General features: G+C 61.2%; 56 protein-coding genes and 1 tRNA gene (2 of these 57 cut by a window edge). 23 read left to right on the forward strand and 34 right to left on the reverse strand.

Going from position 1 to position 55,554, the window contains the following annotated elements; genetic code table 11:
- Positions 1–98, forward strand: the final stretch of a protein-coding gene (locus V7660_RS15120; protein WP_335603881.1) for a hypothetical protein. It extends 289 nt beyond the left edge of the window; only the last 98 of its 387 coding nucleotides appear in the window; the start codon falls outside the window, past its left edge; its stop codon occupies positions 96–98.
- A 37-nt stretch (positions 99–135) separates the two neighbouring features.
- Here V7660_RS15120 and V7660_RS15125 read toward each other — a convergent pair whose 3' ends face one another.
- Positions 136–777, reverse strand: coding sequence for an SCO family protein (locus tag V7660_RS15125; RefSeq protein WP_335603882.1), 642 nt, complete (start codon positions 775–777; stop codon positions 136–138).
- A 62-nt stretch (positions 778–839) separates the two neighbouring features.
- Between V7660_RS15125 and V7660_RS15130 the strand changes: the two genes are divergently transcribed.
- The 3 genes from V7660_RS15130 to V7660_RS15140 all read left to right on the forward strand — a co-directional run bounded on the left by V7660_RS15130 (position 840) and on the right by V7660_RS15140 (position 5,179).
- A complete protein-coding gene (locus V7660_RS15130) occupies positions 840–2,210 on the forward strand; it encodes an ActS/PrrB/RegB family redox-sensitive histidine kinase (protein ID WP_335603883.1) in 1,371 nt (456 codons plus the stop codon).
- A gap of 47 nt (positions 2,211–2,257) precedes the next feature.
- Positions 2,258–2,830, forward strand: a complete 573-nt coding sequence (locus tag V7660_RS15135) for an ActR/PrrA/RegA family redox response regulator transcription factor (protein ID WP_335603884.1) — start codon at positions 2,258–2,260, stop codon at positions 2,828–2,830.
- A gap of 108 nt (positions 2,831–2,938) precedes the next feature.
- Entirely contained in the window at positions 2,939–5,179 is a 2,241-nt protein-coding gene (locus V7660_RS15140; RefSeq protein WP_335603885.1) for a TonB-dependent receptor, read from the forward strand.
- 3 nt (positions 5,180–5,182) lie between these two features.
- Here the strand turns inward: V7660_RS15140 and V7660_RS15145 are convergent, their stop codons facing one another.
- Positions 5,183–7,237 (reverse strand): ArnT family glycosyltransferase, encoded by a 2,055-nt coding sequence (locus V7660_RS15145; RefSeq protein WP_335603886.1) that lies wholly within the window; start codon positions 7,235–7,237, stop codon positions 5,183–5,185.
- 165 nt (positions 7,238–7,402) lie between these two features.
- Here V7660_RS15145 and V7660_RS15150 point away from each other — a divergent pair, with 165 nt between their 5' ends.
- A complete protein-coding gene (locus V7660_RS15150; RefSeq protein WP_335603887.1) occupies positions 7,403–8,134 on the forward strand; it encodes a glycosyltransferase family 2 protein in 732 nt (243 codons plus the stop codon).
- Here V7660_RS15150 and V7660_RS15155 read toward each other — a convergent pair.
- Both V7660_RS15155 and ccrA read right to left on the reverse strand, forming a co-directional pair.
- On the reverse strand, positions 8,131–8,484 hold the full coding sequence (locus tag V7660_RS15155; protein WP_335603888.1) for a nuclear transport factor 2 family protein: 354 nt from the start codon (positions 8,482–8,484) through the stop codon (positions 8,131–8,133). The two genes, V7660_RS15150 and V7660_RS15155, sit on opposite strands and share 4 nt — an antisense overlap.
- 11 nt (positions 8,485–8,495) lie before the next feature.
- A complete protein-coding gene (ccrA, locus tag V7660_RS15160; RefSeq protein ID WP_335603889.1) occupies positions 8,496–9,752 on the reverse strand; it encodes a crotonyl-CoA carboxylase/reductase in 1,257 nt (418 codons plus the stop codon).
- A 162-nt stretch (positions 9,753–9,914) separates the two neighbouring features.
- On the opposite strand from ccrA, the gene V7660_RS15165 reads away from it, so the two are divergent.
- Positions 9,915–10,799: an aminotransferase class IV gene (locus V7660_RS15165; protein ID WP_335603890.1), complete on the forward strand. Its 885-nt coding sequence runs from the start codon at positions 9,915–9,917 to the stop codon at positions 10,797–10,799.
- Here V7660_RS15165 and V7660_RS15170 read toward each other — a convergent pair.
- Complete coding sequence (locus tag V7660_RS15170; protein WP_335603891.1) at positions 10,745–11,047, reverse strand: SemiSWEET transporter; 303 nt, start codon at positions 11,045–11,047, stop codon at positions 10,745–10,747. The two genes, V7660_RS15165 and V7660_RS15170, sit on opposite strands and share 55 nt — an antisense overlap.
- 114 nt (positions 11,048–11,161) lie before the next feature.
- Positions 11,162–11,680, reverse strand: coding sequence for a hypothetical protein (locus V7660_RS15175; protein WP_335603892.1), 519 nt, complete (start codon positions 11,678–11,680; stop codon positions 11,162–11,164).
- A gap of 125 nt (positions 11,681–11,805) precedes the next feature.
- On the opposite strand from V7660_RS15175, the gene V7660_RS15180 reads away from it, so the two are divergent.
- Positions 11,806–13,791 carry a protein meaA gene (locus tag V7660_RS15180; RefSeq protein WP_335603893.1) on the forward strand — a complete coding sequence of 662 codons (1,986 nt, stop codon included), beginning with the start codon at positions 11,806–11,808 and terminating at the stop codon, positions 13,789–13,791.
- Between the two features lie 81 nt (positions 13,792–13,872).
- Positions 13,873–15,297, forward strand: a complete 1,425-nt coding sequence (rimK, locus tag V7660_RS15185; protein ID WP_335603894.1) for a 30S ribosomal protein S6--L-glutamate ligase — start codon at positions 13,873–13,875, stop codon at positions 15,295–15,297.
- On the opposite strand, the gene V7660_RS15190 is transcribed toward rimK, so the two are convergent.
- From V7660_RS15190 to V7660_RS15205, 4 genes are all read right to left on the reverse strand, one after another.
- Positions 15,284–16,471, reverse strand: a complete 1,188-nt coding sequence (locus tag V7660_RS15190; RefSeq protein ID WP_335603895.1) for a multidrug effflux MFS transporter — start codon at positions 16,469–16,471, stop codon at positions 15,284–15,286. The two genes, rimK and V7660_RS15190, sit on opposite strands and share 14 nt — an antisense overlap.
- A gap of 212 nt (positions 16,472–16,683) precedes the next feature.
- Positions 16,684–17,262, reverse strand: a complete 579-nt coding sequence (locus tag V7660_RS15195; RefSeq protein WP_335603896.1) for a CC0125/CC1285 family lipoprotein — start codon at positions 17,260–17,262, stop codon at positions 16,684–16,686.
- 167 nt (positions 17,263–17,429) lie between these two features.
- Complete coding sequence (locus tag V7660_RS15200) at positions 17,430–18,860, reverse strand: aldehyde dehydrogenase family protein (RefSeq protein ID WP_335603897.1); 1,431 nt, start codon at positions 18,858–18,860, stop codon at positions 17,430–17,432.
- 100 nt (positions 18,861–18,960) lie between these two features.
- A complete protein-coding gene (locus V7660_RS15205; protein WP_335603898.1) occupies positions 18,961–21,237 on the reverse strand; it encodes an NADP-dependent malic enzyme in 2,277 nt (758 codons plus the stop codon).
- Between the two features lie 173 nt (positions 21,238–21,410).
- On the opposite strand from V7660_RS15205, the gene mutS reads away from it, so the two are divergent.
- A complete protein-coding gene (gene mutS / locus V7660_RS15210; protein WP_335603899.1) occupies positions 21,411–24,110 on the forward strand; it encodes a DNA mismatch repair protein MutS in 2,700 nt (899 codons plus the stop codon).
- Here mutS and V7660_RS15215 read toward each other — a convergent pair.
- The 4 genes from V7660_RS15215 to rsfS all read right to left on the reverse strand — a co-directional run bounded on the left by V7660_RS15215 (position 24,080) and on the right by rsfS (position 27,733).
- Positions 24,080–25,309, reverse strand: coding sequence for an FAD-dependent oxidoreductase (locus V7660_RS15215; RefSeq protein WP_335603900.1), 1,230 nt, complete (start codon positions 25,307–25,309; stop codon positions 24,080–24,082). The genes mutS and V7660_RS15215 overlap by 31 nt on opposite strands.
- Before the next feature lies 1 nt (position 25,310).
- Complete coding sequence (locus tag V7660_RS15220; RefSeq protein ID WP_335603901.1) at positions 25,311–26,606, reverse strand: TAXI family TRAP transporter solute-binding subunit; 1,296 nt, start codon at positions 26,604–26,606, stop codon at positions 25,311–25,313.
- Positions 26,607–26,917: 311 nt separating this feature from the next.
- Positions 26,918–27,382, reverse strand: coding sequence for a 23S rRNA (pseudouridine(1915)-N(3))-methyltransferase RlmH (locus tag V7660_RS15225; RefSeq protein ID WP_335603902.1), 465 nt, complete (start codon positions 27,380–27,382; stop codon positions 26,918–26,920).
- A 9-nt stretch (positions 27,383–27,391) separates the two neighbouring features.
- Positions 27,392–27,733 (reverse strand): ribosome silencing factor, encoded by a 342-nt coding sequence (gene rsfS / locus V7660_RS15230; protein WP_348210444.1) that lies wholly within the window; start codon positions 27,731–27,733, stop codon positions 27,392–27,394.
- Positions 27,734–27,985: 252 nt separating this feature from the next.
- Here rsfS and V7660_RS15235 point away from each other — a divergent pair, with 252 nt between their 5' ends.
- The 4 genes from V7660_RS15235 (at position 27,986) to V7660_RS15250 (ending at position 30,609) form a co-directional block, all read left to right on the forward strand.
- On the forward strand, positions 27,986–28,672 hold the full coding sequence (locus tag V7660_RS15235; RefSeq protein WP_335603904.1) for a BON domain-containing protein: 687 nt from the start codon (positions 27,986–27,988) through the stop codon (positions 28,670–28,672).
- A 46-nt stretch (positions 28,673–28,718) separates the two neighbouring features.
- Positions 28,719–29,669 carry a glutathione synthase gene (gene gshB, locus V7660_RS15240; protein WP_335603905.1) on the forward strand — a complete coding sequence of 317 codons (951 nt, stop codon included), beginning with the start codon at positions 28,719–28,721 and terminating at the stop codon, positions 29,667–29,669.
- A gap of 28 nt (positions 29,670–29,697) precedes the next feature.
- Complete coding sequence (locus tag V7660_RS15245) at positions 29,698–30,069, forward strand: hypothetical protein (protein ID WP_335603906.1); 372 nt, start codon at positions 29,698–29,700, stop codon at positions 30,067–30,069.
- Between the two features lie 144 nt (positions 30,070–30,213).
- Positions 30,214–30,609 (forward strand): helix-turn-helix domain-containing protein, encoded by a 396-nt coding sequence (locus V7660_RS15250; protein ID WP_335603907.1) that lies wholly within the window; start codon positions 30,214–30,216, stop codon positions 30,607–30,609.
- On the opposite strand, the gene mutM is transcribed toward V7660_RS15250, so the two are convergent.
- Entirely contained in the window at positions 30,606–31,451 is an 846-nt protein-coding gene (mutM, locus tag V7660_RS15255; RefSeq protein WP_335603908.1) for a bifunctional DNA-formamidopyrimidine glycosylase/DNA-(apurinic or apyrimidinic site) lyase, read from the reverse strand. The two genes, V7660_RS15250 and mutM, sit on opposite strands and share 4 nt — an antisense overlap.
- 48 nt (positions 31,452–31,499) lie before the next feature.
- On the opposite strand from mutM, the gene ubiE reads away from it, so the two are divergent.
- A complete protein-coding gene (gene ubiE / locus V7660_RS15260) occupies positions 31,500–32,288 on the forward strand; it encodes a bifunctional demethylmenaquinone methyltransferase/2-methoxy-6-polyprenyl-1,4-benzoquinol methylase UbiE (RefSeq protein WP_335603909.1) in 789 nt (262 codons plus the stop codon).
- 6 nt (positions 32,289–32,294) lie between these two features.
- On the opposite strand, the gene V7660_RS15265 is transcribed toward ubiE, so the two are convergent.
- Positions 32,295–32,474 (reverse strand): hypothetical protein, encoded by a 180-nt coding sequence (locus tag V7660_RS15265; protein WP_335603910.1) that lies wholly within the window; start codon positions 32,472–32,474, stop codon positions 32,295–32,297.
- 81 nt (positions 32,475–32,555) lie between these two features.
- Between V7660_RS15265 and ubiB the strand changes: the two genes are divergently transcribed.
- Both ubiB and coaBC read left to right on the forward strand, forming a co-directional pair.
- Positions 32,556–34,070: a 2-polyprenylphenol 6-hydroxylase gene (ubiB, locus tag V7660_RS15270; protein WP_335603911.1), complete on the forward strand. Its 1,515-nt coding sequence runs from the start codon at positions 32,556–32,558 to the stop codon at positions 34,068–34,070.
- 127 nt (positions 34,071–34,197) lie between these two features.
- Entirely contained in the window at positions 34,198–35,430 is a 1,233-nt protein-coding gene (gene coaBC / locus V7660_RS15275) for a bifunctional phosphopantothenoylcysteine decarboxylase/phosphopantothenate--cysteine ligase CoaBC (RefSeq protein ID WP_335603912.1), read from the forward strand.
- A 3-nt stretch (positions 35,431–35,433) separates the two neighbouring features.
- Here the strand turns inward: coaBC and V7660_RS15280 are convergent, their stop codons facing one another.
- From V7660_RS15280 to V7660_RS15325, 10 genes are all read right to left on the reverse strand, one after another.
- The gene (locus V7660_RS15280; protein ID WP_335603913.1) at positions 35,434–36,687 is read right to left on the reverse strand and encodes a bifunctional folylpolyglutamate synthase/dihydrofolate synthase; all 1,254 of its coding nucleotides are present in this window, start codon (positions 36,685–36,687) and stop codon (positions 35,434–35,436) included.
- Complete coding sequence (locus V7660_RS15285) at positions 36,684–37,664, reverse strand: acetyl-CoA carboxylase carboxyltransferase subunit beta (RefSeq protein ID WP_335603914.1); 981 nt, start codon at positions 37,662–37,664, stop codon at positions 36,684–36,686. The genes V7660_RS15280 and V7660_RS15285 overlap by 4 nt, the downstream gene beginning before the upstream one ends.
- 28 nt (positions 37,665–37,692) lie before the next feature.
- Complete coding sequence (gene trpA / locus V7660_RS15290) at positions 37,693–38,520, reverse strand: tryptophan synthase subunit alpha (RefSeq protein ID WP_335603915.1); 828 nt, start codon at positions 38,518–38,520, stop codon at positions 37,693–37,695.
- Positions 38,520–38,840: a divalent-cation tolerance protein CutA gene (gene cutA, locus V7660_RS15295; RefSeq protein WP_335603916.1), complete on the reverse strand. Its 321-nt coding sequence runs from the start codon at positions 38,838–38,840 to the stop codon at positions 38,520–38,522. The genes trpA and cutA overlap by 1 nt, the downstream gene beginning before the upstream one ends.
- A gap of 47 nt (positions 38,841–38,887) precedes the next feature.
- On the reverse strand, positions 38,888–39,292 hold the full coding sequence (locus tag V7660_RS15300) for a VOC family protein (protein WP_335603917.1): 405 nt from the start codon (positions 39,290–39,292) through the stop codon (positions 38,888–38,890).
- Between the two features lie 119 nt (positions 39,293–39,411).
- Positions 39,412–40,623 (reverse strand): tryptophan synthase subunit beta, encoded by a 1,212-nt coding sequence (gene trpB, locus V7660_RS15305; RefSeq protein WP_335603918.1) that lies wholly within the window; start codon positions 40,621–40,623, stop codon positions 39,412–39,414.
- A 90-nt stretch (positions 40,624–40,713) separates the two neighbouring features.
- Positions 40,714–41,097 carry a nuclear transport factor 2 family protein gene (locus tag V7660_RS15310; RefSeq protein ID WP_335603919.1) on the reverse strand — a complete coding sequence of 128 codons (384 nt, stop codon included), beginning with the start codon at positions 41,095–41,097 and terminating at the stop codon, positions 40,714–40,716.
- A gap of 64 nt (positions 41,098–41,161) precedes the next feature.
- Complete coding sequence (locus V7660_RS15315) at positions 41,162–41,791, reverse strand: phosphoribosylanthranilate isomerase (protein WP_335603920.1); 630 nt, start codon at positions 41,789–41,791, stop codon at positions 41,162–41,164.
- A 38-nt stretch (positions 41,792–41,829) separates the two neighbouring features.
- On the reverse strand, positions 41,830–42,348 hold the full coding sequence (locus V7660_RS15320; protein WP_335603921.1) for a hypothetical protein: 519 nt from the start codon (positions 42,346–42,348) through the stop codon (positions 41,830–41,832).
- A gap of 403 nt (positions 42,349–42,751) precedes the next feature.
- Positions 42,752–43,597: an oxidoreductase gene (locus tag V7660_RS15325; RefSeq protein WP_335603922.1), complete on the reverse strand. Its 846-nt coding sequence runs from the start codon at positions 43,595–43,597 to the stop codon at positions 42,752–42,754.
- A 104-nt stretch (positions 43,598–43,701) separates the two neighbouring features.
- Here V7660_RS15325 and V7660_RS15330 point away from each other — a divergent pair, with 104 nt between their 5' ends.
- Positions 43,702–44,283 carry a TetR/AcrR family transcriptional regulator gene (locus V7660_RS15330; protein WP_335603923.1) on the forward strand — a complete coding sequence of 194 codons (582 nt, stop codon included), beginning with the start codon at positions 43,702–43,704 and terminating at the stop codon, positions 44,281–44,283.
- A gap of 92 nt (positions 44,284–44,375) precedes the next feature.
- Here the strand turns inward: V7660_RS15330 and V7660_RS15335 are convergent.
- Positions 44,376–44,465: transfer RNA gene (locus tag V7660_RS15335), tRNA-Ser, on the reverse strand.
- A 107-nt stretch (positions 44,466–44,572) separates the two neighbouring features.
- Here V7660_RS15335 and msrA point away from each other — a divergent pair.
- The gene (msrA, locus tag V7660_RS15340; RefSeq protein WP_335603924.1) at positions 44,573–45,229 is read left to right on the forward strand and encodes a peptide-methionine (S)-S-oxide reductase MsrA; all 657 of its coding nucleotides are present in this window, start codon (positions 44,573–44,575) and stop codon (positions 45,227–45,229) included.
- A gap of 16 nt (positions 45,230–45,245) precedes the next feature.
- Here the strand turns inward: msrA and V7660_RS15345 are convergent, their stop codons facing one another.
- Positions 45,246–46,313, reverse strand: coding sequence for a hypothetical protein (locus tag V7660_RS15345; protein WP_335603925.1), 1,068 nt, complete (start codon positions 46,311–46,313; stop codon positions 45,246–45,248).
- A 127-nt stretch (positions 46,314–46,440) separates the two neighbouring features.
- On the opposite strand from V7660_RS15345, the gene gluQRS reads away from it, so the two are divergent.
- From gluQRS to V7660_RS15370, 5 genes are all read left to right on the forward strand, one after another.
- Positions 46,441–47,292, forward strand: coding sequence for a tRNA glutamyl-Q(34) synthetase GluQRS (gluQRS, locus tag V7660_RS15350; RefSeq protein ID WP_335603926.1), 852 nt, complete (start codon positions 46,441–46,443; stop codon positions 47,290–47,292).
- Positions 47,293–47,306: 14 nt separating this feature from the next.
- On the forward strand, positions 47,307–48,194 hold the full coding sequence (locus V7660_RS15355) for a DMT family transporter (RefSeq protein WP_335603927.1): 888 nt from the start codon (positions 47,307–47,309) through the stop codon (positions 48,192–48,194).
- A gap of 65 nt (positions 48,195–48,259) precedes the next feature.
- Positions 48,260–49,831, forward strand: a complete 1,572-nt coding sequence (locus V7660_RS15360) for an alkaline phosphatase (RefSeq protein WP_335603928.1) — start codon at positions 48,260–48,262, stop codon at positions 49,829–49,831.
- Positions 49,832–49,946: 115 nt separating this feature from the next.
- The gene (locus V7660_RS15365) at positions 49,947–51,047 is read left to right on the forward strand and encodes a Zn-dependent alcohol dehydrogenase (protein WP_335603929.1); all 1,101 of its coding nucleotides are present in this window, start codon (positions 49,947–49,949) and stop codon (positions 51,045–51,047) included.
- 72 nt (positions 51,048–51,119) lie between these two features.
- On the forward strand, positions 51,120–51,365 hold the full coding sequence (locus tag V7660_RS15370; protein ID WP_335603930.1) for a hypothetical protein: 246 nt from the start codon (positions 51,120–51,122) through the stop codon (positions 51,363–51,365).
- Here V7660_RS15370 and V7660_RS15375 read toward each other — a convergent pair.
- From V7660_RS15375 to V7660_RS15400, 6 genes are all read right to left on the reverse strand, one after another.
- Positions 51,362–51,856 carry an SRPBCC family protein gene (locus V7660_RS15375; protein ID WP_335603931.1) on the reverse strand — a complete coding sequence of 165 codons (495 nt, stop codon included), beginning with the start codon at positions 51,854–51,856 and terminating at the stop codon, positions 51,362–51,364. The two genes, V7660_RS15370 and V7660_RS15375, sit on opposite strands and share 4 nt — an antisense overlap.
- 99 nt (positions 51,857–51,955) lie before the next feature.
- Positions 51,956–52,783: a 2,3,4,5-tetrahydropyridine-2,6-dicarboxylate N-succinyltransferase gene (gene dapD, locus V7660_RS15380; RefSeq protein ID WP_335603932.1), complete on the reverse strand. Its 828-nt coding sequence runs from the start codon at positions 52,781–52,783 to the stop codon at positions 51,956–51,958.
- The gene (locus V7660_RS15385) at positions 52,776–53,549 is read right to left on the reverse strand and encodes a pyrimidine 5'-nucleotidase (RefSeq protein ID WP_335603933.1); all 774 of its coding nucleotides are present in this window, start codon (positions 53,547–53,549) and stop codon (positions 52,776–52,778) included. The genes dapD and V7660_RS15385 overlap by 8 nt, the downstream gene beginning before the upstream one ends.
- Entirely contained in the window at positions 53,546–54,580 is a 1,035-nt protein-coding gene (locus V7660_RS15390; RefSeq protein ID WP_335603934.1) for a DUF1036 domain-containing protein, read from the reverse strand. The genes V7660_RS15385 and V7660_RS15390 overlap by 4 nt, the downstream gene beginning before the upstream one ends.
- Entirely contained in the window at positions 54,555–55,454 is a 900-nt protein-coding gene (gene argB / locus V7660_RS15395) for an acetylglutamate kinase (protein WP_335603935.1), read from the reverse strand. The genes V7660_RS15390 and argB overlap by 26 nt, the downstream gene beginning before the upstream one ends.
- A gap of 44 nt (positions 55,455–55,498) precedes the next feature.
- On the reverse strand, positions 55,499–55,554 hold the final stretch of the coding sequence (locus V7660_RS15400) for a GNAT family N-acetyltransferase (RefSeq protein WP_335603936.1). Its footprint extends 406 nt past the window's final position; the window shows 56 of its 462 coding nt (coding positions 407–462); the start codon falls outside the window, past its right edge; its stop codon occupies positions 55,499–55,501.

Consider the following 55,554-nt stretch of genomic DNA (forward strand, 5'->3'; position numbering starts at 1 on the left):
GGGCGCGCCAACTCAGCTGGATCGTCTGGTGGATCAGCGTCGTCGCATTTCTGGTGGGCGGGTTCTTCGCCTTCTTCGCGGCGAGCCTGCTCGGCTGATGGGTTCGGGGCCCGGCTTGAAAGTCGGGCCCTTTTCCTATTCCTGCAGGATTTCCCCGAGACAGGCCGAAATGCTTTCGGCCGTGTCTTCATGAGTGAAGAAGGTTTTCAGCTGCCACTCCTCGTCCATCAGATAAAGGAGCGACGTATGGTCCATCGTGTATTCGGACTGGCTGTCTGATTGTTCGACGCGGGAATAGTCCGACAGGAACTCGTCGGCTGCGGCGCGCACCTCTTCCGGCGTGCCGGTCAGGCCAACCAGATTCTTCGGAAAGCGCGGCGCCTTCACATAGCTGGCCAGCACGTCAGGCGTGTCCCGTTCCGGATCGACCGAGATCAGCAGGGTCTGCGGTAGCTCGACGCCTTCCGGCAACATCTCATAGGCGCGTTCGACATTGACCAGCGTCATCGGGCAGACATCCGGGCAATAGGTGAAGCCGAAATAGATCAGGGTCGGATGGCCCTTGAAATCTTCCTCCGTCACGCGATCACCGGAATCCGACACAAGCGAGATCGGCCCGCCAATCTCGGGATAGGCGCGGCTGAGACAGCTGGCCTGAACGCCGCCGGACTTTGGCGCGCCTGCAGAATCTGCTTCCGGCGCCGATGCGGGGGAACAGCCGGACAGAAGCGCCGCTGCCAGCAGCGCAGACGAAGTTGCAATCGATCTGATCATCATGACCGCGATATGCGCCGCAAGCGGTGCTTGGCGCAAGCGTCACGCTGCCGCATAAGGCGCGGATGGATGATTTGGCCCGCGACGGACACATAGATCTTGACGATGCGATCTTCACCCTTCCCCCGGAAGGGCTGGGGTCGGCGCAATCCGCCCTCGGACGCACGCGCCTGCGCACCTTCATCACGCTGCGCTGGCTGGCCGTGGCCGGACAGACGGCGGCGGTATTGTTCGTGGCGTTCGGTCTTGGCTTCGACATGCCGCTGGCGCTTTGCCTGTCGATCATTGCGGCGTCGGCCTGGCTGAACGTCTTCCTGTCATTCGCTTTTCAGAGCCAGCGCCTGACGCGCGGCTGGGAAGCGACGCTGCAACTGGCCTTTGACACGGTGCAACTGGCGGCGCTGATTGCGGCGACTGGCGGTCTGTCCAACCCGTTCCTCCTGCTGCTGGTCGCGCCCGTCACTGTGGCCGCCCTCAGTCTCAGTCCCTTCCGCGCAACCCTGATCGCCCTGCTGGCCCTGTTGCTCGCGGCGCTGATGCCGTTGATCCATCTGCCCCTGCCCTGGGGCGTGGCGAATTCCTCTATCACCTTGCCGCCCCTGTTCCAGCTTGGCCAGTTCGCGGCGCTTGCCGTGGGTGTCGTCTTCTTCGCCCTGTCGGCGGCACGGGTCAGTCAGGACGAGGCCCGGCTGGTGCGCGCGCTGGATGCGGCCGGCGTCGTGATGGCGCGCGAGCAGCGCCTCTCCGCGCTCGGCGCAATGTCCGCCATGACCACGCACGAACTCGGCACGCCGCTCGCCACCATTCACCTCGTCGCCAAGGAGCTGCAGGCGGATTTGACCGAGGATGATCCGCGCGCCGAGGACATTACCCTGATCGCCGAACAGGCCGACCGGTGCCGCGCCATCCTTGCCACGATCCGCGAGGCCCGCGAGGCGACCGACATTGTGCATGCGCAGATTCCGCTCGATTCCCTGGTCGCCGAGGCGGCGGCGCCGTTCAAGGGGCTGGGCGTGGATGTGGGCGTCCGGGCCGAACCCGGCGAAGGCGGCGCCCCGCGCGCGCCAATCCTGAAGCGCAGCCCGGAAGTGCTGCATGCGCTGGGCGCCTTTATCGAGAATGCGGTCAGCTTTGCCGATACGCGCGTCAACGTGGTCGCCACCTGGACGGCGGACCAGATCATGATCACGATCAGCGATGACGGGCCGGGCTTTGCCGCCGAAGTGCTGCCAAAACTGGGCGAGCCCTATGTTTCACAACGGGGCGAGGCGCATCTGGGCGGCGGCGATATGGGCCTTGGCTTCTTCATTGCCAAAACCCTGATTGAACGGACCGGGGGCCGTATCGCGACCCGTAACCGCACTCCGCCCAAGAAGGGCGCGGTCGTCCAGACCCTATGGCCATTGAGTATTTTGCAGGCACCTGACTTGGATTAAGGGCCGGTTCAGACCTATATGGCGGTTATTGTATCAAGGATATGACGATGGAACGGCCCATTAATGTGAATTTGCACGATAGCCTCAAGGATGTTGAGGACCGTTCGTGCCTCGTAATGGATGATGATGGTCCGTTCGTGCAACGCATGGCGCGAGCGCTCGCCCAGCGCGGTTTCGTGGTTTCTGCCGTCTCGACCGTCTCCGAAGGCAAGGATATCGCCCGCCTCAATCCCCCGGCCTTTGCCGTTCTGGACCTGCGCCTGGAAGATGGCAGCGGGCTGGACGTGGTGGAAGTGCTGCACAAGCACCGGCCTGACGCCCGCGCGGTCATCTTGACCGGCTATGGCGCGATTGCGACCGCTGTCGCCGCCGTGAAAGCCGGCGCCGTGGATTATCTGTCGAAGCCGGCCGACGTGGAAGACATTATCCGCGCCCTCGCCGCCTCCCCCGATGAAAAGCCTGCCCCGCCGGAGAATCCGATGTCGGCAGACCGGGTTCGCTGGGAACATATCCAGCGCGTCTACGAGCTGTGCAATCACAACGTCTCGGAAACGGCGCGCCGCCTGAACATGCACCGCCGCACCCTGCAACGTATTCTTGCAAAACGGGCCCCACGTTAAACCCAGTCCTGCAACAGTGTTGCCGGAAAGCGTCGCTCGCGCGCACGCAGGCCTGCCATGAGTTAAATGCAGTTGCGTCTCATTCTGAGCGACTGGTAAGCGCCGGGCATGAAAAAGTTTCAGTGCTCAGTCGCCCCGCTCGCCCTCCTCGCTTTTGCCCTCCCAGCCACGGCCCAGTCCGAAGACCCGGTAAGCCGGCTGGACACGATTGTCACCACCGCCACCCCCAGCGCCGCGCCTCTGACAGACATTCCGATGTCCGTCAGCGTGATCGAGTCCAGCGACCTGTCGCTGGCCGATGCCTATGTCAGCGCCGAGGACATGACTGACCTGCTGACCGGGGTTGAGGCCGCTGTCGCAAACGGCACGCAGGTCGCCTTCCAGATTCGCGGCGTCGGCGCAGTGGACCACCAGGCCCTGACGCCCACCGCCGCTGCGGTCTATTCCGATGGCGTCTATCTGGCGACGAACGTCCAGACTGGCCTGATGCTGTACGATCTGGACCGCGTGGAGGTCCTAAAAGGCCCGCAAGGCACACTGTATGGCCGCAACGCGTCCGGGGGCGCGATCAATTTCATCTCCGCGAAACCTGGCGAGGACCAGCGCCGGTATGTTCGGGCGGGCTATGGCAACCTGAATCGCGTGGACTTGGATGGCGCGTATGGCGAGCACTATGACAATGGCTTCAGCTATCGTCTCGCCGGGCGGTATCTGTCGCGCGATGCCGCGCTGGACAATGTCACCGGCCCAGAGGATGCGGGCGGCGTGCGGGACGAGTTTGGCCTGCGGCTTGGCCTGAACTGGGAAGAGGCGCTTGGAGGCTCCCTTTTGGTGCGGACGCATTATGAGGAAGACAATGGTGTCAACGCCGCGCCGCGCAATGACACGCTTGATCTCGGCGATCATGAGATTGCGGTCGGCAGTGATGGTGTTCAGGACACCGACAATGAATTCTATGGCGTCTCGGCCGAATATGAGCGCGCGCTGGGGCGGTGGATGCTTACATCCCTGACGGCCTTTGAGGGGTACAATCAGGCGTACGGGTTTGATTTCGACGGGGCTGTCGCCCTGTTCGATAATCCGAATTTCAACGCCAACCTCGCCTACATCCGTGATTTTCGTCAGTATTCGCAGGAATTCCGGCTGCAGACGGACTGGGAGGGTGGTAGCACCCTGATCGGCGTCTCGGGCTCGCTGGAAGATTTCAGCCAGACCTATACGATCTGGTGCGGAGACCTCGATGCTGACACGCTGCTCGGCGCTTGCCCCTATGTCGGCGCCGCAAGCCGCGCAGGACCCGCTCCGGTCTCCGACACGCGCGCCATGACCCTGGTAACAGACATTCGCCAGGACCGGTCGGCTCTGGCAGCCTTCACCTACAATGAGTTCGACCTGTCCGACCGCCTCACCGCCACGCTTGGCGCGCGGGTGACGCATGAGCGCATCGAAGGCATGGGCAGCGGCCGTCACCTCTTCGAGGATGGCACAATCGGCTATAATAATGTCGGTGGCCTCGGCCTTGCGGCAGGCTCGAACGAGATCGAGGACACGCGCCTCTCCGGCAATGCGGCGCTCTCCTATCAGCTCGACCAGGGCAGCGCCTATGTGTCTGTGTCCAACAGCTACAAGTCCGGCGGCTTCAACGGGGAAGTCCAGAACAATGCGACTCATTTTGCGAAGGCTGGCCTGTTCGACGCGGAAACGGTGACAGCCTATGAAGCGGGCTACAAGGGCCAGTTGGACGATGCGTTCGCTTACAGCGTCGCCGTCTTTGTGCAGGACTACCAGGACCCGCAGGCGCGCATCTTCGTGAACTTTCCGCTACCGGACGGGTCAAGCATCACCTCGAATTCTCTGTCCAATCTCGATCAAGCCATTTCATACGGGCTGGAGGCCGATTTCGCATGGCAGGCGACGGAGCAATTCTCTCTGAATGGCGGATTGACGCTTCTGGAAACCGAGATCGGCCAATCCTCCGACATCGGCGGCAATGCCGACACATTTGACGGCAACCCGCTCCCCTTCGCGCCGGATGTCTCCGTGACCCTCGGCGGACGCTATGAGTTCGCGCTGACCGACACGGTCGAGGCCAGCCTTGCCGCACATGCCAAGTATCGCGGTGATTATTATCTCGACCCAGAGAGTCTGGACAGCCGCATGCAGGACGGCTTCACGACCCTCCAGGCGGAGGCAAATTTCGTGTTCACGGATACCGGCCTCAGCCTGACCGTCTGGGGATGGAACTTGACCGATGAAGATTATGCCGTCTCCGGCTATGGCTTCATTGGCTATGATACCTTCCGCTCCGACCCGCGCACCTATGGCGTGCGGATCGGCTACGAATTCTAGGCCCTAGCCGGGACAGTCGCCATAATCGAAGCGGAGGGCCCGGAAATTGACCGGGTCGCCGTTCGAATAGTTCAGCGCGTAATAAGGCTCGGTCTCGGTGACGCAGAGGCGCATCTGATCGGCCTGCGCGCGCAAATGGCGAATCTCGTCTTCAATCGGCGGCTCGGCCTTGCGATCCTCGAAATTGACGAGATAGACGACCGGATAGGCGGCCGGATCCTGAGGCAGGTCGAGCGGAGTTTCCGGCGGATGGAGATTCTGTGTGCCGAGGGTCAGCACATAGGAGGGCTCGGCATAGCCAAGCGCCAGGATGCGTTCCGGCGGCTGCCAGTCACACGCCTCGCCCGGCACACCGCAGACATCCTCCAGCGCCAGCCGCGCCGTCTCGGTGGGCTGCACCCAGACCTGGCTCGGCAACATGAAGATGCGGATATGCCACCCAATCGCGACGGCCGCATAGATGGCAAACATGGCGGCGTTGCACTCATGGCGCCGACTGAACTCAATGATGGCGACACCGCAGAGACCGAAGCCAATCCACCAGAGCCAGAGCGGGAAGCTGCGATACTCCGCCCAGGAATTGAGAACGTCCTCTGGCACCGCGGTCGAGAAGTCGCCTGCCGTCTCCGCCATGAAATAGGTCGTCACGCCCGGGAAGGAGGCGGTGAGCAGAAGGATCGCGCCCAGCGCAAACAGGATGAGCGAGAGCCAACGCGTGACCGGCCAGAGCTTGCCCTCCATCATCTGGGTCGAGGCATAGCCCGCCAGCAGGCCGAGGGCCGGATAGGCTGGCAGGATATAGTGGCTGAGCAGGGTCGGCATGAGTTCGAAGAAGGCGTAGGTCAGCACGGCCCATGCAACGATCATGCGGATTGCGCGCGTTTCTTCCGGGATGACGAATTCCCCGACCGGGTGCGTGCTCATCCATTTGTCACGGCCGGAAGACCACCAAAAGAAAACCAGAAGCAAGGCCGGCCAGGCCGGCAAGGGTTTCAGGGTGGCGAGTGTGTTCAGGGACCGTGGCACCAGCCCCGTCCCTTCCGGGCGCGGCAGGTAGGGCAAGAGATAACTCAGCGCCAGCAATACGGCGAACAGTGCAGCCCCGACCAAGGTGACATGTTTCAACCACGCCACGCCTTGCGGCTTGATGGGTTTCAGCGTTTTCCACGCGGCCATGAAGCCGGGAATGATGAACAAGCTCGCCGGGAAGAACCAGACCGGGATATGGGTCAGATGGTAGAATGGCCACCCGCCATGGCCCTCTGACGCGCCGGTGAACTTGTCTTTCAAATCCTTGCCGACCGCGCCCTTGATATATTGACCGTCAGTCGCGGCCTGAATCCACAGGAACCAGGGCAGCACCATGGCGACAAAAATGGCTGGCCCCGGCCACCAGAGCAGGACGCGCCACCAGTCGCCCCCCTTGCCGTCCGTCGCCTTGGTCCAGACCCATGCCCCGATGCCGGCATAGGCCGCCACCATGGGCGTGACCGGCCCCTTGATCAGGAAACTGGTGCCCATGCAGAACCAGAACAGCAGCGCCATCTTCTTTGACTGGTCACGACGCATATAGAGCCGGGCAAGCGCGCCGATGCTAAGCGTGGTCAGGAAGACCAGCATGCCATCAGTCTTGGAAATATGCGCCTCGGACGTCAGCAGCAGCGTCGCGCCGAAGAGGGCCGAGCCGACAAAGCTCGCCCGCCGCCCGATCAGCACCAGTCCGGTCCAGAAACAGGCAAGCGTGCCAAAGGCCGCGCCGAGCCAACTCGGGACGCGATAGGTCCATATCTGCTTGGCTTCCGGCCCGGTGAACACGGCCGTCGAGGCGGCTTGCAGCCAATGGATGCCTGCCGGCTTCTTGTTGCGCAGCTCATCCTGATACTGGATGCGGATATAATCCTTTTCCTCGAGCATTTCCTTGGAGGCCTGAGCGAACCGGCTTTCATCCCTGTCGAGAGCGGGCAGGTTGAACACACCGGGCGCGGCAGCGCCGAAAGTCAGGATGAACAGGACGAACCAGGGTTTCCAGCCAGTGGAAAGTCGATCAAGCAAAGTCATGGAAGCCGTTTACCTCGTTCATGTCGGCGCGTCTTCAGGGTTTTGCGCTGAGTTTCAGTGAGTGACAAATGCGCCGCAGGGCTCGCCTTGCGGGAAAACGCTTTGTATGAGCGTCCGAAACCTGCCTCGCGCGTGCGCGAGTCCCTTGCCTGAAAGGTGCCAGCCGTGGCCCAGTCGCTTGAATTTTCCATTGTCGTGCCGGTTCACAATGAGTCCGGCAATGTCGAATCCCTGATCACCGAAATCCATCGCGCGCTCGACGGGCGTGCGTTCGAGATGGTGTTCGTCGACGATGCCTCGACCGATGACACACGCGCGCGCCTGATCGAGCTGAAATCGCGCTTTCCCATGCTGCGCGTGATCGGGCACCGGAAGAATGCCGGGCAGAGCCGCGCCATACGCTCCGGCATCCTGGCCGCGCGCGCGCCTGTGATCGGCACGCTGGATGGCGACGGACAGAATGATCCCGCCGATCTGCCGGACCTTTACCGTCAGCTGACCCGGGCAGATGCGCCGGAATCGCTCAAAATGGTGATGGGCCGCCGGACCAAGCGCAAGGACACGGCCTGGAAACGATTCGGCAGCACGTTTGCCAACAATATCCGCAAGCGCATGCTGAAGGATGATTGCGACGATGCCGGCTGCGGCGTGAAAGCGCTCTACCGCGACACGTTCCTGCAACTCCCCTATTTCGACCATATCCACCGCTACGTCCCTGCCCTGATGCGGGCCGACGGGTTTGACGTGGAATATCGCGATGTGAACCATCGCGAGCGGCGCACCGGCACATCGAACTACACGAATTTCGGCCGGCTGGCGGACGCCCTGTCCGATCTTCGCGGGGTCATGTGGCTGATCCGGCGCCGGCGCAATCCCGGCGGCATGGACGAACTCTAGCGATACGTCGCGATGGCGATACAGATTTCGCCATCCTCATCAAAGATGAAGGTCTCGGCAGCCGATTGGCCCCTGTGATTGGTGTAGAGCAGCGTGATCGCATCCGATCCGGCCAGCACATCATCCAGTTCGAAGAACAGGTCATTCGCGCCCGCAAGCGCCGCATGCCAGTATTCGCGCAGCGCCGCCTTGCCTGTGAGAAAGTCTTCTTTCGTCTCCAACACCTGCGCAAGGCGCGGTGAATGGAACACGACCCCGTCGGCATAGTGCGAGAGCACACCGTCGAGGTCGTGATCATTCCAGGCTGCTACCCATTCACGGGCAAACGAATCAGCGTCCGGTCTGGCCATACGGCCTGTTACTAGGCTTGGCCGTTTACCGCCAGAACATCTTCAACCGTCCGGAGTCCGGGCTTCGGCGAAGTCACCAGAACAGCCATGTTTCCGGGCAGGTGCTTGTTATCCAGCATCTTGTCGTGCGCCGCCGGAATGTCTTCCCACGGGAAGACTTCGGACATGCCCGGATCAATGCGCCGGTTGATGACCAACTGGTTGGCGGCGCTTGCCTGTTTCAGGTTTGCGAAATGGCTGCCCTGCACCCGTTTCTGCCGCATCCAGAGAAAGCGTGCATCCATGGTCAGGTTGAAGCCGGTCGTACCGGCACAGATAACGACCATGCCGCCGCGCTTCACGACAAAGACAGATACCGGGAAGGTCGACTCGCCCGGATGCTCGAACACGATGTCCACATCCTTCTTGTCGGTGAGCTCCCAGATCGCTTTGCCGAATTTGCGGCTCTCTTTCATGTAGTCCTTGAATTCCGGGCCGTTCACGGTCGGCAGCTGGCCCCAGCAATTGAAGTCCTTGCGGTTGAGCACGCCTTTGGCCCCAAGACTGAGCACATGCTCCTTCTTGTCGTCACTCCCGACGATCCCGATCGCATTCGCCCCGGTAACTGCGCAGAGCTGGATGCCAAAACTGCCAAGACCACCAGAAGCGCCCCAGACAAGGACATTGTCTGCCGGCTTCACGATGTGCGGCCGGTGGCCGAACAGCATCCGGTAGGCCGTCGCGAGCGTCAGCGTATAGCAGGCGCTCTCTTCCCAGGTCAGGTGTTTCGGACGTGGCATACACTGACGGGCCTGCACGCGGCAGAACTGCGCGAAGGAGCCATCGGGCGTCTCATAGCCCCAGATGCGCTGGCTGGGCGAGAACATCGGATCGCCACCATTGCATTCCTCGTCGTCGCCATCATCCTGGTTACAGTGAATGACCACTTCGTCGCCGGGCTTCACGCGCGTCACCTTGCGGCCAACGGCCCAGACGATTCCGGACGCATCCGAGCCTGCGACATGGAAATCCTGCTTGTGAACGTCGAACACCGACATCGGCTCGCCGAGCGCCGCCCAGATGCCGTTATAATTCACGCCGGCGGCCATCACGAGGACCAGCACTTCGTCGGAATCGATTTCCGGCACCGGAACCTGTTCCAGTTGCATCGCCGTTGACGGCCGTCCGTGGCGGTCCCGGCGGATCGCCCAGGCGTGCATCATCTTCGGTACGTGGAACTCCGGCGGGATCTCGCCGAGCTCGTAAATATCTTTCGTCTCCCTTGCCATGGCAGGGGGGCCCTCCTCCTTGATTGCGTTTCCAGGATGGTCTGGCGCACAATTATTCGTGGCTTCACAAATCATCCGGTTCCCGCCACCTTGGCCGCTGAGCGAGGAGCTTGCAAGAATTTTGTTGCGCTGCACAAATTTTGAAAAAGGGGCGTTGCAATCATGCCAATGGGCGAAACGGTTTATCTGAACGGAGCCTTCACGCCGCGGAAAGAGGCGCTGATTTCCCCGCTGGACCGGGGATTCCTGTTTTCGCATGCGGCCTATGAAGTGACCGCGATTTACGGCGGGAAGCTCATCGATTTTGATGGCCATATGTCGCGCCTCGGCAACACGCTGGAAGCAATTTCGATCCCCAATCCGCATGATCTGCCCCGCTGGACCGATATTCATACACAGCTGATTTCCCGCAATCAGCTGTCCGAGGGGCTGGTCTATCTGGAGGTTTCTGCCGGCACCTATGACAGCCGGGATTTCGCCGGCCCGGAGATATTCACGCCGACCATCTTCCTGTTTGCCGACCATCGCCCCCTGATCAACGAGGTCGCCGAACATGGCATCAAGGCGATCTTCCTGAATGACATTCGCTGGCGCCGCCGGGATATCAAGACAACGCAATTGCTGTCGCAGGCCCTCGCCTATCGTAGCGCGCGCGAGGCTGGTGCCAAGACCGCCTTCATGGTGGAGGACGGCTATGTCACCGAAGCCGCCTCGGCGAATACCTGGATCGTGACCGAGGATGACCGGATCATCACCCGCAATCTGTCTAGCGACATCCTGCCCGGGATCACACGCGGCCATGTGATTGCGCGTCTGCGGGAGCGCGGCCTGCCGGTCGAGGAGCGTCCGTTCACGCCGGACGACGCCTATGCGGCAAAGGAAATCTTCACGACATCCGCAGGCGCGATGATTGCGCCGGTCATCCAGCTGGAAGATCGGCCTGTCGGGGACGGCAAGCCCGGCCCGGTCACGCGCCAGGTCCAGCGGCTCTACTATGAAGCGATTGGCGCGGATGTGGCGACGGCTGCCCCCTGGGCCCTCGCCTGAAGCGTATTGCGCACTTTCAGACACAGGATCACGCTGGCCAGCAACAGGGTCACCATGTTGGCCACGATGATCGGCAGGGATCCGGTCAGGATGCCATAGACGAGCCAGCCCGCAACACCGGTGGTGAACATGATGTACATCACCAGCGAGATTCCATCCGTCTTGCCTGTGCGAATGACCAGCAAGGCCTGAGGCAGGAAAGACAGGGTCGTGAGAGCTGCGGCCATCAGGCCGATCATGTCAGACATCTTCAAAAAACTCCGTGAGCGGCGGTGCCCTATAGCGGATTTGCGGCCCCTACGAAACTGCATGCAGGTGCAAGGCATTCATGAATGTTTGCGGTAACGGCCACGCCGCGAAGTTTAGTCGCGGTCGATGACTTCGCCTTCGATAATATCGCCCGGAGCCTCGCCAGATGGCCCCGCGCCGCCCGGCGGCGTGAAATTGGCATTCATCTGGGCCATCACACTGGACACTTCCCGGGTCGCCATTCGCGCGCTGATCGCATTGGCCAGCAGGGCGACGCCGGTCACGGCGGAGAACAGCCCCAGATCGGTCAGGCCGAGCCCACGCGCCAGAATTGTCTCCCGAAAGAGCGCCAGCACACCAAGACTGACAATGAACAGGCCCGCCAGAAAGCCCGCCCGGACTGCAAAGCCCGGCAGCAAGCCGGTAATGGCGGGATACCCCTCATTGCCAGACAATCGGTGCAGCCGGAACCGTTCCACCCAGCTGACCAGCAGCATACCTGCAGCCAGGGCCGCGACCATCAGGATGCTGCGTTCCATCAGGGCCGCTACCACCACGCCGACCGGAAACGCCAGAATGGCGACGATCCGCAAAAACAGGGCGGTCTGGATCACATTGGTCGGTTGGTTCACGGAAATCTCCTCTCGCCTACATCTGGTTGTTCAGACATCCTGACGCAAGCAGCAGCGCTTGCCTTGTGACGTCGCACGCGGCATGCTGCGCCGCAACATAACAAGGGGAGAATTCCGTGGCAGACATGGATAAAGCATACCAGCACGCACCGGACCGCCCGTGGATCTTCCGGACCTATGCCGGGCATTCGACGGCCACCAAATCCAACGAACTCTATCGCGGCAACCTCGCCAAGGGCCAGACCGGCCTCTCTATCGCCTTCGACCTGCCGACTCAAACCGCCTATGACGCCGACCACATCCTGTCCAAGGGCGAAGTTGGAAAGGTGGGCGTACCCGTCAAGCATCTCGGCGACATGCGCCTCCTGTTCGACCAGCTGCCGCTGGAAGAGATGAACACCTCGATGACGATCAATGCGCCAGCCGCCTGGATGCTGGCGCTGTACGTGGCGCTGGCCGATGAGCGCGGCGACGACCGCACCAAACTGCGCGGAACGACCCAGAACGACATTGTGAAGGAGTACCTCTCGCGCGGGACTTATGTGTTCCCGCCGGAACCCAGCCTGCGCCTGATCTCGGACATGGTGAGTTGGTGCTATACCGAAGTCCCGAAATGGAATCCGATGAATGTCTGCTCCTACCATTTGCAGGAAGCGGGCGCGACACCGGAACAGGAGCTGGCCTATGCCTTGGCCACGGCGATTTCCGTTCTGGATACGGTCAAGGCTGGCGGGCAAGTTCCGGAATCAGACTTTGAAACCGTCTTCGGAAGGATTTCCTTCTTCGTGAATGCCGGAGTCCGTTTCGTTACAGAACTCTGTAAGATGCGTGCCTTTGTGGAACTTTGGGAAGAGATTGGCCGTGAGCGCTATGGCGTGACCAGCCCAAAGGCGCTGCTGTTCCGCTATGGCGTGCAAGTGAACTCGCTGGGCCTAACCGAGCCTCAGCCGGAAAACAATGTCTACCGCATCCTGATCGAGGCGATGGCCGTCACCCTGTCGAAGAAAGCCCGTTGCCGGGCCCTGCAGCTGCCGGCCTGGAACGAGGCACTGGGCCTGCCACGCCCGTGGGACCAGCAATGGTCGCTGCGCCTGCAGCAGATCCTCGCCTATGAAACGGACCTTCTGGAATATGAAGACATCTTCGACGGCAGCCATGTCATCGAATCCAAGACCGAGGAGCTGAAGGCACTGGCCCGTGACACGCTGGCCGACCTTGATGCGCGTGGCGGCGCCACCCAGTCCATCGACTATATGAAGGAAAGCCTCGTCGGCGCGCATATCGAACGTATCAAGGCGATCGAGAGCGGCGACCTGACTGTGGTCGGCGTCAACCGCTACACCGAAACCGAGGAAAGCCCGCTGGCGGGCGGCGACGGATCCATCCAGACCGTCGACCCGGCCGAAGAATCTGCTCAGGTCCGTGATTTGAAAGAATGGCGCAGCAAACGTGACGCAAGCGCCGTGGACGAGGCGCTCGCAGCGTTGAAGCAAGCCGCTCAGGACGGGACCAACATCATGGAGCCGTCGATTGCCTGCGCAAAGGCCGGCGTTACGACCGGCGAATGGGGCACCGCGATGCGGGAAGTGTTCGGCGAATTCCGTGCACCGACGGGCGTCGCCATGGTTATCAAGACCGAAGGCGAAGAGGACGCGGTCGCTGTCCGAAAGGAAGTTGAGCGCGTTTCCGAAGCGCTTGGCCGCCAGCTGACCTATGTGCTCGGCAAGCCGGGCCTCGATGGCCATTCCAACGGCGCCGAACAGATTGCTGCGCGGGGCCGCGAAGTCGGCATGAATGTCGTCTATGAAGGCATCCGCTTCACGCCGTCAGAGATCGCTGCGCAAGCCCAGAAGAACAACGCCCACGTGGTCGGCCTGTCGATCCTGTCGGGGAGTCATCTTGACCTCGTGCGCGAGACGATTGCCGAGCTGCGCGCGGTCGGCCTCGGGGACGTGCCCGTCGTCATCGGCGGCATTATTCCGCCGGAAGATGCCCGCGCCCTGCGCCAGATGGGCATCGCCCGCGTCTACACACCCAAGGACTTCAAGATCACCGAAATCATGGGGGATGTGGTCGGGATCGTTGAGAAAGCGTGGCTGGTCGAGGGCTGATCGGCAGTGCCCTGCGCATAAATGATTGAATCCCTGCCTGTTCGCCTCTATCGGGCGCGAGCAGGCAGGAAGGCTTTCAAGATGGCGCAGTCAGAATCATTCCAACTCGGCTGGGAAGAGTGGCTTTCGTTGCCAGATCTCGGCCTGCCTGCGATCAAGGCAAAGATCGACACGGGCGCGCGGACCTCTGCGCTGCATGCCAGCGTCATCGAGCCGTTTGGGCCCGCCGACGCACCGCAAGTGCGCTTCCTGATTCAACCGGACCCAAGTGATCCGGGCCTCGAAATCACCTGTTCCGCGCCCGTCGTCGACCGGCGCGATGTGACGAGTTCCAATGGCGAAACCGAACTGCGCTATGTGATCCAGACCGATGTGGAAATCGGAGGACGGCGCTGGCCGATTCAGCTGACCCTGACAAACCGCGAGAGCATGACCTATCGCATGCTGTTCGGCCGCGGCGCGATCCAGCCGGACATGATCGTCAACGCAAACGCATCTTTCCTGCAGCCGAAGCTCGACTTTGCCGCCTATGCCGGTCTGCCGAAGAAGCGGCCGGTCAAACGTCCCCTGCGCATTGCCCTGCTGACCCGCGAGCCGCGGAATTATTCCAGTCTGCGCCTGATCGAAGCTGCGCAGGCACGGGGTCATGTGATCGAAGCGATCGATACGGCGCGCTGCTACATGCAGATCGGCACGACACATCCGCAAGTTCATTATGATGGCAAGGCCCTGCCACGTTATGATGCCGTCATACCGCGCATAGGGGCAGGCATTACCGGTTACGGCCTCGCCGTGCTCAGGCAGTTCACCAATACCGGCGCCTTTTGCCTGAACAGTGCCAGTGCGATAGGCCATTCCCGGGACAAGCTGATGGCGCACCAATTGCTCGCGCGCGCCAAGATCGACATGCCGGTCACAGCCTTTGCGCACAGCCCGAAAGACACCAAGGACCTGATCTCGCTCGCCGGTGGCGCGCCGGTCGTTGTGAAACTCCTGTCGTCCACACAAGGTAAAGGCGTGGTTCTGGCCGAAACTCGCAAGGCCGCCGAAAGCCTGACCGACGCATTCCGCGGCCTCGATGCGAACTTCCTTGTTCAGGAATTCGTGGAGGAGGCGGCGGGAACGGACGTGCGGGCCTTCGTCATTGGCAACAAGGTGGTCGGCGCGATGAAGCGCCAGGCCCAGAAGGGCGAGTTCCGGTCAAACCTCCATCGCGGCGGTACGGCCTCGACGATCAAGCTGTCCCGGCTGGAACGGGATACAGCCCGCGAAGCGGCCAAGGTGCTCGGCCTGCGCGTGGCGGGCGTTGACCTGTTGCAGACAGAGAAAGGCCCGAAGGTTCTGGAGGTCAACTCGTCCCCCGGCCTTGAAGGCATCGAATCCGCCAGCGGCAAGGACATTGCCGGCCTGATCATCGAGCATCTCGAAAGCCAGGTCCGGCCCCTGTCCCGTATCCGCGAACCGTCTGCCCGCCAGCGACGCCAGAACAAGCTCAGCGAGAACTGAACAGCTTGCCCTTTTCGGTGATCAGCACGATCACGAGCGCGCCTACGCCGAGACAGGCAAAGCCGATGATCAACGGCAGTGTCGTCCCATTGTAGTAGCTGCCGATCAGTATTCCCAGCAGGCTTGAAACTGTGGTCGTGGCAAAGCCATATGCCGCCGACGCGGTACCGGCAATCTTGCCCAGCGGCTCCATGGCGAGCGCCGAGAAATTCGCGCCCATCAGGCCGAAACAGGCAAAGGTCAGTGCGAACATCGGGAAGAACCAGAGCAAGCTCTCACCAAAGAAATATGTGACGAGCGCGAGGGCCGAGGACATCAGGATAAAAAAGATCATGGCGGCATGGCTAATGCGGCGCATGCCGATCTTTTCCACCATGCGGGAATTGAAGAAATTCGCGCAGGCCAGGGCGCCGGCTACGCCGGCGAACCAGAAGGCAAAGGTTTCTTCCTGTTTGAACACGTCCCGAAAGACCTGCTCGGACGAGCCAATGAACGAGAAGAGCGCCCCGAAGATGACGCCGGAGGCACACATATAGCCAAAGGTGATGCGGCTGCGCGCGACCGCAAGATAGCTGCTGGCGGCAGAAGAGATATTGAGCGGATTGCGGGCTTCCTCCGGCAGGGTTTCCGGCAGGCGCAACCAGGTCCAGGCCAGCAGCGCCGTGCCGAACAGCGCAAGCACGCCAAATATCCACTCCCAGGGGGCGACGAACAGGATCATCTGTCCCATGGCGGGGGCAATCATCGGGACGACCATGAAGATGGTCATGACGAGCGACATGAACCCGGCCATACGGCGTCCGGCATACAAATCCCTGACCACGGATACCGCCACGAGGCGCGCGCCTGAAGCGAACACACCCTGCAGAAATCGTGCAGCCAGCAGCGCGTGGAAATCCTTCAGCGCAATGCAGAGGAGGGCTGTCAGCGAGTATCCGATCAATCCGACGAACAGAGGCATGCGCCGTCCGAAACGGTCGGATATCGGACCCCAGACAAGTTGGGGCGCACCAAAGCCCAGCACGTAGGCAAAGACAATCATCTGCTGGCGATTGGAATCTTCCGGCGATGCGCCGGTCAGACCGATCGATTCCGCAATCTCCCCAAGCGCCGGCAGCATGATATCAATGGCCAGCGCGTTCAGGGCCATCAGGGCCGCGACCATGATGACCATCTCTGTCCTCCCGGGCACGGGACGACCGTGCGCACCTTCCAAGATGCGCGGTGGTGGGGCTGGCAATTCGGAATCCGGCATCGTGCGGGGGAACCTCTATTTGAGTCGTAAGGGCCCTATCTGGGCCGCCTTCTACCTGATGGCCAGTGGCAGACCCATAAAAAAGCCCCGCCAAGGGGCGGGGCTGCAATGCGAATTCGCAAGGACGCGAATTATTTGGGCTGTGGCCGCATGATATTGGCGCCCAGATTGAACACCACTTGCTCTGCATCGAAATAGGCTGCGTCGGCCGGCTTTTCGCCTTTGCCCATCAGGATCTCTGCCGAGGCAACATAGCTGGTCCGCTCGCGATATTCCGGGGGGCCATTCCAGAACGGGTCGTAATAGCCGAAGGGGGAATAACGGGTCCGATAGAACGGGTCCCGGAAATACGCGGCGTGTGGCCCGTAATAGGCGTAATCCAGATGGAAATGATTGTAATAGGGAGAATAGGTGCTGCCGCCGACGGGGACCAGCCGACTCTCAGCATCCGTCTCGCGGCGCACGACCCGGAAATGGTCATACCCGTTCAGTCGGGTCAGTTCTGCCGCCCGATAGAGCAAATAGGTCTCCACCGTCTTGCGGTCGGTCAACGAGTTGCCGGCGAATTCGACCTGGAACCGATTGTCCTCGATCTTCATCTCCGAATAGCCACGCTCGCCATCGAACGCAGCCTGATATGGGGTTGCCGTGGCGCAGGCCCCGAGGACGGCGAGCGCCGCCAAAGCGCCTGTTAGCTTGAAGCTGGGCATGGGTGTTCACCCTCCAAAACAGTGTTTCCTGTAATGTATGAAGGAAGCGAGCTGAACACTAGTTGAATTGGCTTCACAATTCAGAGAGCCCCATGATCAAAATCAATTGCGCAAACAAAAAGGGGCGACCTGCAGGCCGCCCCAGATGATTTTATACTCTCAGGCGATCAGGCGGCCTTGTATCCAATGACCGCTTTCACTTCGAGGAATTCCTCGAAGCCATGCTCGCCCCATTCGCGGCCATTGCCGGACTGGCCGTAGCCGCCGAAAGGTGCCGTGAAGTCCGGACGCGCGCCATTGACCTGAATCTGGCCAGCGCGGATGCGATTGGCCACCTTGCGGGCTTCTTCTTCAGGGCCCTGCACATAGCCTGCGAGACCATAGACCGTGTCGTTTGCCATCTCGACGGCATCGTCCACGTCTTCGTACGGGATCATCACGAGGACAGGTCCGAAGATTTCCTCACGGGCGATGGTCATGTCATTGGTGACATTCGCAAACACGGTCGGGCGGGCGAAATAGCCCTTGTTGAAACCTTCCGGACGCCCCGGACCGCCAGCGACCAGCGTGGCACCTTCCTCGATGCCCTTCTGGATCAAATCCTGAACTTTCTGGTACTGATTGCCGTTCGAGATCGGACCGATGGCACCCGGCGAAGCTTCGGCCGGCATCATCACTTTCACCGATTCGGTCGTCGCCTTAGCGATGGCAATGGCCTGATCCTGCTGGTCCTTTTGGACAAACATGCGCGAAGGCGCGTTACAGGATTGGCCTGTGTTCGTCATCATCTGCATGATGCCGCCACTAACAGCCTTTTCGAGATCAGCCGATGGCAGGATGATGTTCGGGCTCTTGCCGCCGAGTTCCTGGGCGACACGCTTGACGGTCGGAGCAGCCGCCTGAGCCACCAGCACACCGGCGCGGGTGGAGCCGGTAAAGCTCATCATGTCGACATCCGGATGCGAAGACAGGGCAGAGCCGACGCCCGGACCGTCACCATTGACGAGGTTGAACACGCCTTTCGGCACGCCAGCCTCATGCATGATCTCGGTCAAGATCAGCGCGTCCAGCGGTGCGATCTCGGAAGGTTTGAGCACCATGGTGCAGCCCGCAGCAATTGCCGGGGCGACCTTGCAGGCAATCTGGTTCAGCGGCCAGTTCCAGGGCGTGATGAAGCCACAAACCCCGATGGCCTCCTTGCGGAGCAGCGTCGTGCCTTTCAGCTCTTCGAACTGGTAGTCGCGCAGGATGGCGGCGGTGGTGGCGAAATGGCCCATGCCAGCCGGCACCTGAGCCGCATTGGCCAGCCACATCGGCGCGCCCATTTCGTTTGAGATGGCTTCGGCCATTTCAGGCAGGCGTGCCTGAATACCCGCAGCGATCTTCTCCAACAGCTCAGCCCGGTATTCCACACTGGTCTGCGAGAAGGCCGGGAATGCCGCCTTGGCAGCCGCAACGGCCTTGTCGACATCCGCCTTGGATCCGATCGAAATGACCGCGAAATTCTCTTCGGTTGCCGGATTCTCGATTTCCATCGTACGCGGCTCCACGGGGTCTACCCATGCACCATCGATATAGAACTGCTTGTATTCCTTCATGCCGGTCGGGCCTCCCTGTGGTCCATATGCTTAATATGAGTATAGGTGAGCCACCCGCCACCTGCGAGTCCTGACGCTGGGTAATTTCGTGACGATGGCGTTAGCCACCATGCACGTGATCCACATCGAAGGCGGCAATCGTCGCCAAGTTGACGATATCGCCGACCGTCGCACCAAGCGAGGCGATCTGCACCGGCTTTTCGAGACCAAGCAGCATCGGGCCGATGACGGTCGCGCGGCTCATGGACTCCAGCAGCTTCGTCGAGATTGAGGCGGCATGAATGGCCGGCATGACGAGTACGTTCGCCGGCCCCGTGAGACGCGAGAAGGGGTAGAGAATCTTGTGGCTGGTGTTCAAGGCCACATCGGCGCTCATGTCGCCCTCATACTCGAAATCGACATTCTCCATGTCATCCAGCAGGGCCACCGCTTCGCGCACTTTCTCGCCGCGTTCACCCATCGGGTTTCCGAAGGTCGAATAGGACAGGAACGCCACCCGCGGGGAGAAGCCGAGCGAGCGGACCGCCCGGGCGGCCTCTATCGCGATATTGGCCAGGTCTTCACCCTGCGGCAGTTCGGTGACGCTGGTGTCGGCGATGAAGACCGTCCGCCCCCGGTTGATTACCATGGACATACCAATCACGGCCTGGCCCGGAATTGGGTCGAGCACCAGCAGCGAGTCATTCAGGGCCACATCATAGTTCCGCGTGACACCAGTGACCATGCCGTCCGCATCGCCATTCTTCAGCATGCAGCACCCGAACACGTTGCGGTCCTGGTTGACCAGACGCTGCGCGTCGCGCTTCAGATAGCCGTCGCGCTGGAGGCGGGCATACAGCATGTCCGTATAGACGGGATTGTTGTCGGAGAGGCGCGCATTGAGGATCTCAAGCGTCCCGGGCGCGATGCCCATCTGCTCCATGGCGCGCTGGACCTGGGCTTCGCGGCCGATCAGGATCGGATGGCCGAGGCCCTGGTTCTTGAAGCTGAAGGCGGCGCGGACAACGGCTGGCTCTTCGCCTTCGGCAAACACGATCCGGCGCTGGAGTTCCTTGCAGCGCGCCTGCACGCCCTGAATGAAGGATGCCGACGGATCAGCGCGGCGGGCCAGCGAATGCCGATAGGCTTCCATGTCATCGATCGGTTTGCGGGCGACGCCCGTATCCATTGCGGCCTGAGCCACGAAGGGCGGAATGAAGCTGATCAAGCGCGGATCGAATGGGGTCGGAATGATATACTCACGGCCAAAGCTCGGACGTGCGCCATGATAGGCAGCCGCCACTTCATCCGGCACATCTTCGCGCGCCAATTCAGCGATAGCGCGCGCGGCGGCAACCTTCATTTCCTCATTGATGCCACGGGCGCGCACATCAAGCGCACCGCGGAAAATGTAGGGGAAGCCGAGGACATTATTGACCTGGTTGGGATAGTCCGACCGGCCCGTCGCAATGATCGCATCGTCGCGGACTGATTTGATGTCTTCCGGCGTGATTTCCGGATCCGGGTTCGCCATCGCGAAGATGATCGGATTGTCGGCCATGGATTTGACCATCTCTTTCGAGACGACGCCCTTGGCGGACAGGCCGAGCAGGACGTCAGCCCCCTCAATGGCTTCAGCAAGCGTGCGCTTGGTCGTTTTTACGGCGAAGGCCGACTTGAACTGGTCCATCTTCTCGGTGCGGCCTTCATAGACCACACCGCTGGAGTCACACATCAAGATGTTTTCAGGCTTCACGCCGAGATGCCGGATCAGGCCCGCGCAGGACAGGCCCGCCGCCCCTGCTCCGGAGACGGCAACTTTCAGGTCCTTCAATTCTCGCCCGGTAATGTGGCAGGCATTGATCAGGCCCGCAGCAGCAATAATCGCCGTGCCATGCTGGTCATCATGGAAGACGGGAATATCCAGGTCTTCGCGCAGGCGGCTCTCGATGATGAAACAGTCCGGCGAGGAAATGTCTTCCAGATTGATCCCGCCCCATGTGGCGCCGATATTCCGGACCGTGGTGATGAATTCCTCGACATCCGTCGTGCTGACCTCGACATCAAAACTGTCGATATCCGCAAAACGTTTGAACAGGACGGCCTTGCCTTCCATCACCGGCTTGGACGCCATCGGGCCGAGATTGCCGAGACCGAGAATGGCCGTGCCATTGGAAATCACGGCGACCATGTTGCCCTTGGACGTGTAGTCGTAGGCCTTGTCTTCGTCTTCGGCGATGGCCAGCACTGGGATGGCGACCCCGGGGCTATAGGCCAGCGACAGGTCCCGCTGCGTCCCCATGGGCTTGGTCGGCACCATGGAAATCTTGCCGGCGTGGGGCTGCGAGTGGAAATCGAGGGCTTCCTGGTCTGTGAAGCTCGGCCGTTTAGTGGTCATTGCGCGGCAATTCCGTTTTTTGCAAAAAGTTTCAAATGAGGCGGCAAACTAGGCCGGTGCGAAAGGCATGCCAACCGTAAAACAGGCCATTCTATGCGATAAGATCACTTTGTCGCGCACAAGCTGGTGCGAGGCTTTGCGAATCTCTCCTGCTGGCGCTAGCGTCCCCGCCCATGGCCGACACTGCTGCTCCTTCGAAAACCCCCTCTGCGCCCAGCCCGTTCATGGCGCAATACCTGTCGATCAAGGCGCGGCATGCCAATGCCCTGCTGTTCTTCCGGATGGGGGATTTCTACGAGCTGTTTTTCGAAGATGCCGTGCAGGCCGCCAGAGTGCTCGACATCACCCTGACCTCGCGGGGCGAATATGAGGGCAGGCCGATCCCGATGGCCGGCGTGCCCTACCATGCCGCCGAGGGCTATCTGGCGCGCCTGATCAAGGCCGGGTGCCGGGTCGCGGTGTGCGAGCAGACCGAAACCCCTGCCGAAGCGAAGAAGCGCGGCTCGAAGGCAATCGTGAACCGGGATATTGTGCGCATCGTTACACCGGGCACGCTGACCGAAGACGCCCTGCTGCCGGCACGCCAGGACCAGGCCCTCGCCGCCATCGCGCTTGGCACCGGCGGGACCGAAGCAGCAATTGCTGTCTGCGATGTGTCGACCGGCCGGTTTGACGTGACTGCCTTGGCAGCTGAGGCGCTTGCCGACAGTCTCATGGCGTATCCGCTCTCTGAACTGCTCGTCTCGGAAGGCGATCTTGATAAGCCGGCCATCGCCAATGCGAGCGCCCTCTCCACTGCGCCGGTCACCTTCCGGCCTGCCCGCAGTGCCACGCACAAATCCGGCGAAGCATTGCTTAAGGAAACTTTCGGCATTGCCGCGCTGGAAGCGCTGGGCGATTTCGGCCGGGCCGAACTCTCAGCCATCGGCCTCTTGCTCGACTATGTGAAACTGACCCAGGCCGGCAGCGAGATCCGGCTCGACCCGCCAATCCGCGCGCGCGCCGAAGGCCACCTCGCCATCGATCCGGCGACCCGGACCAGCCTGGAGATCGACCGGTCCATGCGCGGCGACCGGGACGGCTCGCTGCTCGGAACGATTGATCGCACCGTCACGGCGCCGGGTGCCCGCCTCCTGGCGTCGCGGCTGGCGAGGCCCTCGGTGGACCGGGCGGAGATCGAGGCACGCTTCGATGCGGTCGCCTGGTTCGCTGATGACCGCGACACGGTGGAGTCGGTGCGCTCGAGCCTCCGCGCCGCCCCGGACCTTGAACGGGCACGCACGCGCCTGCGCCTCGGTCGCGGCGGCCCGCGTGACCTTGTGGCCATCGGACGGGCGCTGACCGCCTCTCATGAGGCAGCCAGCCGCCTCGCCGAAACCTCTTCCGGCCTGCCGCCAAAGATCGCCGAGGCCATCGCCGCGCTCGATCTGCGCAACGACTCAAATCTCGCCGCGCTGGCAGAGGATCTTCGCAAGGCCCTTTCAGAGACTCCCCCGACACTTGCCCGTGACGGCGGCTTCGTCGCGCCCGGATGGGACGAAGCCCTCGACGAGGCCCGTGGCCTGCGCGATGACAGCCGCCAGATCATTGCGGCGCTTCAGGCGCGCTATGCCGACGAGACCGGCATCTCTGCGCTGAAGATCAAGTTCAACAATGTGCTCGGCTATTTTGTGGATGTGCCGGCCCGGCATGGCGACCCGCTGATGAAGCCGCCGCTGTCGGAAACCTTCATCCACCGCCAGACGCTGGCCAGCAATGTTCGCTTTTCCACGCAGGAACTTTCAGAACTGGCCGGAAAGATTTCCCGCGCCGAGGATGAAGCCAAGGCCCGCGAGCTGGCAATTTTCGATGATTTCTGTCAGCGGATCGATGCGTTGAATACGCCCCTCACCCGGACCGCCGCCGCCATTGCCGACCTGGATGTCGCGGCGGCTTCGGCCGAATGGGCCTTCGAGGCAGACGCAGTCCGCCCGCTCCTGACCGATGACACGACGTTCAAGGCAACGGGCCTGCGCCACCCCGTCGTGGAGGCGGCGCTAAAGAAGGAAGGCCAGGGTTTCACCGCAAATGATTTGAACCTCAGCGGCGAAGACGAGTCCGGCACGCGGCTCCTGCTGGTCACCGGCCCGAACATGGCGGGTAAATCAACCTATCTCAGACAGGCTGCGCTGGCCGTCATCCTTGCGCAGGCGGGCCTGTTCGTTCCGGCACGTTCGCTGACGCTCGGCCTTGCCGACCGTATCTTTTCGCGGGTCGGTGCGTCGGACGATCTTGCGCGCGGTCGCTCAACCTTCATGGTCGAAATGGTGGAAACCGCCGCCATCCTTAATCAGGCGACGGAGCGCAGCTTCGTCATCATGGACGAAGTTGGGCGGGGTACATCGACCTGGGACGGGTTGGCAATTGCCTGGACCGCCGTCGAACATCTTCACTCGGTCAACAAGGCCCGCGCGCTGTTCGCCACGCACTATCACGAGCTGACCAAGCTGGTGGAGGACCTTCCCGGCGCAGCAAACGCCTCGCTGCGTGCCAAGGAATGGAAGGATGACCTCGTCTTTCTGCATGAAGTGCAAGCCGGCCCAGCTGACAAATCCTATGGCGTACAGGTCGCCAAGCTGGCCGGCCTGCCAAAGAAGGCCGTAAAGCGCGCAGGCCAGATCCTGAAACAGCTGGAAGCCGAGCCGAGCGCGCCGGAAAGCCTGCCGCTCTTCGCCGCCGCCTCGCTTGCGCCGGACACAGACGAATCTGAAGGGGCCGAGACAATCGGCCCGTCCGAGGTGGACCTGATGCTGCAAAAGATCGATCCGGACTCGCTGACCCCGCGCGAGGCACTGGACCTGCTCTACCGGCTCAAATCACTCGGCGGAGACTGATCGCCGGGTTTCAGTCCCAGTTTCTTCAGGGGGCTGCCCATTCCGCCCGATACCATGGCCGCCAGCAATTTCGGCGCGGGCGGAATTTTGCTGATTGGCGCGGCCAGCCAGTCTCGCAACCAGGCAAGCATCGTCGAGTCAGACTGGTAGACCGGGGTGAACAGCCAGCTCATTGCCTGGAACAATCGGACGTGTCCGGATCGCATGGAGGCGTAGTGGCGCAATTGGCGGTCCAGATCATCGTGAACGGTCAAGGCTCGTGCGAGCGCGAAGGCGTCCAGCAGCGCCATGTTCGCGCCCTGCCCCAATTGCGGGCTGGCAGCGTGCCAGCTGTCGCCGAGATGGACGAGCCTTTGGTTCACAACCGGCCCATGCGTGCGGTGATCATATTGGGCAAAGGTCAGCTGGTCATGCCGCTCCAGTTGTTCCAGCAAGGGCGCCGTCTCGGGCCAGAGCGTGGTTGCCTCTTGCTTCCAGTCCGAAAGCGGCGCCTGTTTCCAGGCGGCATGCGCATCGGCGCGGATCGACCAGAAATAGGTGAGCGTTTCGGGGCTCGCATCGCTGCCGCGCCCGGACGGCATGACCCCCGCCATTTGGCGCGCCTGCCGGTAGCGCTGCGCCAGTGCAGTCTTCTCGAACCCCAGACCCTCCTTCCACGGCAGGGTTGCCCAGAGCGCCCCATAGGCCAGCGGGTTGCGCGAACGCGAGGGAAGCGGCGAACGCACACCCAGCGCATCAACCACAAGCTCGAACGGCCCGAGCGTCTTGCCCTCTCCTGTGGTCAAATAACCGCTGACCGCCTGCACGGACAGGATGCGCGTGGATGGGACGATCCCGGCCCCGGCCTCCATGGCTGCGCGATAGACAAGGTCGAACAGGACCGGCCGCTGGATCGCCACGCCGCACAGGCCGGGCCGGATGGCATCATACCGAACATCCAGAACGGTCCGGCCGGAGCCGACAGCCTGCCCGTGAAGCCGATGAAGGGGCGCGCCCAGTTGTTCAGCCCGCTCCCGCAAGCCAAGCTCCGCCAGGATCGTCAGACCGGTTTCCTGCAGGATCAGGCCAGACCCGATGGGCTTTGGCGTGTCGAACTGGTCATAGACCGAAACCTCATGACCCTGCCGCGCCAGCAGGGCCGCCGCCGCCAGTCCGCCAATGCCGGCGCCGGCAATCGCAATCTTCCGGGATGAGATCATATCAGCCGGCAACTTTCACGGGGTTGCGGTTGCAGACAAGCTGCTTGACGAATTCGACATGGCTGCGCAGTCGGTAGAGGTCGTCCGTATAGGATAGCGGCACTTCTACCGCGCCGATCTCTGCCTGCAAGGTTTCGAGCTCTTCGAGCACCTTATCGCGTTCGGCATCGTCATCTGTAGACCGTCCGCGCTCTTCAAGTGTGCGCAAATCTTCATACCAGACATAGATCTTCCGGCGCACGCGCCAGCGATAGATGGGCGGGGCGGCCCGGACCAGCGGGAACAGCAAGGTCAGAAGCGGAATGGCCAGAACCCAGGCCCGCTCCAGAAAGTTCGCCACATCGAACGAGAAATAGCGGCGCAGGAAGGATGGGCCATTTTGATAATAGCGCCGGGCCTGATCGGAAATCGGCAGGTCAATAAGGTCCGGGTCCGGATATTGGCCGGCCGGCGCCAGCAGCGTGCCCTGGGAATGGATCGCCGTCGCGGCATCAATAAGCAGCGCCTCAATGGCCGGGTGCAAATCCTTGCGCACCACCAGCTGCGCGACCGGGGCGACGAGCGGAATGTCGGCTGCGGGCACATCCTGACCAATATCGACTACGCCCCTGAGCAGGACGATGTCGGACAAGGCCTCATGCCGCCGGGCCAGCGCCCGGGCGCGGTCAAACCGCAACAGCCGCACCTCGGAACTGTTCAGCAGCCGGTCGACATAAGAGGCCTCTACGGATGCGGAGAATGCAGCTGCATCCACCTCGCCCGCCAACAGGGCGTCTGCCGCCGCATTGCCGGACAGCGGCAGACGGGATGTAGAGTTCCATTTGCCCCCATAATCGCTCTCGAGTTCGATCGCGAGCATGCGTGTGCCCGACCCGTCCCCGCCGACGGCCATACGGACCGTTCGCAAATCCCCGAGCGTTTCAGCAGGCAAGTCAGTCCGGACAAATACCCAGAACGGTTCCGGGAACAGGCCGCCAATCGAGCGGAGCATTTCTTCGTCGCGGGCAGTCGACAGACCGCCTTGCACGAGTCCGACATCGGCTTCGGAATCGCCCAACAGGCGCAGATTGTCGATCGAGCCCTGCGTTTCGACCAGAACCACCTCCACCTCCTCTTCTGCGAGGAGGCGCTGATAGCGTTCTGCAAAGGCGTGATACGCGCCGCCGGGGCTGCCGGCAGCAAAGCGGATCGTCTTCGGCGGTGCGGGGTCCATCAGGACCAAGGCCAGCAGGACGCCTGCAAATGCAATCACGACCAGCGGCCAATAGACTTTCAGGAAATCCCGTAATCCCGACATGAACTCCGCCTCCCACCGCGCTGACTGTGTCGGTTAAAGCTCTAGGCCGGGAATTTGCAAGGATCAACAAAGTGTAAGGGGGCGCCTTCAAATCGCCTCATGCACGCCGTGCATGGAACCTATTCCGTTCGGAGAGTGTTCATCAACGTATCGAGGCACCATCTGGGGCCCAGATTGTCAGAAAGGATCACCCCGTGAGCAACTCCATTTCCATTACGAGGATTTTGTCCGTCGCTGTGATGGGTGTGATCGCTGCAGTGGCCTTCGCCATGATCCTGATGCCACAGCCTTCGCTCTATGCGGGCTGAGCCCTAGTCCTTGTGATACGGCGTCCCGGCGAGAATCGACACAGCGCGATAGACCTGTTCTGACAGCATCACCCTGACAAATCTGTGCGGCCAGGTCTGTGGCCCAAAGGCCAGCGTTTCCGGCACCGCTGATCTCACGGCGTCGCCGTATCCCTCAGCGCCTCCGATCAGGAAAACAAGGTCCGGCACGCCCTGATCGCGCCATTTGGCGAGATTGCCAGCGAAGTCGCGTGAACGGTGCGCGCGTCCAAATTCATCGAGCCGGATACATTTGGCGCCGGAAGGCAGCTTGGCGAGGATGCGGTCGGCCTCTGCGTCTAGCCCGCCGCCACTGGCCACTTCAACTTCCTCGATCTCGCGAAAACCGAGCGACCGCGCAATGGGGCCCGCCCGCTTTATGTATTCATTGACGAGTTCTCGTTCCGGCCCGGCCTTCAACCGTCCGACGACCAGGAAAATAATCCGCATGACCTGGCCCTAATTGGCCGGGGCGCGGTGGGCATTGTCGGATGCCCAGATCTTTTCGAGATTATAGAATTCCCGGACCTCCGGGCGGAACAGATGGACGATCACGTCGCCGGTATCGATCAGTACCCAGTCAGCATTGGGCATGCCTTCGACACTGGCCGGGCGGCCGGTCAACTTCTTGACGTCCTGTGCGAGATGATCTGCCAGGGCCGCTACATGCCGGCCTGAACGACCGGAAGCGATGATCATGAAATCTGCGAGCGAAGATTTTCCATCAAGGTCAATGAAGAGAATATCTTCTGCCTTGTCATCCTCAAGGGCCTGGGCGAGGGATTCGGCCACATTACGGATATCGTCGAGCGTGGCCTGCTGGGCGGGCTGAAGCCGCGGGGCGCTAGGGGTCAGGGGTCCGGTTCCTTCTGGTTACGTCCACTCAAGATAATAGCATCTGAAGGGCCGAACAACCAGCCATTAACGGGCGACACGCACCTTATCGAGTCTGAATCCGCACCAAAACACACCTATTGTGCAGCTTGCCAGATTTTCGCCGCATCCTGATGTCAGATTCCAGCGTCATTATTATCGCTGATGGAGTAGAGTTTCATGCGCACACATATTGCTGTTGCCGCCCTTCTGTTCGCCTTGCCGCTGGGAGGCTGTGCGGTCGCCGCGCTTGGCACTGCAGGCGCGGTGGGCGTCGCCGCGGCCCAGGAGAAATCCCTCGGGGAGGCCGTGGATGACGCGACCGCTTCCAACCAGATCAAGAGCAAACTTTTGTCGGAAAGCGCCAACCGTTTCGGCGAGGTTGATGTTGAGGTCACGGGCGGTCTGGTTCTGCTGTCCGGTCGCGTGAACGCCCCCGAAGACCGCGTGAAGGCCGAGGGCATCGCCTGGACCTCTCCCCTCACCCAGGATGTTGCCAATGAAATCCGCATCCAGCCGCCAGGCGGTTTCCTGTCCAATGTATCAGACGAAGTGATCACCGGCCGCGTCCGCGCCCGGCTGGTTGGGTCAAGCACGGTGAAAAGCCTGAATTTCAACATCGAGACTTATGATGGCGTGGTCTATCTGATGGGCATCGCCCGCTCCGCCGAGGAACTGAAACGGGCGGCTGAGGAGGCCAGCGTTGTCGGCGGCGTCAAACAGGTGGTTTCCTATGTCCGCATCCGCGATGGCCGCACAACCCAACAGGCTGCCCCCACGCCGCAGGGCGCTGCCCCTTATCAAACCGCACCCGATGCCTCATATGACTACGAGGCCGACGGGGAACTGATCGGCGCCAGTTACTAGCAGGGTCAGGTCGCATGGGCGGCGACCCGTTCAAGGGAGCCGCCCGATGAGCCTTCGCGTTGCGATCCAGATGGATCCGCTCGAATCCGTCAATATTGACGGAGACACCACTTTTGCCCTCGCCGAAGTCGCCCAGGCGCGCGGTATGGAGCTGTTCGTCTACGGCCCCGAGCATATGAGCATTGAGCAGGGCCGGGTGACCGCAGAAGTCCGGCCCGCCCGTGTGCAACGCGTAAAGGGCACGCCCGGTCTGTTCGACGCGCCTGTCCGTCTTGATCTCGCAAAGGATGTCGATGTCATCCTGATGCGCCAGGACCCGCCCTTCGACATGAGCTACATCACCGCGTGCCACCTTCTCGAACAGGTGTCCGGGGAAACCCTGGTGGTGAACGATCCGGCTGGGGTGCGCTCCAGCCCGGAAAAGATCTTTCCGCTCATGTACCCGGAACTGATGCCGCCGACGCTTGTCTCCCGGGATTTGCCGGCCATTGAAGCCTTCCGCGCCAAGCACAGGGACATCATCATCAAGCCACTCTACGGGCATGGCGGCGCAGGCGTGTTTCGCCTGAAGAAAGATGATTCCAATTTCGATTCCCTGACCGAACTCTTCTTCACCCGCTCCCGCGAGCCCGTCATGGTGCAGGCCTTCCTGCCCGCCGTCAGCGAAGGCGACAAACGAATCATCCTGATTGACGGCAAAGCCGTTGGCGCCCTCAACCGGCGCCCCAAGGCAGGCCAGGTTCGCTCGAACCTCGTCGTCGGCGGCACTGCCGAGGCAACAGACCTGAGCGAGGCCGACAAACGGATTTGCGACGCGATTGGGCCGGAATTGAAACGTCGCGGACTGGTTTTGACGGGAATTGACGTGATTGGCGGGCGCCTGACGGAAGTGAACGTCACCTCCCCCACCGGGGTTCAAGCGATCAAGAAACTCAGCGGCATTGATATCGCAGCCGATTTCTGGGACGTTGTGCAAGACAAGCTTGCGAGCCGTTGAGGCTCACGGCAAGAATGGGGACATGATCATGAAACTGACAACGTCATTCGCCATCGTGTCACTTTGCCTGGTCGGAACGGCCTGCTCCGAAAGCACCGGCCCCGCAGACACCTCCACCACCGTCGCAACCGAGACCGCACAGGTCGAGGACGAGTATACCGGGTCGCTGAACCTGAACCTGCCGACGTCTTCCGCAGCGCAGGATGCCGACACCGGCTCGCTCAATCTTCGGATCGGCCAATCCGGTTCGGATGATGACCTTCTGATCGGATCAGGCGGATTTGGGGGCGGCCGCTTCGAAGACAGCCCGTCTCTGGGTCTCTCTCTGCCAGATGACACGGCAGAGCCGACAGCGGCGCAAGCGACAGAAGATGACGTCATCCGCCTCGACCCAAAATAGGTTCGGGGCTCCCTAAAACACAATTCCCAGTTGAATTTTATAGGGTGCCCCCAGTTGCAATCCATTCTGGATTGAATATGGTCCTCCCGAATTCGATCGGGTGCACGGTGTTTTGGGCCAGGTATCCCGCCTCAGGGACCGAGGATGCCACACGCCCCATCTCCCCATGATGCGAGAAAACCCTCCGATGCCGACCGATTTATCGGTCGGCGGGTCCGGCAGGCGCGACGGGAATTGGGAATGACGCAGGAGGGCCTCGCCGAAAACCTCAGCCTCACCTTCCAGCAGGTACAAAAATATGAATCCGGACGCAGCCGCCTTTCAGCTGGGCGTCTGAGAGAGGTCGCCGTCGCGCTCGGCAAACCGGTTGGATATTTCTATGAACCGTTTCCGGTCCCGCCCGCCGTGCCGGATGCGGACCATGCGAAGTTGCGGGTGCTCAAGCGGGACGCCAAGAAACTGGTGGACTCGCTGGCGAGCATTGATGACCTGAAAGTCGCCATCCATGTCCTCACGGCGCTCGGACCCCCGCCTCCCTAGCGCTGACACGCGCTGCAGAAGAAGCTGGATCGACCCGACTGGACGATACGCTGGACAGGCTTCCCGCAATTTCGGCAGGCATCCCCTTCCCGATCATAGACAGCGAAACTGTGCTGGAAATAGCCGAGTTCCCCGCTGGCGCTGGCAAAATCCGAAATGGATGACCCGCCCGCCGCAATCGCCTCGGCGATGACGTCATTGATGGCAGGCACAAGCCGCGCCGCGCGCTGGCCGGGAATGGTGGCCGCACTCCGCCGGGGCGACACGCCCGCGCGCCACAGCGCTTCGCAGACATAGATATTGCCGAGACCTGCAATCACCGACTGATCAAGCAGCGCTGACTTGATGGGCGTCTTCCGGCCCTTCAGGGCTTCATTGAGATAGGCTTCTGAAAACCCGTTGGAGAGCGGCTCCGGCCCCATTGCCATTAACCGTGGATAGGCCTGAAACTGCGCGGCGGGCCACAACTCCATGAAGCCGAAACGCCTTGGATCATTATAGGTCACGTGCGCACTATTGCTGAGATCGAAGACAACATGGTCATGACGCGGGTCAGTCCCCGTCTGATGATGAAACGCGCCGAGCCGGTCGCCCGCAACCGTGAACCGGCCGGTCATGCCGAGATGCATTACCAGAACCTCATCCGTCGACAGGGCGAGCGTCAGGAATTTCGCCTTGCGTCCAAGATGCATGATCTGCGCGCCGGTAAGCCGTTCGGCGAACCGCTCCGGAAAGGGAAATCTGAGATTGGCGCGATTCTGGACCACGCGCTCAATCCGCTGTCCCTCCATGACAGGCGCAAGGCCGCGGCGAACTGTCTCGACTTCGGGTAATTCAGGCATGGCTATGGCATATAGCCTAGGGTGATTGAGGCAACTATGGTGGCACGCATGTCTGCAGACAGCAAAACGGAACGCACGGTCTCGTTCGGCTTCGAGGAAGTCACGGAGACAGAGAAAGTCGCCCGCGTGAAGGGTGTCTTCCGCTCGGTCGCATCCCGCTATGATCTGATGAATGATTTGATGTCGGCGGGCGTCCATCGCCTCTGGAAGCATGACGCCATGAATCAGGTGAACCCGCAGCCCGGAGAACGCCATCTCGACGTGGCGGGCGGCACTGGCGAACTGGCCCGCGCCTTCCTGACAATGGCCGACAAGGCGGGCAAGCGGCGCGGCATCGACAGGCCCGCCACCGCCATTGTGTGCGACATCAATGATGCCATGCTGGAGGCTGGGAAGGCCCGCGCCGATAATGAGAAATTTGCCGGTCGGCTCGACTGGGTTTGCGCCGATGGCCAGAATCTGCCCTATCCGGACCGGTCGTTTGATGCCGTGACTGTCTCCTTCGGCATCCGCAATTTTGCCGACCGCGAGGCCGGCCTACGCGAGTTTCGCCGCGTCCTGAAGCCAGGGGGGCGTCTCGCCATACTGGAATTCAGTCACATGACCGTCCCTGCCCTGCAAGCGGCCTATGATACGTACAGTTTCAACGTTATTCCGCGCCTTGGCAGCCTCGTGGCGGGGGATGCCGAAAGTTACCAGTATCTGGTCGAATCCATTCGCAAATTCCCGACCCAGGACATTTTTCGCAAAGAGATGGAAACAGCAGGCTTTTCACGGGTGAGGGTAACGAATTATTCGGGTGGCATCGCCGCCCTGCACTTCGGCTGGGCGGTCTGATGCGGGTCAGCTTGGGCTCGAATCCGGCGTCAGGCTGGAGCGTTGTGCAGGGTCCAGCAACAGCTGGTCAGGGGTCTGACTTGGCTCGGCATAGTAGATCGCCGCAGCAATCATTGCAGCCACAAGCAGTCCACTCGTCACAAAGTATAGAGTTCCTTTGTTTTTTGGTGCTTTTTTAGTGGCCATGACAGCCTCCTCTGTAAACATATCTTCCCTCATCAAACGCCGTCCGGGCTTGCCGGTTCCCGTTGGCACGCGGAGCATGGCATGGGACTGATCGGAGATTACCGCCGCCTGATGCGCGCTGGCATTGCCTTGGCGCGACACGATGTGATCCTGCCGGGCGCCTACCAGACGCGGTTGCCGCTGCCTGCGCGGATCGCCGGACGCGTGCTGCGCATTTTCGGTGGCGGCGCACGGGGACGCCCCGGCGAGCGCCTCGCCCGCGCGCTGGAAAAGCTCGGCCCCGCCTATATCAAGCTTGGTCAGTTCCTGGCGACGCGGCCGGACGTGTTCGGCGCTGAAGTTACCCAGGATCTGGGCCGGCTGAAGGACAAGCTGCCGCCCTTTTCGATGAAGGCGGCGCGCGCAGCCCTTGCGGAAGAGTTTGGTGAGGCCGACGCCGCCCGCCTGTTTGCCGAACTGTCAGACCCGGTTGCGGCCGCTTCCATCGCGCAGGTCCATAAGATGTCCCTGCCGGAAGGCGAGCGCGCCGTGAAAATCCTGCGGCCCGGCATTGAGCACAAATTGATGGTCGAACTCTCTGCCATGAAACGGGCTGCGCGCACCATCGAAGGAATCTCGGTCGAGAGTCAGCGGCTGAAACCCGTCGCCTTCACCGAGACGATCGCGGCTGCCATGATGCGCGAGACCGATCTCCGCCTCGAAGCCGGCGGCGCCGACGAGATGCACGAAATCAGCCAGAAATCCGGCCATTTCGTCATTCCCTCCGTAGATTGGGATCGAACCGGGCGCCGCGTGCTGACCATTGACTGGATCGACGGGATTTCGCTGACCGATCCGAAAGCGCTGGACCGCCCCGGCATAGACCGAAAGAAGCTGGCCAATGACATCACGCAGGGCTTCCTGACCCATGCCATCGAATACGGCGTGTTCCATGCCGACATGCATGAAGGCAATCTGATCATCACGCCTGAGGGCAAGGTCGCCCTTGTCGATTTCGGTATCATTGGCCGGATCGGCATGGTCGAGCGCCGCTTCCTGGCGGAAATTCTCTGGGGCTTCCTGAAACGCGATTATCTCCGCGTCGCCGAAGTGCATTTCGAAGCCGGTTATGTCCCCGCCAGCCAGTCTGTCGGCGAGTTTGCCCAAGCCCTTCGCTCCATCGGAGAGCCGGTGCATGGCAAGCCCGCCGAAGAAGTCTCCATGGGCCGCGTCCTGCTGCAATTGTTCGACTACACGCACACATTCGGCATGTCCCTGCGCCCGGAACTGGTCCTGCTGCAAAAGACCATGGTTCAGGTCGAAGGCGTTGCCCGCGCCATCGACCCCTCGCACAATATCTGGGTTGCGTCCGAACCCGTCGTCGGGACCTGGATCCGGCGCAGTTTCGGCCCGGAAGGCGCTGCCAAACTCGTGGCAGGCAATGTCAAGGAAATCACCAACAGGCTGAAACGTTTGCCGGAAGTGATGGACCGGTTCGAAGCCTCCCTGGAGCCCCCGGCGCCACCGCCTCCCCCGCCTCGGCGGTTTGCGCCCTGGTGGGGCTGGTTCGGCTTCGTCGCCATACTGGTTGCCCTCGGCATCTGGGCCGCGAAATAGGCCTGTTGCGGCAAATCCCTGCCGAAACCCGCCAAAACCTTAACCGAGCCGCCAAGTTCACAGGGATTTCATGGGGTAACGGCAAGAAATTTGCGATAAGACACGCTTAACGAACAGAGCCCGGCCAATGACGCAAAAACGCATCCTTTTGATCATTTCTGGCGGTATTGCCGCCTATAAGAGCCTGGAACTGATCCGGGAGCTGCGCCGGCGCGACATTGCCTGTCGTTGCATTGTGACAAAGGGCGGCCAGGAATTCGTCACGCCCCTTTCGGTCTCCGCCCTGTCCGGCGACAAGGTTTATACCGAGCTGTTCAACCTCAGTGACGAAGCGGAAATGGGTCATATCGAGCTGTCACGCTCGGCTGATCTTGTGGTCGTGTGCCCGGCCACCGCAGACCTGATGGCCAAGGCTGCAGGCGGGCTTGCCAATGACCTCGCCTCCACAACGCTGCTGGCGACCGACAAGCCTGTCCTGATGGTGCCCGCCATGAATGTGCGCATGTGGCAGCACCCGGCAACCATGCGGAATGTCGAAACGCTCCGCGCGGATGGCGTGACGGTGATGGAGCCGGACAAAGGCGCGATGGCGTGCGGCGAGTTCGGCCCGGGCCGCCTGCCGGAACTCCCGGTCATCGCCGAAGAAATCGAACGCATGCTGACTGGCGAAGCCACCGGCCCATTGGCAGGAATACATGCGCTGGTAACAGCTGGTCCTACGCGCGAGCCGCTGGACCCGGTGCGCTTTCTGTCCAATCATTCCTCCGGCAAACAGGGCTACGCCATTGCTGAAGCCCTCGCCCGCCTTGGTGCGCACGTCACACTGATCTCCGGCCCCGTCGCCTTGCCTGCACCACGTGGCGTGCATCTCGTGCCGGTCGAAACTGCACGTCAGATGCTGAAGGCCTGCGAAGAGGCCCTGCCCGCTGACGTGTTCATCTCCGTAGCCGCTGTGGCCGACTGGCGCCCGGCGCGCGCCGCCACCAAGAAGCTGAAGATCAAGGGCGCCGGCAGCGAGCATCCGTCCATGGAGCTGACCGAGAACCCGGACATCCTCAAGACGCTGGCCAACAAGCGCAAAAACCGGCCGACGTTGGTGATCGGCTTTGCGGCTGAAACGCATGATCTTGAACAGCATGCCGAAGCCAAGCTTGCCCGCAAGAATTGTGACTGGATCGTCGCCAATGATGTCTCAGGGGATGTGATGGGCGGCTCGGAAAACGAGATCGCCCTGATCACGCGCGATGGCGCCGAGCGCTGGCCCCGCATGGGCAAGACCGAAGTGGCGCGCCGACTGGCGCACAAGGTCGCTGAAACGCTGAATGATGAAGGCGACGGGCTGAAACTCGCCGCAGAATAGGGATCAGGCGGGCGGCTCACCATTCTGCGCGAGCACCTCCCCTGCCAGATACAGAGATCCGCAAATCAGGATACGATCAACGCCGGTTGCCGCCGCAGCCTTTAGCGCCGCTTCGAGACTGTCGCAGGCGGCGGCTTTCAGCCCCGCATTGGTTGCCGCTTCCGCCAGGGCTTGAGGTTCGGCGCCCTCATGACCCGGCGCGTTCGGCAGAGTGAAGACCTCAGGCCGCACCTGCCGGAACGGCATGAAATAGCCGGTCGCATCCTTGGAGGCGAGCATGGCCGTGACCAGTGCGGTACGCCCAGGCATGTTGTTAAGCTGTCTCGCAATGGCGCGGGCCGCATGCGGATTGTGCCCGCCATCCAGCCAGATTTCCTGTTTGGGCGTGAGCGCCGTAAGCGGCCCGTCTTTCAGGCGCTGCATACGCGCAGGCCACACCACGTTGCGGGCGCCCTCAAAGATCGCATTCTGGTCGATGATTGTGGAATTTCCGAATAGCTGCACGGCCATGGCGGCCAGAGCCGCATTGGCCCGCTGGTGTTCGCCCAACAGGCCAAGGTCTTCCGGCATTGCATCAATGAAGTGCGCTTTCAGGCGATAGAGCGGCGCGCCAACATCTTCGGCCCGTTTTGCGATGACATCGTCACAGATCTTGCGCTGGATCGCGGTCAGCGCCGGGCGGCCGGACTTGATGATCCCCGCCTTCTCACCCGCAATCTTGCGAATATCCGAGCCGAGGAAGGCCTTGTGGTCGAAGTCGATTGGCGTAATCACGCTGAGCGCGGGCTGGTCGATCACATTGGTCGCGTCATAACTGCCGCCAAGGCCGACCTCCAAGATCAATACATCGGCGGGCACTTCCGAGAAGGCAAGCAGGGCCGAGGCCGTTGTCGCCTCGAATTGCGTGATCTCCTGCCCCTTGATCGCGTCATAAGTGCGCTCCAGCCAATCGATCAGGCGCCCATCATCGACGATCTCTCCGGCGAGCCGGATACGCTCATTGAAGCGGACCAGATGCGGACTGGTGAACACATGCACGCTGAGGCCCGCCGCCTCCATCATGGCGCGCATGAAGGCGCAGGTTGACCCTTTGCCATTCGTCCCAGCCACATGGATGACCGGCGGCAACCGGTCCTGCGGACGCCCAAGCGACTCGAGCGCTTTCAGGACGCGTCCGAGCGATAGTTCAATCGTTTCTGGATATAGCCCTTCGAACCGCCCCAGCGCCTCGGCCAGGGCCGGACTGTTACCGATCAAGCAGGGCTGCCCTTACTCTTGCTGGATTTGGCGGCGTGGGTCTTGGGGGGTGTCAGGGACACTGGCAAGCGATCATCGGTACGACGTACATTCGGCATTAACATCGACAATACGTTGGAGAGTGTGTCCTTCAGTTTTCGCCGGTCGCAGACAATATCCACTTGGCCCTTTTCGCGCAGGAATTCGGAACGCTGGAATCCTTTGGGCAAGCTCTCACGGATGGTCTGCTCGATCACGCGTGGGCCGGAAAAGGCGATCATCGCGCCGGGTTCGGCAATGTGGATATCGCCCAGCATCGCATAGGAAGCCGATACGCCACCTGACGTCGGGTCGGTCAGCACAACAATGTAAGGCAGTTTCGCTTCGGCCAACTCATTGATGGCGAGCGTCGTGCGCGGCATCTGCATCAGGCTGAGCGTGCCTTCCTGCATGCGCGCGCCGCCAGAGGCTGTGCAGACGACGAAACCGGCCTTGCGGGCCAGCGCCATCTGGGCCGCAGCCACAAAGCCTTCGCCGGCAGCCATGCCGAGCGATCCGCCCATGAAGGCAAAATCCTGGACCAGCACGACCGTCGGCACGCCGCCAATCTTGCCATAGGCCGCGACCATGCAGTCTTCCTGAATGATCGGCGCGCCGCCGTTTTCGGCTTCCTTCTTATCGCGTGCCGCAATCTTGGCCTTCGCAGCCTTCAGGCGCGACGGGTAAGGCTTGTCATCCTTGAACTTCAGCGGGTCATGCGGAACCGATGGCAGGGCCAGAGGCTCCCAGCGCTCATCATCAAACAGGAGGCGCAGCCGGGTGCGCGGGCTGATCCGCAGATGCGCGCCAGCCGGGGTGACATGCCAGTTTTCTTCCAGATCGGTCTTGTAGACGAGTTCGCCGGACAGAGGACATTTCACCCACAAATCGTCGGGCGTGTCCTTTTTCGCGAGCATGGTCTTCAGGCCCGGCGGGGTGACCTTGGTAATCCAGTTCATGCCAGAACCTCCTCGGCGGCAATCAACATTACGGCTTGGTGATCGTTCTGATCGCCGAGCTCAACTCCTTCGCCAGCGCGCCCATTCCCCGCGGTGCCCCGGCAAAATCCCCCGATTCGTGGGCCTTTTCCGCATGCTCCACGAAAGCAGAGCCTACGACAACCCCATCGGCGATTTTAGCCATTTCTGCAGCTTGTACACCAGTTTTGACTCCAAAACCTACACAAACAGGTAATCCTGAAACGCGCTTGGCCATTTCAATGTTCCCGGCAATCGCTTGGGGATCGGCGCTTCCAGCGCCTGTAACGCCTGTCACAGCAACGAAATACAGGAATCCGCTGGCACCTTCAGCGACCTTTTTCATGCGGTTTTCATGGGTTGTCGGCGTCGCCAGCCGGATTACCGAGAGATCATACTGCGCATAAGCCTCGCGCAATTCGCCATCCTCTTCGGGCGGCAAATCGACCAGAATCGTGCCGTCCACGCCCGCCTCATGGGCAGCTTTGGCGAATTCGACATACCCCATGCGAAACACCGGATTGGCGTAGCCCATCACGATGATCGGGGTGATCTGGTCCTCTTCGCGAAACCGTGCAGCCAGTTTCAGCGTGTCGGCCAGTGTGGTGTGATGCGCCAGGGCGCGCAGGCCCGCCTTCTGGATCGAAGCGCCATCAGCCATCGGGTCTGTAAATGGCGCGCCGAGCTCGATGATGTCGGCGCCATTATCGCGCAGCGCGCACATGGCGGCATAGCTCGTCTCCAGGTCCGGGTCGCCGGCCATCAGGTAGGAAACCAGAACGGCGCGGGATTCGCCCCGGGCCCGGGCGAAGGTATCTGTAATGCGGGAAACTGGCATCAGGTGTCCGTATTCTCGTGAACCCATGCCTCATAAGGCGCATTCGCCTGAATGCAAGGCAGCGCAACCATGGCGGGCACATCATACGGATGGTGTGTCAGCACCAAGGCTTCGATCCGGTCCCAGTTCGCCTGAGGCGCTTTCAGCCACAGGACGAATTCAAACGCCTGCTCCACGACGCTCTTCCAGCGATAGGTGGACGAGACCGGCCCTTCCAGATTTGCGCAGGCGGCAAGACGGTGTTCGATGGCCGCGTCGCCTATTTCCTCGGCCACGCGGCGAGACGGACAAGTGATGCGAATGAGGAGAAGATCGGTCAATTTGGGCTCTCGGCTGGGACTTTGCTCAGAGTGCAGGGGAGCATTTTCTACACGCCGCGTCCATCCGGATCGTGGCAAACAATGCAAATCTTGTTGCCATCCAGATCGCGAAAATAGGCTCCGTAATAATTGGCATGATAATGCGGGCGCAAGCTCGGGTGCCCTTCATCCTGTGCGCCCCCTGAAATGGCCAGAGCATGCGCGGTGTCCACGCTTGCCCGGTCAGGCGCAAGCAGTGCCAGCATCTGCCCATTTCCGGGATCATGCGGCTCGCCATTGAACGGGCGGGTCAGGGCCACCAGCGGCCGGTCATCACCGGGGCGGCGCCACATGATGAACGGGTCAGACCGCTCGAACGGCACCCGCGGATTGCCAAGCGCCTGCATGATCGGTTCGTAAAAGGCGGCCGCCTTTTCCACATCATTCGTGCCCAGGGTCACATGGGAGATCATGGAGCCTCCTGTTCATTGCGCACAAATTGCTTCGCGCCAATGATAACGGCCAGCGCAGATAGATTCTTAAATATCAGTCAAAAACCATCGATAATGGAATATCCATTATTTTCTATAGATCAAATAGTCACGCCCAGCGCCTCTGCGACGGAGAAGACGTCCTTGTCTCCCCGGCCGCACAGATTGAGGATCATGAGGCCGTCCTTGCCGAGATGCTTCGCCACTTCGCCAGCCCGCGCCAGGGCATGCGAGGGCTCGAGCGCCGGGATAATCCCCTCCAGACGTGTGCAGAGTTGGAACGCCTCCAGCGCCTCCTTGTCCGTGCACGACAAATATTCAGCCCGCCCCATATCGCGGAGGAAGGCGTGCTCCGGCCCAATGCCCGGATAATCGAGCCCGGCCGAAATGGAGTGCGCATCAATGATCTGGCCATCATCCGTCTGTAGGAGGTAGGTCTTGTTGCCGTGCAGGATGCCGGGCTTGCCACCATTCAACGCGGCGGCATGCTCGCCGCTTTCGATGCCATGTCCGGCCGCCTCGACGCCAATCAAACGGACGCCCTCATCCTCGATGAAAGGATGGAACAGGCCGATCGCGTTTGAGCCGCCCCCAATACAGGCCATGACGGCGTCCGGCAGGCGCCCTTCCCGCTCCAGGATCTGGGCCCGGGCTTCCTTGCCGATGATGCTCTGAAAGTCGCGCACAAGCTCCGGATACGGATGGGGGCCAGCGGCGGTACCAATACAGTAGAACGTGTCGTCGACATTCGTGACCCAGTCGCGCAGCGCCTCGTTCATGGCGTCCTTCAGCGTGCCGGTGCCGGAGGAAACCGGCACGATTTCCGCGCCAAGCAGCTTCATGCGGAACACGTTCGGCTTCTGGCGTTCGACATCCGTCTCCCCCATGAAGACGACACAGTCGAGGCCGAAGCGGGCGCAGATCGTCGCGGTCGCAACGCCATGCTGGCCGGCGCCGGTTTCGGCAATGATGCGCGTTTTGCCCATACGTTTGGCGAGGAGGACCTGGCCAAGACAATTATTGATCTTGTGCGCGCCGGTATGGTTCAGCTCGTCGCGCTTGAAATAGATTTTCGCGCCGTCGAAATGCTCGGTCAGCCGTTCCGCGAAATAGAGCGGCGACGGGCGGCCGACATAATGGACCCACAGATCGTCCATCTCCGCTTTGAAGGCCGGATCTTCCTTGGCCTTGCGGTACTCGGCCTCAAGCTCGAGGATCAACGGCATCAGCGTCTCGGCGACATACCGCCCGCCAAACTCACCGAAACGGCCATTTGCATCCGGCCATTTGGCCCATGTGTTCCGCAAATCCATCTTGTCCTGCTTTCCTTGCACTACAGGCCCGTACTTAGACCGAAGGACAGGCCAAGGAAAGCGCGGCGATGCGCCCTGCCCTGCGACGCCTCAGCTCATGGGAGAATAGAAGAATTCCTCGCGGGCAATCTTGCCATCCTTGACTGTGTAAACGCCGACTTCCTTCGCCCGCATCCGTTCGCCGGTCTCCTTGTTCGTGACATCCATGTCAAAGACGAGCGAGAACTGGTCATCCCCGAACAGGAACGGGCCTTCGGCGCTGACGGAATGCACGTCATGCGCGCCATACCACCATTCATGCTTGCCCCTGATGCCCTCCAGTCCTTGTGTCTCGCGGCCCGCCTCCCCCATCGGAAGCGCCTCGACCGAAACGCAATCTTGCGCATAGAGGCTGTCGAGGGCTTCCGCCTCGCGCCCCGAATTGCAGCAGTCTGTCAGCTTGTCTGCAACGTCTGTCAGGTCCTGTGGAAACATGGTTCATCCTCCCATTTCCAATGACACAATGATGTCACAGAACAAAAGCGGGACAATATTCGTCTTATGAATTTTTCGCGGCGTCGAGGAAGGCAGTGACGAGGCGACGATCCTTGAGACCCCTGATGCGCTCCACACCAGACGACACATCCACCGCCATTGCGCCAGTCAGACGTACCGCATCGGCAACGTTTTCCGGAGTCAGGCCGCCAGCAAGTATCCAGGGGCCCGGCACTTGCCAGCCCTTCAGCACATTCCAGTCAAATGGCAGGCCATGTCCCCCGGTGCGATCTGCATCCTTGGGCGGCTTGGCATCTATGAGGAGACGGTCGGCCATTGTGTAGGCTTCGGCTCGCGCAAGATCGTCGGCGTCAGCAATACCCACTGCCTTCCAGATTTCCGCGCCCGTCCGGGCCTTGATCGCGGCCACGCGTTCAGGTGTTTCCGATCCATGCAATTGGAGCACAGGGAAGCCGAGGGTCACAATACGGTCGATCTGGGCATCATCCGCATCCACCAGCAGGGCCACGGGCCTCGCAGACCCGACTTGCATCAGCAAGCTTGCGGCTGCCGCTTCCGTAACATGGCGCGGGCTGGCTTCGGCAAACACGAATCCGATCCAGTCGGCACCTGCCTGCGCCGCATGGCGCACGAGGTCGGGATCGGTCAGGCCGCAGATCTTGACTTGAGTCATGCCGCAGGCGTTACGCCAGCGCGCGGGGCCACGTCAATTCACGGGGTGACGGGCCGGGCATTTTTCTTGAGGACGGCCGCAAAGAAAATCTTGCCGGAATCCTTCGGGCCGATCTCGCGGTTGAAGGTCCAGCGCATATGCGTGATCTCTTCGGGCATCGAGACGCGGACGGGGTGAACCTCGTCCAGCGGGGCCTCGGCGATCAGCTCGTCGCGCGGGACATAGGTGGCGCCTCCATCGACGGAGAAGTCGACCGATGCCTCATCATATTCCGCCATGGCGGAATCTTCGAGCAGGCTCACCTCCGCCGGCACAGGAAGCGTCAGGATCACATCCTTGGCCGGAGCTTCGCCGGGATTGGAATAGGTCACCGAATAGAAGAGTTGCTCGCCCGGCTTCACTGCCTCGGCCGGCAGTAGCTCCATTTCGAGACCGCCTTCTTCATCCTCGATCACGATCACACGTTCGACTTGCTGCTCGACGATGAGCTCCTGGGCGAGAGCCGGAAAACCGATAAGGAGGGTTCCGGCAAGAGTGGCAGCTGCGCGCATCAGCATGACATGAATCCTTGGCAGAGACGGTTGATGAAACTCTGTCCAGAATTGCGCCAAATAGTTAATGTTTGCTCAAAATCGATAAAGCATTTGCAGGCATTTCCAGCGAAGGTTTCCAATTCCTGAATGCGTGCCCTGATGTTGCCACAGGCCCGCCCGCTCGCCGTCCCGGATGTTGCGCGCTGCTGATATCCAAATTGAATTCGCAGTAGCCGCTATATGCAGCAGCGCAAAAGAGGCCACAGTACTCATGCTGACAGCACCTGGATCACGCGGACCAGATGCTCCCCACACAAATAATATGTACTTCAGGAACTGGACGGAGGACGACTTCATGTGCCGTCTACTACATCGTCAAAGGCGGGATTTAGCTGTCTGGACGGAAGTGGCGAGTGGTGGCCCTGGGCTAGACAGAGAAGTTTGTCGAACGTGAAACTTCATCCCATGTCGCCATCTCTGTCTGCATGAAAGCCAGCTTCTGTCCAACGAGTTCCAACGCATCTTCGCCCAGGAACAACCTGCTTGGCGGATTATCTGACTCAATCAGTTTCAATAGCACCTGAGCAGCCTTTTGTGGGTCACCTTGTTGTTTCCCACTTTTTGCCTGCCGAGCAGCACGGATCGGATTCATCACCTCATCATAATCGTCAATGCAGCGAGGTGTGCGGTCCATTGAACGCCCGGCCCACTCAGTCCGAAACTGACCCGGAGCAAGCGCGGTAACATGGACTCCAAAACTGGCTACCTCTTTCCCAAGAGCTTCGGAGATACCTTCGAGCGCAAATTTGCTGCCAATATAGAAACTGATGCCCGGCATGGTGATAAAACCACCCATAGACGTGACATTGACAATGTGCCCCCGTCGCCGCGTGCGCATACCCGGCAGCACCGCCTGTATCATCGCGACTGGGCCAAATACGTTGGCCGCAAATTGGCGTTTGAGATCATCAATGGAAGCCTCCTCAAGCACCCCCTCATGGCCATACCCAGCATTATTGACCAGTACATCAATCGGACCGGCCATCGCTTCAGCGTCCGCTACAGCGGCGGGGATAGCGTCGTAGTCGGTTACATCGAGTTGGACAGGATATACCCGTTCCGGCGCCAGCTCGACAAAGCGCCCGGCATCCTCAGACTTCCTCACTGTTCCGATAACCTGATGCCCCGCAGCAAGCGCGACCTCCGCAAAAGCGCGTCCGAGTCCCGAGCTCACACCAGTAATAAGAAATGTCTTGATTGCGGGAGGTGACATCTTGATACTCCAGAGCCAGTTAAAATTTATATCATGATATAATTTAGAAAATGCCCTCTCGCAAGCCGAATCCTCCCAAGCCCAACCTGACTGTGCGCGAGCGCGTGCTGCTGGCGGCTGAACATCTTCTCGCCAAAGGGTCTGCAGAGTTTTCAATGCGGGAGCTGGCGGCAGAAGCTGGTGTGAGCTTCGCCACACCTTTCAACCATTTCGGTAGCAAATCTGCGATCATGCACGTGCTTTCAGCGCGTCTCATCGAGACAATGCATGAACGCTATGCCACTTCCTCACCAGCTGTAGGGGCGTCTGCCCGGATTCTCTATGCTCTGGAAATCGCAGCCCAAGTTATGTTGGACAGCCCCGGCGCAAACCGAGCCATCATGGCGGGACTCGGGGCCCCCAGCCCAGAACCTGGCGACGTATGGAACGCTTCCCGCGCATTATGGGCGACGGCGTTGGATGACTGCAAAGGGCTGGAGCCAGCCTCCATTGATCTTGCGCGCATCATCCTGCCTGCTCAACTGGCATTCTCATTTCGCGGCCTGCTTTCATTCTGGGCAGCCGGCGAAATCAGTGATGACAATCTCATTCCACATGCGCGAGGGATAGGCGCAGCGTCCTTGATGGGGTTCGTCGACAAGGATCAACGCAAATCACTGATCGGCGACATGGTTACTTCCATTTGAAGCCATCTGCCGTGCGTGGAGAGGCACACCATCAGCCAAGCCCGCCCTGTATGGACCTGTGGAGGGGGAAGTCTTCGGTTGTTAGAGGCTGCTGGCGGTGAGACAGGGATTCGAACCCTGGAGACTATTGCTAGCCTACACACTTTCCAGGCGTGCGCCTTCGACCACTCGGCCACCTCACCGTACTCAGCAGAGGGGAGCCAATAACCGAAGGCCTGCAAGATCGCAAGACTGTGATTGCCGTTCCTGTCAGACAATCCCATATGAGGCGCAGAAAGGGAGACCGACCATGCTGTTCTCGAAAAAACCCCTGACCATCCCGGATGCCGACAGCGCCCTGCCCGGTCGTCCGACTCCGATCCCAACTGCCCAAACCCATTATGTTTTTGGCCGTGACCTTCAGGGTCCAATCCCGGACGGCTATGAGGCCGCCGTGTTTGCGCTGGGCTGTTTCTGGGGCGCTGAGCGCATCTTCTGGCAACAGGACGGCGTCTGGCTGACCCGCGTCGGTTATGCAGGCGGATCGACCCCGAACCCGACCTATGAAGAAGTCTGTTCTGGCCGCACCGGCCATACCGAGATCGTCGAGATCATCTTCAACCCGGACGAAGTGACCTTTGCTGAACTCGTGAAACTCTTCCTTGAAAACCACGACCCGACCCAGGGCATGCGTCAGGGCAATGATATCGGTACGCAGTACCGCTCAGCCATCTACACACAGTCCGAGGCCCAGGCCGAAACGGCCCGCGAGATGCTCGCCGCCTATGAAAAGGCGCTGGCCGAAAACGGTTATGCCAGCCAGATCACGACGGAACTGGCGCCGCTGGACAAGGTTTACCTCGCCGAGGACTATCACCAGCAATATCTCGCAAAGAATCCGAACGGCTATTGCGGGATTGGGGGCACGGGCGTGTCCTGCCCGATCGGCCTCGGGGTTACTTCCTGATTTTCAAGGACAGGCGCTAGCCGCCGAAATTCACGGCAAACCGTTTGCGCGTCTCAAGCAAATTCTGCGCCTTGTACATGGCGTCGGAGGCGGCTTGGGCGCGCTTGATGGTAGGGTCGGCCTGTAGCGCTTCGATCACCTTGGAGAGATGGCTGATCGCCTCTTCCACCGTCTTGCGGTCGAATTGTTTCGTCGCGCGCGCGAGCAAGGCGCGGCCAAGGTCCATGCGTGCCTGCACAGCGCGGGAGGTATCCCGGTCGCTCTTGATGTCCTCAAGATGGATCCGGCGCAGCATGATCACATGGTCCAGCGCCTCCATGTCACCCGATTGCTCGGCCACATGGACGGACGACGCGCAGAAATCCGCCTCGATCCGGCTGCGTAGGGCGACGGACAGCGCCGGCGACTCCGCCAGCAATTCCGACAATGCATCCGAGAGTGTCTTCATCTTCTCGGCCCGGAAGGATTGCGGGTGGGCGAGGGCCGGCTGCAATTCCCGCGCAAGCAGATAGGCCGCGACCCGCGGCATCTGGCCTTCAAGGTCACTCATCTTGCCCGGCAGGACGAGGGTAAAGGATCGCGCCTCGGCCGCCGTCAGGCCGCCACCCCGGCTGAGGCCATGAATCACGAACCCGTCTGCGCGCTGGCCCGTCCGGTCTGCCCAGACCAGCATGTCGGCATCGGCGACTTCCAGGCGCCGCCGGGCACGCTGGACGGCGCGGGTCTGCATACCGCCGCGAATGGTGCCGGTGCGAAACAACTTGAGTGGGGCACCGAAATTGAATTCGGAGAGATGGGAATCCAGCGCCGTCAGCAACCACTTCCAGGCGCGGCCTGCCCTCTTCCCGGAGGGGCGCGCGACGAGGACGCGATAGCCGGGTGTCTTGTCATTGCGCGCGGACCGGGCGCCAGACGCGTTACGCAACGTCTTCAACAGGGAGCCAAGCAGGCTGAACGCCAGGATGATCAAGACCACCGCCAAGGCACACAGCATCACAAATCCGAACGTGGCGAGCTCTGCTGCATCCACCACATTCGCTTCAAACCAGCTCTCGGCTGTCGTGAACCACGCTTTCACAGGCATTCAGGCTGACCTCCTGTCCGACAGTGCGATACGAGCCCTGCCCAGTGCTGGCAACAGGTAAACTCTGTTCAGCCTGAGCGGAGAATGATTAGATCGTGAAACAGGTGACGGGGCAGAAGGGAATCGAATGGGCGCTGGGGAATTTGTCACGCGGTTTGCGCCTTCGCCGACCGGGCACCTCCATCTCGGCCATGCCCTGTCGGCCTTCCATGTCTGGGACACGGCCCGTGCGCATGGCGGCAAAGTGCTGCTGCGGATGGAAGACATTGACCAGACCCGCTGCCGTCCTGAATACGAGGCCTCCATCCTTGCCGACCTTGCCTGGCTGGGCCTCGACTGGGACGGGTCGATGCGCCGCCAGTCGGATCATTTCCCGGAATATGAAGCCGCGCTCGACTCCCTGAAAGCGCGCGGCCTTGTCTATCGCTGTTTTCGGACCCGGCGGGAGATTGCTGCCGCCCTGCCCGCTGGCGCGAGCCCCGACACCGCTGGCTTCACCGGAAAGCCACTCCCCCTGGACAAGGAACAGGACCTGCTCGACCGGGGACACGCCTATGCGTGGCGGTTGTCCCTGTCGGCTGCGCGGGCAGAGCTTGGCCTTGAATATGACACCTTGAGCTACACAGTCTTCACCTCATGCGGCCAGCATGAGGTGAAAGCAAACCCTGCACCGTTCGGCGACGTTGTGCTCGCGCGCAAGGACACGCCCACCAGTTACCATCTCGCCTGTTGCCATGATGATTCCTTGCAAGGAATCACGCATGTCGTGCGCGGCGAGGACATCCGGGAGATGACCTCGGTACACGTCCTGCTGCAGGCGCTGATGGGCTGGCCACAGCCTCTTTATGCCTTTCATCCGCTCGTTTTGGGGGCAGATGGCAAGAAATTGTCCAAGCGTGCAGGGGACCGGGGATTGCGCGCATGGCGTGAAGACGGCAAGACGCCTGAAGACATTCGCGCCATGACGGGCCTTTCTTAATGACATCAACAGAAATGACAGCGCCGGCCCGCCGGGAATGGTTCGGCGTGCTTATGCTGGTTGGCGGCGCGGTCGCTATCGGATTTGCACCCATTGGTTTGCGCTTGGGCCTCGACGATCTCGGCCCGCAGGCCATCGCATTCTGGCGATACACGTTTGCCCTGCCGGTGCTGACTGCTCTCGTCCTGTTGGTCGAGCGTCGCGCGCCGCGCAAGCCCAACATCTATGTCATCCTGGCGGGGATATGTTTCGCGGTGGACATCGGCTTCTGGCACTGGTCGCTGACCCTGACCAGCGTGTCGAACGCGACCTTCATCGTGAACCTCGGAAATGTCTGTGTCGGATTCCTGGCCTGGCTGTTCCTGAAGGAGCGTCCCGCGCCTATGTGGTTCTTCGCCGTTATTCTGGCGATTGGGGGCGCATCCGCCCTATCCCTGGGCGGAACCGCAGAAGGAGGCGCAAGCTTTGTCGGAGACCGGATCGCCATCATCGCGGCCATCAGCGTGTCCGGATATTTCCTCTGCTCGAAGCTCGCCCGACGAACACTGAACGGTCTGGAGACCCTGTTCTGGCTGACACTTGTGGAAGTGATTGTCGGGGCCATCATGGTCATGGCTTTCGGTGAAAACTTCCTGCCGGAGAAATTGTCGGGTTTCGCCGTGCCCCTGTTCCTCGGGATCGTGATCCACGTCGTGGGTCAGGGTCTGATCATCACCGGGCTTGGCAGCACGCCAACCTCCATCGCGGGTGTCATCATCCTGATCCAGCCCGTCATGGCCGCTGCGATTTCGTGGCACCTCTTTCAGGAACCCCTCACAACCCTGCAGGCAGGCGGCGGCATGCTCATTCTTGTCGCGGTCTGGCTGGCCCAGCGCGGCCACAAGGTGGACCCAATCGACTGAGTGCAGCAATAGTGTCACGAATTCAGTCTATGCCCGCCCCAGACCTGATCTTCCGGAGACTGCCCATGCGCCGCATTGCCCTTTCGCTTGTTTCACTCACCGCCCTTGCTGTTGCAGGCTGTTCAGCGCCGTCTGATACCGCCGTGGCACAAAGCGAGGCTGCATCGGCCCCGCTACGCGAAGGCACGACGCCCCTTCAGGCAAGCGATTCCTATTATCAATCTGCCGCTGAAGCCGTAGACACACGCATTCAGCAGCGCGGTGTAAAATCGGCCAAGAATGTCATCCTCTTCGTCGGCGATGGCATGAGCATACCGACCATTACAGCAGCACGTATCTATGCTGGCCAACAGCGTGGGCTCGACGGCGAATCCTACACGCTGACCATGGACACGCTGCCACACATGGCCCTGTCCAAGACTTACAGCCACGACTTTCAAGTCTCTGATTCCGCCTCCACCGCGACAGCGATGGTGACCGGGGCCAAAGTCAATTCCCGCACGCTCGGCATCCTGAAGGAAGCCAGCTTCGGGAATTGCGCGAGTGTTGAAGGGCATACGACCGATTCCATCTTTGAACTGGCCGAACGGTCGGGCCTCGCCACGGGTCTCGTTTCCACCGCTCGGCTGACCCATGCCACCCCTGCCTCGACCTTTGCCAAGACGCCCAGCCGCGACTGGGAAGACGATAGCAGCCTGAAGGGCGGCGCGGCAGGCGACTGCAAGGACATTGCCCGTCAGTTCATCGAGTGGCCGGAAGGCGACGGGTTTGAAGTCGCGCTGGCCGGTGGGCGCGCGCATTTCACCACCTCGGAGGAAACCGACCCTGAAGCGGAAAACCGCACCGGCAGCCGCACCGATGGCCGCGACCTGACCGCCGAATGGACCGCAAAATCCGAAGATCATGTCTATGTCACCGACAAGGCCGGCTTTGAGGCGGTCGACTTCGCCTCGGGTGCAAAAGTACTCGGCCTGTTCGAGCCGTCGCACATGAAATTCGCGCTCGACCGGGACGAAGACCCGGCAGGCGAACCCTCGCTTGTCGATCTGACCAAGGCCGCCATCACGCGCCTGTCGCAGGATGAAGACGGCTTCGTGCTGCTCGTCGAAGGCGGCCGGATCGATCATGGCCATCACGGCGTCAGTGCCGCCCGGGCCCTGTCGGAAACCGATGAGTTGGATCAGGCCGTCGCGGCAGCCCTGGAGATGACCAATGCGGACGAGACGCTGATCATCGTGACCGCGGACCATTCCCACACGATGACCATTTCCGGCTATCCCAAGCGCGGCAATCCGATCCTCGGCAAGGTCGTCAGCGGGCTGGATAACGCCCCGATGAATGCCCAGGACGGCAAACCCTACACAACACTCTCCTATGCCAGCGGCATGACCGCCTGCCGGATGGTCGATGGCGAGCCTGATTGTGTCCGCGAAGATCTTTCCGACATCGACACAGAGGACAAGGACTTCCAGCAACCGTCGCTCGTCTTCATGCCGTCCGAAACGCATGGCGGGGATGACGTGGCCATCTTCGCCACCGGTCCCGGATCGGAACTGGTCTCCGGTGTGATGGAGCAGAACGAGATCTTCCACGTCATGGGCCGCGCTTCGGGACTGGTAGCAGCGCCAACAGAATAGCCCCCTGCCGTAGCGTCGGGCCTGTTCAGGCCGCGCGTTCTGAGGGACACTTCTTTTGAAATCCGGTCATCGGCGCCAGCAAGAGCGCGGAGACCGGGCCAAAGGAGGAAGACCCATGAAGGCTGCTGTCATGCGCGCGCCCAATGCGCCGCTATCCATTGAAGATGTCACGATTTCCAAGCCCGGCCCGCGCGAAGTGCTGGTCCGGCTCAAAGCGGTCGGCGTCTGCCATTCGGACGTGCATTTCTGGGACGGGAATTTCCCGGCCGAATTGCCGGTCATCCTCGGGCATGAAAGCGCCGGCATCGTGGAAGAAGTCGGCTCAATGGTCTCGGCGGTCAAACCGGGCGACCATGTCATCTCGATCCTGTCGCCCTTCTGCGGTACCTGCGAGTACTGCCTGACCGGCCACATGTCGGTCTGCCATACGGTCAATCGCGAACAGTTCCAGCGCCAGCCGACAGAAGCGCCGCGCCTCTCCATCAAGGGCGAAAAGGTCGGCCAGTTCCTGAACCTCTCCTCCTTTGCCGAACAGATCCTTGTGCATGAGAATGCGCTGTGCGCGGTCGACAAGGACATGCCGATGGACAAGGCCTGCCTGATCGGGTGCGGCGTCATCACCGGTGTCGGATCGGTCTTTCATTCCGCCAAGGTCGAGCCGGGCTCCACGGTTGCAGTCCTCGGCTGTGGCGGCGTCGGCCTTGCCGCGATCAATGGCGCAGCCATTGCAGGCGCAAGCCGCATCATTGCGGTCGACCTGTCAGACGAGAAACTGCAAATGGCCGTGCGCTTCGGCGCGACTGACACGGTCAATCCGGGCAAGGTCAACGCGATCGAGGCCGTCAAGGAACTGACCAAGGGCGGTGTCCACTACTCTTTCGAATGCGTCGGCCTGAAACAGACTGCCGAACAGGCCTACCACATGCTCCGTCCACGCGGCGTGGCCACAGTGGTCGGCATGATCACGCCGGGCGTGAACATCGAGATCCCCGGCATTGAATTGCTTGCGACAGAAAAGCGCCTGCAGGGGGCGATCATGGGCTCTAACCGGTTCCGCGTGGATTTCCCTCGCCTGATCGAATTGTACAGGCAGGGCAAGCTGCATCTTGATGATCTTGTCTCTGACCGGATCGGTCTTGAGGGGATCACCGGCGCCCTGCAGAACCTCAAGGACAACAAGGGCACGGTTGCGCGGCAGGTGGTCGTGTTCGACTAGGCTTCGGAACTGCCCGGCTCGCCCGGCATTGTTGTGATCACTGAACAGGATCACAACAGAAAGCGGGCCTTGATGTCGGAAAGTTTGGAATGGATCGCGATGGGCACCGGCATTGTCGCGGCCATCATGGTGTCGGCCGATCTTGGGCGACGCATTACCGGCTTCGCCTTTATCGTGTTTGCGGTCTCTTCCACATGCTGGGTCGTGATCGGCCTCTCGGATGACGAGGCCCCGCTCATGTACCAGAACATTGTCCTGACCGTGATCAACTTCATCGGCATCTACCGATGGCTGATCCTCAAGAAGGAAACGGGCTAGAGCCCGAACCGGCCCGGATTGTTCCGGATCAGGGCTTCGAGTTTCGGCATGCCGTCTTTCAGGCCCTTGGCGAGCTGTCTGGACACAATGCCGCCCAGGATAAGCGGCGCACTGGCCTTGCCCGCCCAGCGCAACTCGCAGCCTTCCGGCGTTTCAACGATGACATAATCCTCAACGGCCGCCGAGACCGGCAGCGTCGACTTTTCAAACCGGAAAGCCATCCGCTTGCCCTCTTCCCAGGCAAAGAAGGTTTCCTCGACTTTCTGCTCCCCGATCTCGACGGTGCGCGTCGTCCCCGCCCCGAACGGCTCCGGGCTCGTCCAGGTCACCTTCGTGATCGGCAGCCATTCCGTCCATGCCTCTGCGTCCAGCAAGGCGGCCCATACGGCGGAGGCCGGGAATGGAAATGCATGCGCGACCCGCAGTTTCGGACTAGCAGTCGCGAGATAGTCTTCACCGACCGTCTTGTGCTGTTTCAGTGACTTGCCCATTCAGTTCCCCTCTTCCTGATTTCACTCAGGATGGGAGCGGACCGAATGACCTGTCAAACCGTGCCGCCACGGCAGCACAGGACAGTCAGTCGCCAGAAATTAGTCCCGCAGCAATTCGTTGACGCCGGTCTTTGAACGGGTCTGGGCGTCGACGGTCTTGACGATGACGGCGCAGGCGAGGCTCGGGCCGCCATTCTTGTCGGGCAGCGTGCCCGGCACGACGACGGAATAAGGCGGCACCTTGCCATAGCTGATCTCGCCGGAATGGCGGTCCACAATCTTCGTCGACTGGGTGATGAACACGCCCATCGCGATGACCGAGCCTTCCCCCACGACCACGCCTTCGACCACTTCGGACCGCGCGCCGATGAAGCAATTGTCTTCGATGATGGTCGGGTTCGCCTGCAGCGGTTCGAGGACGCCGCCAATGCCGGTGCCGGCGGAGATGTGGCAGTTTTTGCCGACCTGCGCGCACGAGCCGACGGAGGCCCAGGTGTCGATCATGGTGCCTTCGCCGACATAAGCGCCGATGTTCACATAGGACGGCATCAGAACCGCATTCTTCGCAATGAAGGCGCCGCGACGGACAGCGGCCGGGGGTACCGCGCGGAAGCCGGCGGCCTCGAATTCCGATGAGCCCCAACCCTGGAATTTCGACGGGACCTTGTCCCACCAGTTTCCGCCGCCCGGCACACCGGAAATCATGCCATTGGCGTTGAGGCGGAAAGAAAGCAGTACGGCTTTCTTGAGCCATTGATGAACCGTCCAGCTGCCATCACCATTCGGGCTGGCAACGCGGGCCTCGCCGGAATCGAGCAGGTCGATGGCGGTTTCGACGGCTTCACGCACCTCACCCCGCGTTTCGGTGGTGAGCGTGTCGCGGGTTTCCCACGCCTGTTCGATTGCTTTGGCAAGGGCTTCAGTCATCAGGGTCTCCGGTGCCGGTTCTGGGCAAGGTTTCAATTGCCGCCTCCAGGAAGGCAGCCAAGTCGCCCGTCACATAGTCTATGTGATCCGGCCCGTCATCCCCCAACAGGTCCTGCAGGTTCGCCGGGCGCGCCTCGATCGGCTCATGGCTCCAATCCTTGTCCGAATGCACCAGGACAGTTGTGAACCCCATATCCTTGGCAGGCAGCAGGTTCCGGGCAAGGTCTTCGAAGAAGATGGCCTCATGAGGCGCAACCGTATGCAACGCGCAGAACCGATCATAGGAATCCCGGTGCGGCTTGGGCGCATATTCGGCGTCCTCGATGCCGAAACTGCCATGAAACAGGTCTGCAAGACGCATCTTGTCGACGACCCGTTCGGCATGGCGGCGGGATCCATTGGTGTAGACAAATTTCCGGCCCGGAAGGGCGCGGATTGCTTCGCGCAGCACCGGCAAGTCCGGCAGCGGTGACAGGTCGATGTCATGCACATGGTGCAGGAAGTCGGCAGGGTCGATCTGATGGACCTGCATCAGTCCGGACAGTGTGGTCCCATAGGTCGCATAATAGTCCTTCTGGACCTTGCGCGCCTCTACCGGGTGGAGGTTCAAGGCACGCGAAACGAAATCCGTCATGCGCGTGTCGATCTCGGCGAACAGATCGCACTCGGCCGGATAGAGCGTGTTGTCGAGATCAAACACCCAGTCGGTGACATGTCCGAAACTGCCGAAGGGCGACAGATGCACCCCAGCCTTTGGGGAGATCATTGGCTGCCGGCCTTGGCGAAGTCCCGCTCGAAGAATTCAAACACGAGGCGCTGATCCACCGGCTCGGGCGCAGCGGCGAACAGCGCCGTACGATAGGCCGAGGCCTCGCAATCATCCCGGCCGACAATGGCAAATTTCGCCCGGCCGACGCAGAACGGATCAGACGCCTTGGCAAGTGTCCGGATGCGGGTGCCGTCCTCCATCTCGCCATAGACGTAGTGCTCGGTGCCGCGCAGGGCCTTGTCGATCACGCGCGCACAGCCGCCCGCCTCCAGCATCCACCAGCCCCGGCTTTCCCACCCCTCGGTGCCACGGCGACCAATCGCGCTCCAGACCCGTTTATCGGTGCGGTTGCACAGGGTGAATCCGACATTGCGGCCATTCTCCTTGGCCACCTGTTCGAGAAAGTCGATCAGGTCTGAATCGGAGGTCGATTCCGGCAGATTGTTCTCTTCGAGGAATTTGCCGATCGCGGTCCGGGTCTTGTAGCCGATCCGGCCATCAATCGCGCCGGACAGGACCCCCGCCTCTTCCAGCAGGCGCTGGATGCCGGCCGCCTGGGCGGTGGCGCGGTCATAATTCTCAATCTCGGTGAAAGTCGTGGTCCAGCGTGACCGGCTCGAAATCTCGACCGAACGAAACCCGCGCGCTTCCAGTCCCATTGCATTGCAATTGGGCGGACTCTCTAGGGAGAAGCCGCCGGTCGGGTCGACGCACAGCTCGCGTTCACCCCCCCATTCCCTCAGGCCGCCGCGATGCGCCGTGGAGGTCCGGCCATAGACATAGTGGATTTTCGGATCGAGCGGTGCGCGCACGGTAACCTGACAGGAGCCGGGCTGCAGCTTGATCCAGCCATCGACCGTGACGGAGCCGCCCACGGGCCGGCCCACAGCCGTTTCGATGATGTAGCTGGTCTCGTTGCAAACCTTCCAGCCATCGCCGGACGCGCCCTGTGCCTGCGCGATAGCGGGGACGCCTGCAGTCGCCGCCAGCAGGACAAGACCTTTAAGAAATGAGCGTACCTGCGCCATGTTCGGTAAATAGCTCCATGAGGAGGGCATGCGGGGCACGCCCATCGAGGATCACTGCCGCCTCGACCCCATGTTTTACGGATTGCGCCGCAGTTTCAAGCTTCGGTATCATGCCACCTGCAGCTGTGCCGTCCGCGATCAGTCCGGGAATGTCGTCCACGGCGACTTCGCGCATCAGCTTCTTCTGCTTGTCCAGCACCCCGGCCACATCCGTCAGAAGGAACAGGCGGCTTGCGCCCAGCGCAATTGCGAGCGCGCCAGCAGACGTATCGGCGTTCACATTATAGCGGTGTTGGCCATCGGCGCTCACACCCACCGGGGCGACCACCGGAATCAATTGGGAATCGGCTTTCAGCAAGGCATCCAGGACGCTTGTGTCCACAGCGCTCGGCTCTCCCACAAAGCCCAGGTCCAGCACCTGTTCGATATGGCTGTCCGGGTCGCGTTCGGTCTTCTTGGCTTTCTCGGCCTGGATCAGATTGCCATCGGAGCCCGACAGGCCAACCGCCTTGCCACCAGCCTGATTGATGGCCCGGACGATGGATTTGTTGATTGGCCCGGAAAGGACCATTTCGACCACTTCCATCGTGGCTTCATCGGTCACCCGCAGGCCGCCCTTGAATTCGGAGACAATGCCCAGCCGGTCCAGCAGCTTGCCGATCTGAGGCCCGCCGCCATGCACGATGACCGGATTGATGCCCAGAGTCTTCAACAACACCACATCCCGCGCGAAGATCGTCGCCAGGCGCTCATCCACCATGGCGTGGCCGCCATATTTCACGACAATCGTCTTGCCGGCATAGCGCTGGATATAGGGCAGCGCCTCGGAAAGGGTCTGGGCCGTGAACTGCGCGTCTGAGATCTGGTCTGTCATGCGCGCCCCTTTAGCGTGGTTTGGCGGCAGGACAAACTCGAATTCTAGAGCGGTCGCTGCATGAAGACGCTGTTCGGGTCGAGCGTGTACTCGCCGAAGG

Origin of the sequence: Hyphomonas sp., from assembly GCF_036964145.1 — a bacterium.
In the GTDB taxonomy this organism is placed as follows: domain Bacteria; phylum Pseudomonadota; class Alphaproteobacteria; order Caulobacterales; family Hyphomonadaceae; genus Hyphomonas.

Excerpts from the sequence above, each read along its gene's own strand:
- V7660_RS15125 (WP_335603882.1), bottom strand. The coding sequence starts at position 777 with ATGATGATCAGATCGATTGCAACTTCGTCTGCGCTGCTGGCAGCGGCG.
- V7660_RS15130 (WP_335603883.1), top strand. The coding sequence starts at position 840 with ATGGATGATTTGGCCCGCGACGGACACATAGATCTTGACGATGCGATC.
- V7660_RS15135 (WP_335603884.1), top strand. The coding sequence starts at position 2,258 with ATGGAACGGCCCATTAATGTGAATTTGCACGATAGCCTCAAGGATGTT.
- V7660_RS15140 (WP_335603885.1), top strand. The coding sequence starts at position 2,939 with ATGAAAAAGTTTCAGTGCTCAGTCGCCCCGCTCGCCCTCCTCGCTTTT.
- V7660_RS15145 (WP_335603886.1), bottom strand. The coding sequence starts at position 7,237 with ATGACTTTGCTTGATCGACTTTCCACTGGCTGGAAACCCTGGTTCGTC.
- V7660_RS15155 (WP_335603888.1), bottom strand. The coding sequence starts at position 8,484 with ATGGCCAGACCGGACGCTGATTCGTTTGCCCGTGAATGGGTAGCAGCC.
- ccrA (WP_335603889.1), bottom strand. The coding sequence starts at position 9,752 with ATGGCAAGGGAGACGAAAGATATTTACGAGCTCGGCGAGATCCCGCCG.
- V7660_RS15165 (WP_335603890.1), top strand. The coding sequence starts at position 9,915 with ATGCCAATGGGCGAAACGGTTTATCTGAACGGAGCCTTCACGCCGCGG.
- V7660_RS15170 (WP_335603891.1), bottom strand. The coding sequence starts at position 11,047 with ATGTCTGACATGATCGGCCTGATGGCCGCAGCTCTCACGACCCTGTCT.
- V7660_RS15180 (WP_335603893.1), top strand. The coding sequence starts at position 11,806 with ATGGATAAAGCATACCAGCACGCACCGGACCGCCCGTGGATCTTCCGG.
- rimK (WP_335603894.1), top strand. The coding sequence starts at position 13,873 with ATGGCGCAGTCAGAATCATTCCAACTCGGCTGGGAAGAGTGGCTTTCG.
- V7660_RS15190 (WP_335603895.1), bottom strand. The coding sequence starts at position 16,471 with ATGGTCATCATGGTCGCGGCCCTGATGGCCCTGAACGCGCTGGCCATT.
- V7660_RS15195 (WP_335603896.1), bottom strand. The coding sequence starts at position 17,262 with ATGCCCAGCTTCAAGCTAACAGGCGCTTTGGCGGCGCTCGCCGTCCTC.
- V7660_RS15200 (WP_335603897.1), bottom strand. The coding sequence starts at position 18,860 with ATGAAGGAATACAAGCAGTTCTATATCGATGGTGCATGGGTAGACCCC.
- V7660_RS15205 (WP_335603898.1), bottom strand. The coding sequence starts at position 21,237 with ATGACCACTAAACGGCCGAGCTTCACAGACCAGGAAGCCCTCGATTTC.
- mutS (WP_335603899.1), top strand. The coding sequence starts at position 21,411 with ATGGCCGACACTGCTGCTCCTTCGAAAACCCCCTCTGCGCCCAGCCCG.
- V7660_RS15215 (WP_335603900.1), bottom strand. The coding sequence starts at position 25,309 with ATGATCTCATCCCGGAAGATTGCGATTGCCGGCGCCGGCATTGGCGGA.
- V7660_RS15220 (WP_335603901.1), bottom strand. The coding sequence starts at position 26,606 with ATGTCGGGATTACGGGATTTCCTGAAAGTCTATTGGCCGCTGGTCGTG.
- V7660_RS15225 (WP_335603902.1), bottom strand. The coding sequence starts at position 27,382 with ATGCGGATTATTTTCCTGGTCGTCGGACGGTTGAAGGCCGGGCCGGAA.
- V7660_RS15235 (WP_335603904.1), top strand. The coding sequence starts at position 27,986 with ATGCGCACACATATTGCTGTTGCCGCCCTTCTGTTCGCCTTGCCGCTG.
- gshB (WP_335603905.1), top strand. The coding sequence starts at position 28,719 with ATGAGCCTTCGCGTTGCGATCCAGATGGATCCGCTCGAATCCGTCAAT.
- V7660_RS15245 (WP_335603906.1), top strand. The coding sequence starts at position 29,698 with ATGAAACTGACAACGTCATTCGCCATCGTGTCACTTTGCCTGGTCGGA.
- V7660_RS15250 (WP_335603907.1), top strand. The coding sequence starts at position 30,214 with ATGCCACACGCCCCATCTCCCCATGATGCGAGAAAACCCTCCGATGCC.
- mutM (WP_335603908.1), bottom strand. The coding sequence starts at position 31,451 with ATGCCTGAATTACCCGAAGTCGAGACAGTTCGCCGCGGCCTTGCGCCT.
- ubiE (WP_335603909.1), top strand. The coding sequence starts at position 31,500 with ATGTCTGCAGACAGCAAAACGGAACGCACGGTCTCGTTCGGCTTCGAG.
- V7660_RS15265 (WP_335603910.1), bottom strand. The coding sequence starts at position 32,474 with ATGGCCACTAAAAAAGCACCAAAAAACAAAGGAACTCTATACTTTGTG.
- ubiB (WP_335603911.1), top strand. The coding sequence starts at position 32,556 with ATGGGACTGATCGGAGATTACCGCCGCCTGATGCGCGCTGGCATTGCC.
- coaBC (WP_335603912.1), top strand. The coding sequence starts at position 34,198 with ATGACGCAAAAACGCATCCTTTTGATCATTTCTGGCGGTATTGCCGCC.
- V7660_RS15285 (WP_335603914.1), bottom strand. The coding sequence starts at position 37,664 with ATGAACTGGATTACCAAGGTCACCCCGCCGGGCCTGAAGACCATGCTC.
- trpA (WP_335603915.1), bottom strand. The coding sequence starts at position 38,520 with ATGCCAGTTTCCCGCATTACAGATACCTTCGCCCGGGCCCGGGGCGAA.
- V7660_RS15300 (WP_335603917.1), bottom strand. The coding sequence starts at position 39,292 with ATGATCTCCCATGTGACCCTGGGCACGAATGATGTGGAAAAGGCGGCC.
- trpB (WP_335603918.1), bottom strand. The coding sequence starts at position 40,623 with ATGGATTTGCGGAACACATGGGCCAAATGGCCGGATGCAAATGGCCGT.
- V7660_RS15310 (WP_335603919.1), bottom strand. The coding sequence starts at position 41,097 with ATGTTTCCACAGGACCTGACAGACGTTGCAGACAAGCTGACAGACTGC.
- V7660_RS15315 (WP_335603920.1), bottom strand. The coding sequence starts at position 41,791 with ATGACTCAAGTCAAGATCTGCGGCCTGACCGATCCCGACCTCGTGCGC.
- V7660_RS15320 (WP_335603921.1), bottom strand. The coding sequence starts at position 42,348 with ATGCTGATGCGCGCAGCTGCCACTCTTGCCGGAACCCTCCTTATCGGT.
- V7660_RS15325 (WP_335603922.1), bottom strand. The coding sequence starts at position 43,597 with ATGTCACCTCCCGCAATCAAGACATTTCTTATTACTGGTGTGAGCTCG.
- msrA (WP_335603924.1), top strand. The coding sequence starts at position 44,573 with ATGCTGTTCTCGAAAAAACCCCTGACCATCCCGGATGCCGACAGCGCC.
- V7660_RS15345 (WP_335603925.1), bottom strand. The coding sequence starts at position 46,313 with ATGCCTGTGAAAGCGTGGTTCACGACAGCCGAGAGCTGGTTTGAAGCG.
- gluQRS (WP_335603926.1), top strand. The coding sequence starts at position 46,441 with ATGGGCGCTGGGGAATTTGTCACGCGGTTTGCGCCTTCGCCGACCGGG.
- V7660_RS15355 (WP_335603927.1), top strand. The coding sequence starts at position 47,307 with ATGACAGCGCCGGCCCGCCGGGAATGGTTCGGCGTGCTTATGCTGGTT.
- V7660_RS15360 (WP_335603928.1), top strand. The coding sequence starts at position 48,260 with ATGCGCCGCATTGCCCTTTCGCTTGTTTCACTCACCGCCCTTGCTGTT.
- V7660_RS15365 (WP_335603929.1), top strand. The coding sequence starts at position 49,947 with ATGAAGGCTGCTGTCATGCGCGCGCCCAATGCGCCGCTATCCATTGAA.
- V7660_RS15370 (WP_335603930.1), top strand. The coding sequence starts at position 51,120 with ATGTCGGAAAGTTTGGAATGGATCGCGATGGGCACCGGCATTGTCGCG.
- V7660_RS15375 (WP_335603931.1), bottom strand. The coding sequence starts at position 51,856 with ATGGGCAAGTCACTGAAACAGCACAAGACGGTCGGTGAAGACTATCTC.
- dapD (WP_335603932.1), bottom strand. The coding sequence starts at position 52,783 with ATGACTGAAGCCCTTGCCAAAGCAATCGAACAGGCGTGGGAAACCCGC.
- V7660_RS15385 (WP_335603933.1), bottom strand. The coding sequence starts at position 53,549 with ATGATCTCCCCAAAGGCTGGGGTGCATCTGTCGCCCTTCGGCAGTTTC.
- V7660_RS15390 (WP_335603934.1), bottom strand. The coding sequence starts at position 54,580 with ATGGCGCAGGTACGCTCATTTCTTAAAGGTCTTGTCCTGCTGGCGGCG.
- argB (WP_335603935.1), bottom strand. The coding sequence starts at position 55,454 with ATGACAGACCAGATCTCAGACGCGCAGTTCACGGCCCAGACCCTTTCC.